We start from the raw sequence: 56,924 nt of genomic DNA, 5'->3' as shown, positions 1-56,924 counted from the left end.
CAGGCCTTGTAGACGGACTCCTTTGCGCTGAAGAGCAGCCGGTCCCAGTGCACGTCCGACGGGGCCGAGGGCAGTCGCCTGAGCGCATCCTGCTCGCCTGGGGATGACACCAGATCGGTCACGTCCTCCGGAAGCGGCGCGTCCGGCTCGGCATCGATGCCCAGAGTGAGGACGTCCGTCATCCTGGCAACAGTGGCCGCGCGATACCCCTCGCAGTGCGTGATACTGCCGACGAATCCCTCCGGCCACACGGGTCGTCGCCCCACGCGGCCGATCGGCGCATCCGGCACTCCGAACTCCCCCAGCGCGCGGCGTGCGCACTCGCGCCCGGAGAAGAACTCCGACCGACGGCTCGGCACGGCATCCGCGACGAGCATCTCCTCCTCCGCGAATCGCGCGAGGACCGTCTCATCCCCGCTCTCCGCGCAGACCACCCCATCGGGGAGGATCGCGGCCATCGCCGGGGTCATCGGAGCCTCACGACCGAGCGGGTCCGATTCGTCGTGCGGCATAGCTCCCTTGATAGCAGATGCCCTGCCCGGCCCCCGACGCGCCCGGGCTACAACGCGAAGAGCCCCGATCGTTTTCGATCGAGGCTCTTCATCTCGCGTGCGCGAGGGGGGACTTGAACCCCCACGTCCATACGGACACTGGCACCTGAAGCCAGCGCGTCTACCATTCCGCCACTCGCGCGAGTCGTCTCATTCCGAAGAATTCAACTCCGCAAGGCTATCACGGCATCCACCCCGCGAAGAAACCGGCCCGACCGAGCCCGTCCGCACCATCCGACCGAGCCCGTCCGCACCATCCGACCGAGCCCGTCCGCACCATCCGACCGAGCCCGTCCGCACCATCCGTCCCGGTCCGTTCTGTCGGCGCAGATCACGGATGCCTGCGGAAACAAGCCGGTGCGCGCCGACATCCGTGCATCGGCGCCGACGAAGCGAGCCTGGCTCCGCAGCACACCGCCGCACCACACCGCCGCACCACCCGCGCACCGCACACCACACCGCGGCCACACCCGCGCACCGTACACCGCCGCCGCACCCGCAAACCCCCGCAACATCCCTGCGAATCCGCCATACAACGGCGTTCACTCAGCACACCTGGCTACGATGTCCCTACCGGTCGGCATGCCAGAGGAGCCCAGTGGGACTACTTGACAGCTTTGAGAAGGGTCTCGAGCGCGCTGTGAACAGCGCCTTCGCGAAGACCTTCCGCAGCGGCATCCAGCCCGTGGAGATCGCCTCCGCCCTGCGGCGCGAGGCCGACACCAACGCGGCTGTGGTGAGCCGCGACCGCATCATCGCGCCCAACAGCTATGTGGCACGGCTCAGCCCCGACGATGCGGAGCGGATGCTCGGTCTCGGCGGCGCCCTGACCGATGAACTGCACGCACTGCTCACGGCGCACGCGAAGTCACAGGGCTACAGCTTCGCCGGCCCGCTCGCGATCACGCTGGAGGCCGACGAGAAGGTCGCGACCGGCACGGTCCGCGTCGATTCGGGCACGGTCGAGGGCCGCGTCAGCTGGCAGGCCGTCGTCGACGTCGACGGGCGCCGCCACTCGATCACCCGCGCGCGCACCGTGATCGGACGCGGATCGGATGCCGACATCACGATCGCCGACGCCGGATCCAGCCGCAAGCACGTGGAGATCCTCTGGGACGGCGAGCGCGCCATGATGCGCGACCTCGGCTCGACCAACGGCACGAAGGTCAACGGCACGAAGGTCCGCGAGGCCGCGCTCCCGACCGACACGACGATCACGATCGGCCGCACCGACCTCGTCTTCCGCATCATCCCCGTCGCCGCCCCGTCCCGCCCCGCGCGGCCGCGCGACGACGACGCCACCCGCGCGTTCGGGGCACTCGGATGAGCGCCCGCATCCCGGCGGGAGGGACGATCTGATGGCAGAGCTCCCTCTCCTCCTCCTGCGCCTGGGGTTCCTCCTCCTCCTGTGGTTCTTCGTGTTCGCCGTGGTCTACTCGCTGCGTGCCGATCTCTTCGGCGTGAAGGTGCGCAAGCTCCCCGCCGAGCAGGCCGCAGCCGCGGCATCCGCTGCTCCGGCGCCCGCACCCGCGGCGAAGCCGGCATCCGCGAAGCCCTCGACCGGCCCCGCGACGATCGCCACGGCCAAGCGCCTCGTGATCACTTCGGGTCCCAAGACCGGGCTCGAGCTCCCGCTGAACGGCGAGAGCCTGTCGATCGGCCGCTCCAGCGAGTCGTCTCTCGTGATCCGCGACGACTACACGTCGAGCCATCACGCCCGCCTCCTGCTGCGCGGAGACAACTGGGCGATCCAGGACCTCGACTCCACCAACGGCACCTTCGTCGGCGGCACACGCGTGACCGGCTCCTCGGTGCCGCTGTCGCTCGGCACCCCCGTCAAGGTGGGCGCCACGACCTTCGAGCTGCGGGCCTGACGCGCGTATGGTCTTCGAGGGCTCGAGCGCCGCGATCTCCCACACCGGGAAGGTCCGCTCCAACAACCAGGACTCCGGATACTCCGGAGCCAACCTGTTCGTCGTCGCCGACGGCATGGGCGGACACGCAGGCGGCGACGTCGCCTCCAGCATCGCGATCCAGCGCATGGAGCCCCTCGACCAGGCGTACGCCTCGACCGACGACGCGCAGGCGTCGCTGCAGGCCGCGGCCACGACGGCCGCCGGCGACCTGATCCGCGCCGCGAAGGACCGCCCTGAGCTCGCCGGACTCGGCACCACGCTCAGCGCGATCATCATGGTCGACGACTACGCCGTCATCGGCCACATCGGCGACTCGCGCATCTATCTCTTCCGCGACGACGCGCTGACGCAGATCACGGCCGACCACACCTTCGTGCAGCGGCTCGTCGACTCGGGCCGCATCACGCCGGAAGAGGCCCGCTACCACCCGCGGCGCTCGGTGCTCATGCGCGTGCTCAGCGACATGGACGCCGACCCCGAGCTCGACATGTTCGTCATGCACACCCTGCCGGGCGACCGCTGGCTGCTGTGCTCCGACGGGCTCTCCGGCGTCGTCGACGAGACCCACATCCTCAAGGCGATGCGCCTCGGCATGGCTCCGGGCCGCACGGCCGACAGCCTCCTCAAGCAGGCGCTCGACGGCGGCGCCCCCGACAACGTCACGATGGTGCTCGTCGACGTGGGCGGACAGCACGCGATCTCGTCTGGCACGCCGACCATCGTCGGATCGGCCTCCAATCCGTCGAACATCGCGATCCCGGCCGCCCGTTCCGCGCTCAGCAACTGGCTGCACCCGGTGCGCCAGGCGGCGAACGAGCCGAGCCACTTCGAACCGGCCCCCGAGTACCTCGAGGAGCTGATCCAGGAAGACCGTCGGCGCGCACGTCGCCGCCGGTTCGGCTGGATCGCCGGGATGCTGCTGGTGCTCGTCATGCTGGGCATCGCCGCTTTCGCCGCCTACAGCTGGACCCAGACGCGCTACTTCATCGGCGCCGACGAGGACAGCGTCGTGATCTTCCAGGGCGTGCAGCAGAACATCGGGCCGATCACGCTGTCGACGCCGGTGCGCGACACCGACATCCTGCTCGCCGACCTGCCCGAGTACCAGCGCGCATCGGTGGAGCGCACGATCAACGCCCGTTCCCTGTCGGATGCCGACGCCATCGTCGCGCGCCTCCAGGCGGGAGCCGACGCGAACGCGATCCAGCAGACGCCCCTGCCCACTCCGATGCCCACTCCGACGGAGGGCGCAGGATGAGCGTCGACGTCGCCGCTGACACCAGCGTCATCAAGGCGCTGCGCGGGATCCGGATGCCGCAGACGCAGCGCAACCGGGAGTTCTGGCTGCTGCTGTTCGCCATCGTCATCAGCGGCGCGTCGCTGACCCTCGTGCAGCTCGGCGCCCTCGGCACGGTCGACCCGATGATCCTCGCGATCGGCGGCGGGCTCGCCGTGCTCGCGTTCGCCCTGCACTTCGTGCTGCGCGCCGTGGCCCGCGACGCCGATCCGTTCGTGCTCCCGATCGCCACGCTGCTGACCGGACTCGGCATCGCGATGATCTACCGGATCGACATCGCCAAGGCCTACACGGGCTGGGGCGCGTTCTCCACGAAGCAGCTCGCGTGGGCGGCGATCTCCCTCGCGGGGGCGATCGCCACCGTCATCCTGCTCCGCAATTACCGCGTGCTCTTCCGGTACACGTACATCTTCGGCCTGACCGGCATCGTGCTGCTGCTGCTGCCGTTCGTCCCCGGCCTGCGCATCCCCGACGCGAACGCGGCGGTGTGGGTGTCGCTGGGCGGCAACTTCGCCTTCCAGCCGGGAGAGCTCGCCAAGATCTGCCTCGCGATCTTCTTCGCCGGCTACCTCGTGCGCACGCGGGAGAGCCTGACCTCGGTCGGCACGCGCGTCCTCGGCATCACCTGGCCCCGCATGCGCGAACTCGGACCGGTGCTCGTGGTGTGGGTGATCTCGCTCGGCATCATCGTGTTCCAGCGCGACCTCGGCACCGGAACCCTCATCTTCGGCATGTTCGTCGCGATGCTCTACGTCGCCACAGGGAAGACCAGCTGGGTGCTGATCGGCCTCGGCCTGGTGCTCGCTGGAGCCGTCGTCGCCACCCAGGTGCTCAGCTACGTGCACGGCCGGTTCATCAACTGGCTGTTCCTGTTCGATCCGAGCCAGGTGAACCCCGAGAAGGAGGGGTACCAGCCGATGCAGGGGCTGTTCGGCCTCGCCCACGGCGGACTCATCGGCACCGGCTGGGGTCAGGGCCGCCCCGAGGTGACCCCGCTCGCGCACAGCGACTACATCATCACCAGCCTCGGCGAGGAGATCGGCCTGATCGGGCTGTTCGCGATCCTCTGCCTCTACATGGTGTTCGTGAGCCGCGGCATCCGCATCGGCCTCGCCGGTCAGGACGACTTCGGCAAGCTGCTCGCCACCGGGCTGTCGTTCACGATCGCGCTGCAGGTGTTCATCATGGTCGGCGGCGTGACCCGCGTCATCCCGCTCACCGGACTCACCACCCCGTTCCTCGCCGCCGGCGGCTCCTCGCTGGTCGCGAACTGGCTGATCGTCGCGCTGCTGCTGCGGATCTCGGATGCCGTGCGCTCCCAGCCGAGGACGGTGATCGGATGACCAAGGAACTCCGCCGCCTCAGCATCGTCATGCTGTTCATGTTCATCTCGCTGTTCGCCGCGACCAGCTGGATCCAGGTCATCGACGCCGACGCGCTCTCCCAGAACGGCAACAACAAGCGCACGCGTCTGGACAGCTACGAGATCCAGCGCGGTTCGATCATCGTCGACGGGGTCGCCATCGCGTCGTCCGTGCCGAGCGACGACATGTACCAGTTCCAGCGCGTGTACACGGATGCCGCCATGTGGGAGCCCGTGACCGGCTACTTCAGCGCACCGCTGGACTCCCGCACCGGCATCGAGAAGGCCCTCAACACCGACCTCTCCGGCACGGGCTCGAACGCGTTCTTCTCGGAGATCGAGCGGATCGTCAGCGGTCAGCCGCAGACCGGCTACAGCGTGGAGCTCTCGCTGAACACGGCAGCGCAGCGCGCCGCCTATGAGGGACTGCAGGGACTCAAGGGCGCCGTCGTCGCCATCGAGCCCAAGAGCGGACGCATCCTCGCGATGGTGTCGACGCCCGGCTTCGACACGAACCTCCTCGCCACGCACGACGCGGATGCCGCGAACGCCGCGTTCGCACAGCTCGAGCAGGACCCGTCGAAGCCCCTGTCGAACCGCGCGATCGCAGGAGACCTCAACCCTCCGGGGTCGACGTTCAAGATCGTCGTGGCCGCGGCGGCCTTCGCGAGCGGCGACTGGACGCCGGAATCGACGCTGCCGAACCCCGCGCGCTATCAGCTGCCCGGCTCCGACAACACGGTCTCGAACGCGTGGGGCGGCACGTGCGGCGGTGACGGCCCGACGGTGACGATCGCGGAGGCCGTGCGCCTCAGCTGCAACATCCCGATGGCGGAGCTCGCCGTCGCCCTCGGCGACGACAAGATCCGCGAGATGGCCGAGAAGTTCGGCTTCAACCAGAGCTTCGACACCCCGCTCACCTCCACCCCGTCCAGCTACCCCCGGGGGCTCAACGACCCGCAGACCGCGCTCAGCGGTTTCGGTCAGGGTCAGGTCACCGCCACGCCGTTGCAGATCGCCATGGTGGCGGCTGGGCTCGCGAACGACGGAGTGGTCATGAACCCCCACATGGTGGATGCCGTGATCGGAAACGACCTGTCGGTCATCCGGTCGTACGACGACAGCGAGTTCGGCAGAGCAGTCGACGCGAGCGTGGCCGATCAGGTCACCGCCGCCATGGTGGCGAGCGTCGCTACGGGAGCGGCGCAGGGTGCAAGAATAGACGGGATCGACGTGGCCGGTAAGACCGGTACCGCAGAGAACGGAAACAAGCCGCACACGTTGTGGTTCACCGGCTTCGCGCCGGCGGACGACCCCGCGGTGGCAGTTGCGGTCGTCGTCGAAGACGGCGGCGGAAAAGGTCAGTCCGGAAGCGGTGACACCATCGCCGCTCCGATTGCGAAGAAGGTCATAGAGGCGGTGCTGGGCAGATGAGACCGACGCAGGGTGTGTCGTTCGGTGGTCGCTACGAGCTGCAGTCGCGTATTGCGATCGGCGGCATGGGCGAGGTGTGGGAGGCGACGGATCACGTCATCGGACGCACCGTCGCGATCAAGATCCTCAAGGACGAGTACATGGGGGACCCCGGGTTCCTCGAGCGGTTCCGCGCGGAGGCGCGCCACGCTGCTCTCGTCAACCACGAGGGCATCGCGAGCGTCTTCGACTACGGCGAGGAGAACGGCAGCGCCTACCTCGTCATGGAGCTCGTGCCCGGCGAGGCTCTGTCGACCATCCTCGAACGCGACGGCGCGCTGAGCGCCGACAAGACGCTCGACATCGTCGCGCAGACGGCATCCGCTCTGCAGGCCGCGCACGCGGCCGGCCTCGTGCACCGCGACATCAAGCCGGGAAACCTGCTGATCACGCCAGACGGCCGTGTCAAGATCACCGACTTCGGCATCGCGCGCATCGCCGACCAGGTGCCGCTCACCGCCACGGGTCAGGTCATGGGCACCGTGCAGTACCTCTCTCCGGAGCAGGCCTCCGGTCACCCGGCGTCTCCGGCGACCGACACCTACTCGCTCGGCATCGTCGCGTACGAGTGCCTCGCGGGCAAGCGTCCGTTCACGGGTGAGTCGCAGGTCGCGATCGCGATGGCGCAGATCAACGAGCAGCCCCCGCCGCTGCCGCCGACCGTGCCGATCCCCGTGCAGAACCTCGTCATGGCGATGATCGCGAAGAAGCCGGCGGATCGCCCGTCGTCCTCCGCGACCGTCGCCCGCGCCGCACAGGCGCTGCGACGGGGCGACCTGAACTCGGCCGCCATCGCCGTTCCCGCCATCGCGAACGGCGGCATCGCCGACGACGCGACCCGGATGCTGACGGCATCCGGAGACGACGGCGCGACGCGCATCCTGCCCACCACGGCGACCCTGCCCACCGGCGACGACGTCGCCGAGGAGGAGGAGGGGAAGAAGAAGCGCAGCCCCTGGACCTGGCCGCTGATCGCGCTCATCGCGCTGCTCGTCATCGTCCTCGGCGGTGGACTCTGGGCGCTGTTCGGCCCGAAGGGCGGCGGAGACGCCGACCCGTCGAAGACGCCGTCCACCTCGGCGAGCCAGACGCCGAAGCCCACGAAGTCCGAGACGCCGGAGCCCACGAAGGCCCCGGTCGACGTCGCCTCTCTGGGTCTGGTCGGACTGAGCTGCGACGAAGCGATCCGGATCGCCACAGAGGCCGGGCTCGTCCCGTCGTGCGACGTGGGGACGACGCCCGCTCCGACCCCCGAACAGGTCGGCACTGTCGAGCGTGTCAGCCCGACAGGTCTGCTCGAGCCCGGATCCGCGATCAGCATGACCTCCTTCGCAGGCCAGACGCCGATCGGCCAGCCCAAGAACGCTCCGACGTTCTCGGCCGCGACGACGATCATCGAGGGCGGCACTGCCACGCTGAACTGGACGAACTTCACGTGCCCGTCCGGCACCCCGAACCTGTCGTCCTACGAGGTCACCCTCACGAACGGCACGTTCACGGGCGGCAAGACGACGAGCAGCTTCGACCAGAACACGCGCAGCACCACGTTCACGGTCGACACCGGCAAGGCCGGTCAGGTCGTGACCGCGACGTATCGCGCGTTCTGCGGAGACCGTCCCTCCGACGTCTCGCCGCAGGGCCAGTCCACCGTGATCCTGCCCGCGGCTGAGACCGGCGGCAGCGATTCAGCAGGTTGACGGCTAGCGCATCGTAGGCTGAGAGCAGTTTCATCAGGTCGTATCAGGGGGTCAGTACGTGTCCACAGAGCCACGTGTTCTCGCGGGTCGGTACCGCGTCGACGAGCTCATCGGGCACGGCGGCATGGCCAAGGTGTACCGCGGCTATGACCTGACGCTCGGTCGCGACGTCGCGATCAAGATCCTCGACCCCGAGCTGGCACGCGACACGGCGTTCCGCACGCGGTTCCGGCTCGAAGCCCAGGCCGCATCGCGCATGTCGCACCCGTCGATCGTGCGCGTGTACGACGCCGGAGACGAGACCGAGGGCGACGGCTCGCTCGTCGTGCCGTACATCGTCATGGAGCTCATCAGCGGCACGCTGCTGAAGGACATCATCTCTGCGGGCCCCGTACCCGTGGACGACGCGGTGCGCTATGCCGACGGCATCCTCGAGGCCCTGGACTACTCGCACCGTGCCGGTGTCGTGCACCGCGACATCAAGCCGGGCAACGTCATGGTCACCGACAAGGGCCAGGTCAAGGTCATGGACTTCGGCATCGCGAGAGCCGTGTCCGACTCCTCGTCGACCGTCGCCGAGACCACGCAGATCATCGGCACCGCCGCCTACTTCTCGCCGGAGCAGGCCAAGGGCGAGCCCGTCGACGCCCGTGCCGACCTGTACTCGACCGGCGTCGTGCTCTACGAGCTGCTCACCGGACGTCAGCCGTTCCGCGGTGAGTCCCCCGTGGCCGTCGCCTATCAGCACGTCAGCGAGACCCCCGTGCCGCCGACCGAGGTGAACGAGGACTCCCCCGGCGCCCTCGACCCGATCGTGCTCCGCGCCCTCGCGAAGGACCCGTATCAGCGCTACCCGGATGCCGCGCACTTCCGTGCCGCGCTCGACGCCGCCGTCGCGGGCCGTGCCCCGAGCCGCAAGGAGCTCGGCGCGCTCACCAGCGAGCTGTACGGACCGAGTCCGAAGCAGGCGCAGGAGACCGCGCGGTCGCTCCGCCAGCTCAGCACCGACACCACGATGGCCCGTACGCAGTCCGGGCCGCCGGTCGCGTGGATCTGGGCAGGGGTCGCGCTGCTCGCCGTGCTCCTGGCATCCATCCTGTTCTGGGTGATCACGATCAGCCGTACCGACGACGCACCTGTGACGGCGCGCACCGTGCCGAACCTCATCGATGTGGCCTCGGAGCGCGCTCAGGATGCGCTGAGCGATCTCGATCTGACAGCCAAGGTCGTGCTCGAATCGAGTTCCGAGATCGCCGAGGGCAACGTCATCCGCACCGATCCCAAGGCGGGGGTGGCCGTCGCCGAGGGCGACGAGATCACGCTCTACGTCTCGTCCGGCAAGGAGACGGTCGTCGTGCCGACCCTGAAGGGCCTGTCGCTCGCGGCCGCGAAAGACGCCCTGTCCGCCGCCGGCCTGCAACTCGGCACGGTGATCCAGCGCAACGACAAGAGCCTCGCCGCTGACACGGTTATGGAGGCCAGCGAGAAGGCCGAGTCGGAGGTGGCCCCCAAGACCGTCGTGAACCTCGTGGTCGCGAGCGGTCGGGTCACGCTCACCGATGTCACCGGCTGGACCCTGGATGCCGCGAAGACGCAGCTCGAGCAGATCGGACTGACCCCGACGGGCGTCGAGCTCTCCGACTGCCCCGCGACGGATCCGCCGACGGTCGTCTCGATGTCCTCCGCGCCCGGTGATGTGGCCGTCGGCTCGCCGATCGAACTGCGCTACTGCACGGGCTCCGCGGGCTGATCGCGCTGCGGTGACCGGTCGCTGAACGAGCACACCTGCAGACGCAGCGCCTCAGCGCGAGGACTGCGGATGCAGCAGTTCGGCTTTGGCGACGGCATCCGCGTCGCCGATCGAGGAGAGCCAGTTCGCGAGCAGCCGGTAGCCGCCCTCGGTGAGCACGCTCTCGGGGTGGAACTGCACGCCGACGATCGGCAGCCCGACGTGGGCGATCGCCATGACCGTCCCCGAATCGGCGTGCGCCGTCGCGCGCAGTTCATGGGGCAGTGCAGACTCCGCCACGGCGAGCGAGTGATAGCGCCCGACGTCGAACGGAGAGCGGATGCCGTCGAACAGCGCCGAGCCGTCGTGCACGACCGGCGACACCATGCCGTGCATGAGCTCCGGGGCCTCCGTGACCGGTGCGCCGAAGGCCTCGGCGATGCACTGGTGCCCGAGGCAGACGCCGAGCAGCGGCATCCCCGTCTTCGCGGCGATGCGCACGGCGTCGATCGAGGCGCCGGCGTCGGCGGGCGCGCCGGGCCCGGGGGAGAGCATCACCCCGTCGAACGCGGGCATGAGCGACTCGAGCCCTGCCGCGTCGACCGCGTCGGCCTCGATCATCTCGACGTCGGCGCCGAGCTCTCGCAGGTAGCCGACGAGGGTGTGCACGAAGCTGTCGTGGTTGTCCACGACGAGCACGCGCGTCATTCGACGTCGACCTCGCCCGGGGTGATGAAGGGGCTGACCCACGGGAACACGAACCAGAACAGCGCGTACAGGACGGCCGCGACGAGCACGAGCAGGATGAAGAGCCTCAGCCACCACGGACCGGGCAGCAGGCGCCAGAGTGCGGCGTACATGATTCCTCTCGTTCCCTACACCGACGGCGCGGCCGGGGGCGGCGGCGGATCGGTCAGAGCCTTGGGCGGACCCTCGGCGCGCGGCTGGAAGCTCTCGAAGACACCGTAGGCGACGATGCGCTCGGCGAGCGAGTACAGGGGGGAGCAGGCGGTCAGCGTGATGTACTGCTCTCCGGTCTCGACGCCGGGCACCTGCGGCACGTCGAGCAGCACGTCTGTCTGCGTCGGCTTGACGTATTCGAGCGTGCGGAAGCGGTAGGTGAACCAGCCGTCGGGCGTCTCGACGACGATCGCGTCGTTCAGCTGCAGCTTGTCGAGCTGGTTGAAGGGCTTGCCCCACGTGGTGCGGTGCGCGGCCATGGCGAAGTTGCCGATCTCACCCGGCATCTTCGAGTCGGTGTAGACGCCGATGCCGAGCTTGTCGAGGGTCCCCGCGCGGGTGGTGCCGCCGTAGATGCCCTTGTTGTAGTCGGCGCCGAAGCGCGGGATGTGCATCTGAGCGAGCCACTGCGTGTTCGCGGGCTTCGCGGGTACGACCGGCGCATAGACGGCGGTTCCGTCGTCGTTCTCCACCAGCGGAGGGAGTTCGGGTGCAGGGGACGCCGCCAGCTGTCGCGAGATCGCCGCGCCCTGATCGTTCTTCTCGGCGCTGATGATGATGTCGCCGATCCACATCTGCCAGGCGACGAAGAGCAGCACGAGGACGCCTGCGGTGAGCAGAAGCTCACCGAGCACGCTCGTGAATGTGGCGCGCGAGCGGGGACGGCGATGACGCCTGCGTCGCTCCCCCGAGACGACGGATGCACTCATGCCGCTGATACTATCCGTGATTCCTGTGCGGATGCCGCGCTCTCGACCCCCGGATTCTCGGCGCTGCGAGGAGTCGTGGGTAGAATGACGGCATGGCACGAGACCGCAAGACAGAAGAACCCGAAGTGACGCGCGCCGAAGGCGACGCTGCGCCCAACGCGGTGTGGTTCAAGCCCGTGATGATCGGCTTCATGCTGCTGGGTCTGGCCTGGATCCTCGTGTTCTACATCTCCGGCATGGCGTTCCCGATCCCCGGTCTCGGCAACTGGAACCTGGCCATCGGCCTCGGCATCGCGCTGATCGGCTTCCTCATGACCACGCGGTGGCGCTGACCGCATCCTCTTCCTGAGAAGAAGGCCCCCTCGATGACGAGGGGGCCTTCTTCGTTTCCGCCCGACCCAGCGAGCGCAGCGACGCCTTTTTCTCCTGCCCGAGCGAGCGCAGCGATGCGGCGTAAGGGCGCAGGGATGTTCCCGGAGCGAGCATCGGGAGGGGCCCGCGAAGCGGGAGGGAACCCGCTCTGCGAGCGAAGGGAACATCCCTGCGCCCGTCCCCCGTACCTGCGCCCGTCCCCCGCAGAACTCAGGAGTGAGAGTTATCCACAGATCTCTCCACAGCTGGGGAGAATTACACCGGTGTTATTCACAGGGGTTAACAACCCTGTTAACAACTCTCGATCAGGCCAAAAGCACGAGCGGCGGAACGACGAACACCACAACGATCAACAGAATGGTGATAACTGCGAGCAGAACGATCTGCCATACGCGCTGCTCGCGGCGGCGCGTGCGCGTGTACACGAACGCGACGAGAGCGCCCGTGATGATGCCGCCGAGATGCGCCTGCCACGAGATGCCGCCGGCGAAGAGTCCGAAGGCGAAGTTCACGCCGAGGATGATCAGGATGCCGGTGACGTTGCCGCCGAGGTGGCGCCCGATGATGAGCAGCGCGGCCATCAGACCGAAGATCGCGCCGGACGCCCCGACGAGCCCGTTGAGGGGAGCGAGGCACGCGGCGACCACCGAGCCGCCGAGACCGCTGATCAGATACAGGGCGAGGAAGCGGCTCCTACCCAGCATGGGCTCGACGATCTGCCCCAGCATCCACAGCGCGAGCATGTTCAGCGCGAGGTGGATGAAGCTGCCGTGCACGAACAGCGCAGTGAGCAGACGCCAGGGTTCGAAGGGGAAGACCGAGAGGTTCGGGTACAGATACACGGAACGGAAGTAGAGCAGGTCGGTGATCTGGTCGCCGAAACCGCCCGGGATGAGCTGCAGCAGCCCGATGAACGACGTGACCGCGAGGAGCGCGTAGGTCACGACCGGCCTGCCGCTGCGGGTGGCGGTCGCGATCGCGCCGCCTCCGCCCCAGCGCCGCGCGGCCTTCTTCTGCGCGGGGGTGCGGTTCTTACGATCTTCTTTCATGCACTCGGGGCAGATGACCCCGACCGCGGCCTGGGTCTGGCACTCGGGGCAGACCGTGCGCATGCACCGCTGGCAGAGCACGAAGCTCTGCCGATCCGGATGCCGATAGCAGTAGTTGTCGCGATTGCTCGTGAACTCGGAGCTCGTCATCCGGATCGGCTCGCTCGGCGTCAGGCCGCGACGATGTCGATCGACTGCAGCACGACCGGCTCGATCGGGCGGTCGCCCGCTGCGGTCGGCACGGCGGCGATCGCGTCGACGACGGCCTTGGAGGCGTCATCGGCGACCTCGCCGAAGATCGTGTGCTTGCCCTGCAGCCACGGCGTCGGGTCGGTGGTGATGAAGAACTGCGAGCCGTTGGTGCCCTCGACCTCGCCGGTGATGGCGTTGCGGCGCAGGCCGGCGTTGGCCATCGCGAGGATGTAGGGCTCGTTGAAGTTGAGCTCGCCGTTGATCTCGTCGTTGAAGTTGTAGCCGGGACCGCCGACGCCCTGACCGAGCGGGTCGCCGCCCTGGATCATGAAGTTCGGGATGATGCGGTGGAAGATGACGTCCTTGTAGAGGGGACCCTCGCCCGGCTTGCCGGTGGCGGGGTGCGTCCAGTCCTGGGTGCCGTCGGCGAGGCCGACGAAGTTCTTGACCGTCTTCGGAGCGTGGTCGCCGAAGAGGTTGATGACGATGTCACCGTGGTTGGTGTGGAGGGTTGCGACATGAGAAGCGTGAGCCATGCCCATATTCTCGCAGAGCTTCCGGTGAGTTTGCCCGGGTTTCATGCCGCTTCCAGCATGGCGTGGCAAGATGGTGAACCCGTACTCCAAACGACAGGAGAGCATCGTGAGCCTCAGCCGCAAGCGGAAGAAGGAACTGCGTCGTCTTCAGAACGACGCGAACCAGCTCTGGGAGAACCAGCAGGTGCTCGTCGGCCACGCCGCCGATGTCGCCCGTGAGGCCGGTCGTCAGCTCGGCAACTTCAATCGCGAGCAGGTGGTCCCCGTCGTTCAGGACACGTACAACCGTCGCGTCGCACCGGTCGTCGACCAGGGCGTGCGCTTCGGCAAGCACGTCGTCGACGACAAGGTCGTCCCGATCGTCGGCGGAGTCGTCGGCACCGCTCTGAGCGCCTGGGATGTCGCGAACGCGAAGCGTCACGGCCTGAGCGCCCCGCGCGGCCGCGCCGTCGTCGTCACCGAGAAGAAGGGCCCGGGTCTCGGCTCGGTCGTCGCCCTGATCCTCGGCGCCGCGGCAGCCGTCGGCGTGCTCTACGCCGCATGGCAGGCGCTGCGCGCAGACGACGAGCTGTGGGTCGCCGACGACCCGCTGTCCGCTCCCGACGCGTGACTCGGACAGGTCGTTGAGCGAGGACGCCGCAGGCGACCGAGACGAAACGCCCCATTCCCGGGTGCGGGATGCCGCGGCATCCCGCGGTCTCGACATCGAGATCCGTGAGCGCCCGCAGGCGAAGAGCCTGTTCGAGGCTGCCGAGCTGCTCGGACTCGACCCTTCGGGGATCGTGAAGACGCTGGTCGTGAAGCGGTCGGACGACACCTATCTCTTCGCCCTGGTGCCCGGCGGCCGATCGATCTCGTGGCCGAAGCTGCGCGCCGTCGTGGGCGTCAACAAGCTGCGCCTGCCGGAGCCCGAACTGGCTCTGGCCGCCACCGGATACGAGCGCGGCACCATCGTGCCCATCGGCAGCACCACGGACTGGCCGATCTACGCGGACGAGTCGATCGTCGGCCGACGCATCGCAATGGGTGCGGGCGCCCACGGCTACAGCCTGTTCGTCGAGGCCGATGACCTCATCTCCGCGTACGGCGCGACGGTCGCCGACATCACCGTGCCGGAGGAGCCGCGCGGCTGATCGGCGCGCGGAGTGCGTCTCGTCTCGCTGCGCTCGCTCAACGACGGGGGAAGGCACCACTGGTCGTTGAGCGAGGGAGCGCCAGCGACCGAGACGAAACGCCTCACCCGTCCGCGCGACCTCGGAAGGCGCTCAACGACGGGTCAGAGGATGCCGGCCATCCTCAGCGCGATGTCGACGAGCTTCACCCGCTGGAGCCCTGCGACGGCGTCACGGGGGAACCACTCCGCCATGTCGGTCGAGCCCTCGGTCTCGAAGCGCAGCTTGCCGCCGGTGACGCTCGCGCGGTACACGATGCGCAGGGTGTGCAGCGGCGAGTCCGACTTCTGCACACGCTGGGTGGCGGGGATCACGCGGGAGTGGATGCCGAGCAGCTCGCCGACCTTGACGGAGTACCCGGTCTCCTCGCGGAGCTCGCGGCGCACCGCCGCCTCGGGGTCCTCTCCGGCTTCGAGTCCGCCGCCGGGCATGGTCCACGCGACGCGGCGTCCGTCGATCCAGCGCGCCAGAAGGATCCGGTCATCGTCATCGGTGACGACCGCGTATGCCGCGACGCGCATGTCCATGGCTCACACGATATCGTCCTCGTCATCGACGACGACGCTCCCGTCGCGAAAGGTCCCGGAAAGACGGGATCTGAGCGGGACCTTTTGCGACGGGAGCCCCGGCCGGCGCGATCGATCAGGAATCGAGAAGCGGCGCGCTCGTCGGCGTACGTACGCTGAGGTCATCACCGATCGAGAGGACACTCCCATGGCCGACAACGAGAAGAACTTCACCGCCGAGGAGCGCGACGCCATGAAGGCGGCCGCCGCCGAGAAGAAGACCGCGCGCTCCCGTGCGAAGAAGACGCCGGAGGAGGCTCGGGCCGAAGGGGAGGCCGACCTGCAGGCGGCGATCGCGAAGCTCTCCGACGACGACCGGGTGATCGCAGAGGGCCTGCACGCCCTGGTGTTCGAAGCCGCTCCTCACCTCGTGCCGCGGACGTACTACGGCATGCCCGCGTGGGGCAAGGACGGCAAGGTGCTGTGCTTCTTCCAGCCCGCGAGCAAGTTCAAGACCCGCTACGGCACATTCGGCTTCGAGCAGCCCGCACAGCTCGACGACGGCACGATGTGGCCGGTGGCCTACGCCGTCCTCGAGCTCGACGAGGCCAACCGCTCGTTCCTCGCCGAACGGATCCGCCTCGCGGCCGGATGACCTCTCCGCATGGGGTAGGGTCTTCTCCATGACCAATTGGTATGCGTATTTCGAGTCGGCTCTGGAGGGGCCGTCGCGACACTGACGCGTACCGACACCTTCAGAGCCGACAGGGCAGAGCATCCGCTCTGCCCTTCGCCGTTTCGGCGGGCTCTGCATCGGGTCCGCCCTTAGTGGACAGGACCCACCCCGTGAACGACACCGCCACCGTCGACGCCACCGCCGACCTGCACGTCGCGAGCTTCACCACCATCCCCGCGCCCGGCGAGATCGCCGCGGAGCTGCCGGTGGGCGACGAGCGCTCCGCCCTCGTCTCGCGCACTCGCGACGAGACTCGCCGCATCATGACGGGGGAGGACGACCGTCTGCTCGTCGTCGTCGGCCCGTGCTCGATCCACGACCCCGACGCGGGGCTGGAGTACGCCGGACGTCTGGTGCGCGAGGCCGAGAAGCACAGCGGGGAGCTGCTCGTCGTGATGCGCACGTACTTCGAGAAGCCGCGCACCACGGTCGGATGGAAGGGCCTGATCAACGACCCGCACCTCGACGGCAGCCACGACATCGAGGCCGGGCTGCGGATGGCACGGGCGTTCCTGCGCGATGTGACGGCGCTGGGGATGCCGTGCGCCACCGAGTTCCTGGAGCCGATCAGCCCGCAGTACACCGCGGACCTGGTGACCTGGGGCGCGATCGGTGCGCGGACCACCGAGAGCCAGATCCACCGCCAGCTGGCATCCGGGCTGTCGATGCCGATCGGGTTCAAGAACGGCACGGACGGCGGGCTGCAGGTCGCCCTGGATGCTGCGGCCGCGGCATCCGCTCCGCAGGCCTTCCTCGGGATCGGCGCCGACGGACGCGCGAGCCTCGTCACCACGACGGGCAACCCCGACACGTCGGTGATCCTCCGCGGCGGGGCGGACGGACCGAACTACGGGGTGGAGCACGTGCGGCGCGCGTCGGAGCGGCTGGCGGCATCCGGACTCACCGACAGGCTCGTGATCGACGCCAGCCACGGCAACAGCGGCAAGGACCACCTGCGCCAGGCCGAGGTCGTGACCGAGCTCGCCGCGCAGATCGCCGCCGACGGGCGGGCGATCGCCGGAGTCATGCTGGAGAGCAACCTCGTCGCGGGCGCCCAGAAGCTCGACGTCGCCGCCGGTCCTGCCACGCTGGTGCGCGGTCAGAGCGTGACGGATGCGTGCATGGGCTGGGACGCCACCGTCACGGCCCTCGCCGAGCTGGCCGCCGGGGTGCGAGCGCGCTGATCGGGTGCTCCCGCCGGCCTGTTCCGGTCGCAGGCCCGGTCGCGAACTGCGCAGATTCGGGACCCGGTTTGCGACCGGAGCAGCCCGCGAGTCGAAGGAGAGGCGTCAGGCGACGCGGACGTTCAGGAGCTGCCAGCCCTCTGGCACCTTCGCGTGCAGGGCGTCGAGGTCGTCGGCCTGCACTTCGGTGACCTGGTCGCGGCGAGCGAACGTCCCGACGGACTTGAGCACCGCCGCCCCCTTGATCATCTCGACAGGCGAGGAGATCAGATCGAAGCCGGCGGGCCGGTGCGCCTCGAGCAGAGTCTGGATCTCGGCGAGGTCGGCGCCCTCCACCCGGACGGAGGTGGTTTCGACGGGACGCATCAGACCGATCAGCACCCTCTGATCCTACGTCGCGAGAACCACGGGGCCGCACCCGCCGCGCACCGTGAGGAGTGCGCGGCCCGGGTACGGCCCCGAGCCTCCCGCTATGCGCGCCTGCGTCGGACGACGATGAGCGCTCCCGCGGCCATCAGCGCCAGAGCGGCACCGGCGACACCGGTCCAGAGACCGGCATCCGTCCCGGTAGCGGCGAGGCCGCCTGAGGTCCCGCCCGCCTGACCCGGCGTCCCGGGGTTCGACGTGCCAGGGCCTGGGGTGCCCGGCTGCGAGGCGGCGGTGACCGTCAGGACGGCCTCGGATCGGAGATCGCCCTGGGTGAGCGCGATCGGATGGTCGCCGGGCGCGACGCCCGCGCGGCGGAGGGTGAACGAGACGGAGCCGCTGGCATCCGCGAGCGCGGCGCCGACCTCCTGACCGTCGAAGAGGACCGCGACCGCCTGACCGGGGGTGAACCCGGTGCCCGCGAGCTGAACGCCCGTGGCGGCCAGCGAGTCGGTCGCGATCCGCGAGACGCTCAGCACGAGTCCGGGGGATGCCGGATCAGCGGTGACCTGCAGTTCGGCCTCGCCGAGGACGTCTCCCGGCGCGAAGGCGGCGAGCGCCTCGCCCCGCGGTGCGAAGCCCGGCCCCTGCACGAGCTGCACGGTGTGCCTGCCCGGTGCGACATCGGGCACCGTGAACGACGCCGAACCCGTGCCCGTGGCGGATGCGGTGAACGTCGCAACCTGGGTGCCGTCGAACAGGACGCGGACCGGGACCTCAGCCGGCAGGCCCTCGGCCGTGAGCGCGATCCCGTCGGCCTCCAGCGCACCGGTCGCGATCTCCGACGGAGTGAGGGTGACGTCGGCCGGATCGATCGGGTCGGCCGTGACGACGACCGTGTCGGATGCCTGCCACTGACCGCTGCGCACGAGCACCGTCGATGTGCCGGCCGCGACGCCAGAGCGGAGGACGGACGTCGCGACCGCTCCGGTGTCGCTGGTGATCGCGGTCGTGACCACGGCGCCGTCGAAGAGAACCTCGACCGGCGTGTTCTCGGGGAAGCCGCTGCCCTGCACCTGGATGCCCGCCGACGCGAGCTCCGACTGCGAGATCGTGTCGGGGGTGACGAGCACCGTCGGGTGGTAGACGACCGGGTCGGCCTCGACGGTCAGCGCGGCGGATGCCGACCACTGCCCGCTGGTCAGTGTGATCGTGTGCGCCCCCGGTGCGACGGCTGCGCGGGAGAGCGTGTAACCGACAGAGCCGTCTGCGCCGCTGTCGACGGTCGTGACGGTGGTGCCGTCGAACGCGATGGTGACCGCCGCGGACGGCGGGAACCCCGCGCCCGTGACGGAGACGCCGGCGCCGGCGAGCGCGGAGACCGTCGTGGTCGACGGGCTCACCGCCGCCGTCGGCGTATAGGTCGGGTCTGCCACGACGGTGAACGTCGTCTGGGCCGTACGCGCTCCGCTCGTGAATTTCACGACGTGGTCGCCGACCGTGGCGTTCGGCCAGTGCAGGATGACCTCGACGGACCCGTCGGCACCCGCCGTGCGCGTCGCCGCCTGCTGGCCGTCCACGAGGAGAGCGACCGAGCTGTCCGGTGCGAAGCCGGTGCCCGTGAAGCGCACGACACCGGCCGGATCGGTGATCTGCGACAGCGTCGCGGGGTTCGGATTCACCGTGATCTGCGGCGCAGGGGTGCCGTCGACGGCCGCGTCGTAGGTGAACTGCGTGCCCGTGCACTGCAGCCCCGCGCCGACCATGTCGGCGGCGTTCGATCCGGAGCTCGTGACCGTGCCGTCGTCGTGGAAGGTCCCGCCCAGCCAGTACTCGGCGTGATAGTCGGCATCGATCTGATAAGTCCAGTTGGCCTGGAAGGTCCCGTCCGCGCCGATGGCCGTGTCGGGGATGTCGTTGAACGTGAGCGGAGAGGGGATCGGCGGGTTGAGCCCGCAGAAGATCGTGGAGGTGGTGGCGACGTCCGTCACCTTGCCGTCCGACACCGTGATCGTGATGTCGTACCCGTGGCTGTTCTCCCCGACGTAGACGCCGTCCTGTGTGGCGGCCTGGGCTGGCGCCGCGATCACGACGGCGCTGAGGCCGACGGCGAGGGCGATGCCGGTGCCCGCGCCGAGGAGGCGCCTGAGGCGTGTGCGTAGCTGCGATGTCATCGAGTGGTTCCTGTACTGGGGTCGGCGGACACAATCATGCACAGGCTATGAATCGGGCTGAAGAGCGCGCATCCGTAGAAACACGGCAATTGATCGAATGGTTCGAGAAAAGCCCCGTGGGAAGCGATATCCCACTATTCTCATTCTGTGCGCGGAGGGGAGAGCACATGTTCATCGGACGTCGAGACGAGCTCGATCGCCTGATCACGCACGCCGAGACGTCCGCCGACGCTCCCCACCGGATCATCCTCATCGAGGGACCGATCGGGATCGGCAAGACCGCTCTCGTCGGAGAGTTCCTGCGTTCGGGGCCTCCTCAGCGCACGCTCTTCGCCCGCCCTGATGAGATCGCGACGAACATCCCCCTCGGCGGCATCCGAGCGATCGTCGAGGATCTCCTGCATGCCGACCTCGCCCTGCTTCTCGCCCAGCGAGCACCGCGTGCCCTGCAGCGCGATGTCCGCGACGCGCTGTCGAGCTCACCGACCGTGCTGGTGATCGACGACGCCCACTGGCTGGACGACCCTGCCGCGGAGCTGATCGAAGGGCTGCTGGCCGACCCCACCACGACGGGTCTCGTCCTGGTGCTGTGCTTCCGAACCGGCACCGTACCGGACACGCTGCTGCACGCGGTCGCACGCGGAGGCGCCCAGGTGCACCGCATCGGCCTCGCACCGCTCGCCGACGACGAGGCCGCTGACCTCCTCCGCCAGCACGGCGCCGATGACGATGCCCTCGTGGAGCTCGCCGGCGGGAACCCGCTGTTCCTCCGCCTGCTCGCGGATGCCGCGCGGGATGCACCCGCCCGGACCGACGCGCGCGAACCGCTCGAGATCGGCGACGCTCTCCGCGGGGAGTTCAGCACACTCGACGCGCCTGCGCTGGCGCTGCTGCATGCCCTTTCGCTCACCCCGGCGGTCGCCCCCGCCGCGCTCGCACGACTCGTCCGGATGGATGGCACCTTCTCCGACGGCTCCCCGACCGATGACGCCCTCGCCGACGCGGCCGACCGCCTGGCCCGCCGCGGCCTCATCGACGCGGACGAGCTGAGGATCGTCCATCCGTTCATCCGTGCGGCCGCCTATCGCCACATGCGGGCCGGTGCTCGGCGGCGAGCGCACCGCCTCGCCGCCGAGAGCGCGTCGGACCTGCTGGAACGCGCCTCCCATCTGCAGCAGCTCGGCTCGCATCTGACCGAGGACGAGATCCAGACGATCGTGGATGCCGCGGCGATCGTGACCTCGACGTCTCCGCGCAGCAGCATCGCGATGCTCATGCGAACGACGAGGATCCCTCATCGCGCTCGGGACCTGGGGCTGGCGCGTGCGCTCCTGCTCGACGGACGGCCCGTCGAGGCCGAGCGGGTGCTGCGCGAGGCGCATGTCTCCGAGCAGCCGACGGGGGAGGCACTCTCCCTTCTGATGCAGTCGCTGCGCATCCAGGGCCGACCCGACGAGGCGTTCGAACTCGCGCGGGACATCGGAGCGGCGACCCTCGCTCCCGAGGTGATCGTCGAGCTGGCGACCCTGGCCGTCATGCACGACGGCGACTACGAGATCGATGCCAGGGCCTGGCTCAGAGAAGACGACGAGCGGCCGGGGCACGCCACCGCCCTCGCCGGGCTGCGCGCGCTGTCGCACCTCAGGGTGGGGGATCTCGATCGCGGTCGGGAGGCCTACCGCATCGCCAAGGACGGCTTCGAGACGCTCACCGCGTCGGAGCTGCTGCCCGTTCTCGACGTCGTCACGGCGATGGGGTGGTGCGCGCACTTCCTGGCAGACTTCGACGACGGCGCCCGCCTCGTGGAGCGCGGCATCCGCCTCGCCGAGTCGCACGGGCGCTTTCACGTGCTGCCTCACCTCTATCTGATCCTCGCCTTCCTCTGCATCCCCCTGGATCGGTGCGCCGAGGCTGAAGAGCTCAGCGAACTGGCGATAGCGGCGTCGGAGAAGTACAACTGGCCGGACGCCGTTCCGCTGGCGCTCACCGCGTCGCTGGTCGCCGCACCCGGTCGGGTGAGCGCGGAGGAGTTCGCGACCCGCCACCGGAGACTCGTGGAGGCGGGGCTGCCGCAGATCCTGTGGTGGCGTCGTGTCGTGCGCCTGTTCATCTGCCGCGGTTCGATCGTGCTCGGCCAGCCCGCCGATCTCGAGGCTCTGGAGATCGATCGCCACGACATCTTCGCCTCGCAGAAGCACATCGGTCTCGGTGAGCTCGCCGTCGCGCGGGGCGATCTCGACGAGGCGCTCGCTCACGCCGAGGCGGCCATCGAGTGGGGGAGACGCGCGGACCACCCGTCCCAGATCGGGCACGGAACGATGTTCCGCGCCCAGCTGCGCGTGCGTCAGGGCAGGATGGCGGATGCTCTCGCCGACGCCCGCGAGGCCGCGGACCTGTTCGATCGAGCGGGCGCCGTGCTGTATCGGCGCTTCGCGGAAGCGGCGATCGCCCGGTTCGGCGCTCCCACGGCCGAGGAGGATGTTCCGCTCGACGCGCTCACTCCGCGGGAGCAGGACGTCGCGGAGCTCGTGGCCGACGGACACACGAACCGCATGATCGCCGAACGGCTGCATCTGAGCCCTCGCACCGTGGAGAGTCACGTCGCACGCATCCTGCAGAAGACGGGTCTGCGCTCGCGCGCGGGCATCGCGCGCCATCTCGACGGCACGCAGCCTTCCGTTCCGCCGGGCCGACCTGCGCAGTAGCGTTGACGTCGTGAGCACAACGCCGTTCCCCGCTTCCGTGTACGCCGATCGACTCGACCGGGCTGCGGCCCTCGCTGCGGATGCAGGGATCGACGGCATCGTCGTGGGTCCAGGTCCCGACCTGCAGTATCTGGTGGGGGTGGAGGGCGACACGATCGAGCGCCTCACCGCCCTGGTGGTGCGTCCCGGCGCCGCCGCGACCATCGTCGTGCCGCGCATGGAGCTCGCGAAGGTCCGCAGCACCGCGGTCGGCGAGCTGGGGCTGGCCGTCGCCGACTGGGTCGACGGCGAGAACCCCTACGACCTCGTGGCCTCTGCCCTGGGCGCGGTGTCGCGGGTGGGGGTGTCGGATGCGCTGCCCGCACTGCACGTGATCCCGCTGGCCGAGCGCCTGGGTGTGCGGCTCGAACTCGCCACCCCCGTGCTGCGCGAGAGCCGGATGATCAAGGATGCCGCCGAGATCGTGGAGCTGCGACGTGCCGGCGCGGCGATCGACGCGGTGCATCGGCGGGTGCCGGAGTGGCTGCGCGCAGGTCGCACGGAGCGGGAGGTCGCCGCGGACATCGCGGAGGCGATCATCGCCGAGGGGCACCGCACCGTGGAGTTCGTGATCGTCGGCTCAGGGCCGAACGGGGCGGATCCGCACCATGAGGTGTCCGACCGCGTGATCGAGGACGGCGATGTCGTCGTGGTCGACATCGGCGGCGCCGTGCCCAGCGGCTACAACTCCGACAGCACCCGCACCTACGTCGTCGGACGTCCCTCGTCTCCCGACGCGGCCGAGCGGATCGCCGTGCTCGTGCGCGCCCAGCAGGCCGCCGTCGACGCGGTGCGACCGGGAGCGACGGCCCAGCAGGTGGATGCCGCCGCGCGCGATGTGCTGACGGATGCCGGCTTCGGCGAGGCCTTCCTGCACCGCACCGGACACGGCATCGGCGTCTCGGTGCACGAGGAGCCGTACATCGCGCCCGGCAACGACCTGGTCCTGCGCGAGGGGATGGCCTTCAGCATCGAGCCGGGCATCTACTTCGCCGGGTCCTGGGGCGCGCGCATCGAGGACATCGTCATCGTGACCGCCGACGGCGGCGAGCGCCTCAACCTCGCGCCGCACGACCTGCGCTCGGTCGGCGACTGACGCCGGGCGGATCGTCCCTGCGGAGCCGATCGAGCTCGCCGGGTACGCGGATCAAGGCCTGTCAGACCCCCATGCGGTCGAGAGCCGCTTCGAGCCGCGCGACCGCGCCGTCGACGTCGGTGAGCTTGTCGAGGCCGAAGAGTCCGACCCGGAAGGTCGAGAAGGCATCAGGCTCGCCGCAGTGCAGGGGCACCCCGGCGGCGATCTGCACGCCCTCCGCGCGGAAGCGCGCACCGCTGCGGAGCCCCGGATCATCGGTGTGCACGACGACCACGCTCGGTGCGGCCACCCCCTCCGCAGCCACCGACGGCAGACCCCGTGCGGCGAGGAGCGCCCGCACTCTCGCTCCGAGCTCGACCTGCGCGTCCCGCAGGGCGGCGAAGCCGAGCCCGCGCGTCTCGATCATCTGCGCGAGGTTGTGGGCGATCGTGTCGGTCGGCATCGTCGCGTGATACCCCGCTGTTCCGTCGCGGTAGCCGTCGGAGATCGCGAGCCAGCGCCCGAGGTCCAGAGCGAAGCTCGTCGTGGCGCCGGCGACGACGGCATCCCGTCCTCGCTCTCCGAGCATGACGTAGCCGACGCCGGGGGATCCGCTCCAGCCCTTCTGCGGGGCGCTGATCAGCACGTCGACGTCGAGCGCCGTCATGTCGACCCACATGGCCCCAGAGGCGATGCAGTCCAGCACGAGCACTCCGCCGACCTCGTGCACGGCGTCGGCGAGGGCCCTGACGTACGAATCGGGCAGCATCATGCCCGCGGCCGTCTCGACGTGCGGGGCGAACACGACGTCCGGCCGGGACGACCGGATCGCGGCGACGACCTCGTCGATCGGCGCGGGGCTCCACTCCGCCTGCGCGTCGTCGCCGTCGGGGCGCGCCGTGCACACGACGACGGATGACGCGATGCCGCCGGTCTCGAGGATCTGCGACCACCGGTAGGAGAACAGCCCGTTGCGGACGATGAGCGCGCGGCGCCCCGTCGCGAGCTGCCGCGCCACCGACTCCATCGCGTAGCTGCCGCCGCCGTTGACCACGACCGCGTCCTCCGCGCCGTACGCCTCGCGCAGGATCTCGAGGGTCTGCTGCATGACCGCGACGAAGCGGGCGGACATGTGGTTCAGCGACCGATCGGTGAAGACCACCGAGTACTCCAGCAGTCCGTCCGGATCGATGTCGTCGTGAGGAAGGCTCATGGGTTCAGTGTGTCAGGTGGGCTGCGCGGAGGGGAGGGGAGAGCGGATGCCGCGGCATCCGCTCTCCCCTCTGTCACGTCCGACGTTGTTGCTATCGTGGCGGCGTGCGATGGCTTGTGAGCGAGACGGGTGGTTCACGCGGTGAGCCATCCTCTCCGGGGATACCCCGGGGCACGCAGGCCGATCTGGAACGAACGCCGCAGGCGCCTCCCTGCGCTTCGCGCAGTACAGCGCCCGCACTGATGGACGAGTCGCGCGCAGGCCATCGCACCCTCTTCGCCGTCCGACGAGCCGATGGACGGACGGTCTCCACACGATGACGGAGGCGCTGACGCCCGCGACGCGTGTGCTCGCCCGGACGCCCCGCGCGGGGGCCTCCGCGATCGCCACGGCGTTGGCTGACGCCTTCCTCGCTGCGGACGCGTGGACGGCTCCGCACCTCGTCGACGCAGGATCCTTCGTCCTCGGCGCGCGCAGGCGCTGGCTCCCGCGTGTGGTCGACGACGTCATGGTCGACTTCGTCAGAGCGCCCGTCGATTCCCCCCGGTTGCTGATCGCGGTGATCCGCGATTCGCCGGCGTTCCGCGCAGCGATCGAGAAGGCCGACGCCGCCAGGACTCCGATCCGCATCCACCACCACGTCGTGGCGACGACGCGCTCGCGGGAGCCCGCAGCGGGGCTCCCGCGCATCGACGACATCGCCGCCCTCGCGGTGCTGCTCGAACTGACCGATGGGCAGCTCGCGTGGTTCGCCGACACGAAGCGGTGGAACCGTCGAGCGCGCCCCGGTCCGCTCCACCACTACCGCTACGAATGGCGATCGCGACCGGGGCGCGTCCCGAGACTGCTGGAGGTCCCGGAGGAACGGCTGCGCCGGGTCCAGCGACGTCTGCTGGAACGCGTGCTCGGCCTCATCCCCGCGAACGATGCGGCCCACGGCTTCATGCCAGGACGGAGTGCCGTCACGGGCGCCGCTCGGCACGTGGGTGCGGGCATCGTCGTCTCGGTCGACCTCACGACGTTCTTCGCCCGCGTGTCGGCGGGGCGCGTCTACGGCACGCTCCGCCAGTCCGGGTACTCGGAGTCCGTCGCTCACACGATCGCGGGGGTGTGCACGAGCGCCGTGCCTCCTCGCGTGCTCGCCGCGATGCCTCCCGGCGGGACACCGGAGGAGCGATTCGCTCTTCGCCGGGCTCTGGCCGCGAACCATCTCCCTCAGGGAGCCCCGTCGTCTCCGATGATCGCGAACCTCGCCGTGCGCCGGCTCGACTCGCGTCTGACCGGCTGGGCCGCCGCCGTCGACGCCGCCTACACGCGCTACGCCGATGACCTCACGTTCAGCGGCGGACCCTCGCTCGCCGCGCGACCGGACGCCTTCATCCGTGGAGTGCGGCGGATCGTCGAGGACGAGGGGCATTCCCTCAACGAACGGAAGACCAGGATCAGGCGACAGGCCACGAGGCAGGCGGTCACCGGGATCATCGTGAACGAGCGCCTCAACCTGGTGCGGGGCGACTACGACCGGTTGAAGGCCATCATCCACAACTGCATCCTGCACGGACCGTCGTCGCAGAATCGTGCCGGGGTCGCGGACTTCCGGGCCCACCTGCGGGGGCGCATCTCCTGGGTCGAGTCCCTGAATGCTCAGCGAGGGGCGAGGCTCAGGGCGGAGTTCGCGCGCATCGTCTGGGCCTGACGCGCTTCTCCGGCATTCAGTCCGCGGAGGGAGAGCGGATGCTGCGGCATCCGCGGCTCACAGCACGACCGCCCTCCCCGGGGTCCGGGGAGGGCGGTCGTGGGGATCCTGCGGGGGTCAGGACTCCCTGCGGCGGCGGGTCACGAGGACTCCACCGGCCGCGAGCAGCACCAGCAGCGCCACGATCAGCACGATCGGCACCGCTCCGCCCGTTCCGGCGAGACCACCGCCGACGACAGCCGCGGCCGTCACCTGCAGCGCGGCCTGGGCGGTGAGGCCCGTGTCGGCGCCGGTGGCGACCACGGTGTGCGCGCCGACCGGGGCGTTCGCGGGCACGGCCACCTGGATGCGGAAGGAACCCGCACCGTCGGCGACCACGTCCGCGAGGTGGATCGGGTCGGAGTGCAGCACGATCGAGACCTTCTCGCCCGCGCCGAAGCCGCGGCCGATGAGCTCGAACGAGCCGCCCTGGACGACGCTCTTCACGCCGACCACGATCTCCGCGTCGAGCACCGGGGTGCTGCGCACGTCGAGCGTGAGCGGGGCGGACGTCGAGCCGAGGTAGGCCTTCGGATCCGACGGCACGAAGCGCGCGACGTAGGTGTGCGCACCCGAGGTCTCGATGCGGATGTCGGCCGTCGCCGTTCCCGCCGAGACTCCGGCGGATCCGACCACGACGTCGCCCTCGAGGAACTCGACCTGACCCGCCGCGCCTGCCGGCTTCAGCGTGGCGGTGAGTGCGACGGACTCGCCGGCGACCGGGTCGGTCGCCGTGGTCGAGAGCGCGACGGTCGTCGCCTTGGCACCGGTCGATCCGGTGACGACGAGCACCGTGGCCCGCGCCTCGACGTTCGAGACGCTGCCGAGGGCGATCACGGGGTGAGCGCCGTCCACGGCATCCGCGGGGACCGTGACGTCGGCCGACACCGTGCCGTCATCGAGGGCCTTCACGACCACCGGCTCCTCGTCGTCGATGCGGATCGAGACGCTCTCACCCGGCGCGAAGCCCGTGCCGGTCACGTGCACCGTGTCACCCGGCTCCACCTCGGCGCCGTCCACGGTGATCACGGGCTCGTACTCCGGTTCCGGCTCGGCGACCACGATCTGCAGCTGCGCGTCGGCCGACTTCACGCCGTCGTCCGCCGTGACCGTGACCGTGTAGGTGCCGGCCGCGGCGTAGGTGTGCGTGCCGGTGACGGCGCCCGAGGCCACGTCGACCGTGGACACGGGAGACCCGTCGCCCCAGTTGACCACCGCGGTCGTCTCGCCGGAGCCGCCCGAGATTGTAGCCAGCGCGGCCTCGAACTCCTCGCCGGCGATCTGATCGGCCACGGTCGATGCGGTCACCGCCAGCGGAGCGGCGGCGGCACGGTCGCCGTCGGAGGCGATGGCGAACACGTGCACGCGTCCGTCGCGGAGCGTACCTGCCTCCCTCGGCATCGTGAGCGACTCCACGACCTTCGGCTTCCCGTCGGCGTCGAGGTCGATCGTGATCGGCGCGGTCGCGTAGATCGCGGTGTTCTTCACACTGGACTCCGCGCCGGTACCCGACAGGCGTCCCTCGGAGACCGCGATCACCGAGTTGCCGAACGCCGGGCTGCCGGATGCTCCCACCCAGTCGCCGAACGAGATCTGCACGCGCTGCTCGGTGCCGTCGGTGAAGTGCAGCACCGCCTCAGGCTGACGCGCCTTCTCCGTCGCCGTGCCGACGAAGGCGAGCTGCGTCGCGCCGGTGCCGAGGTCGAGGCGGATCGTCTGACCCTCTCCGGTGATGTTGTCCGGGGCGCCGGGGGCGACAGCGGGCAGATCGTAGGTGAGGGAGGAGCCGGGGAGCGTCAGGGTCTGACCCTGCACGAACCCGTCGGCGGCGAGCTTGTCGCGGTAGTACCCGTAGCCCTGGTCGTCGCAGTTCGCGGCGGTCAGGTTGAGGTCGCCGATGCACACGCCGTTGAAGCTGCCGACGAGCGTCTCGTCGCGGTAGACCGTGACGGTCGCCGCACCGGATGCCGTGGCGCCCGTCGAGTCGCGCACCACGATCGTCGCCGTGTACGTGCCCGGAGCGTCGAAGGTGTGCGGAGCGCTCACCTTCCAGCCGCCGAGATCGTCGCGGGTGAGCTTCACGCTCGGCACCGGGGTGCCGTCGCCGTAGTCCACCGTGACCGTGTAGCCGGCGGCATCCGTCTCCTCGCCGATGATGGTCCCGAGGCGGCCGGTGAACGACGTTCCCGCGGCGACCCGCTGCGGGACGGCCGGGGTGATCGACAGTCCGTCGGCCCCTGCGGCCTTCGCGAACAGCTCGACCTCGGACAGCGACAGGGCATCGCCCGCACCCGTGAGGCTCAGCCTGATGCTCGTGTAGCCGCCCTCGCCGTTCGCCGTGAACGGCCGGGTCTGGGTGTCCCACGCGAACGTCTCCCCCGTGCGTGAATCGAGCTCGGTCCAGTTCACGCCGTCGGTGGAGCCCGAGAGGGTCCAGCTCGACGGGGCGCTGCCCTTCGCGGCATCCGTCAGCGTGTACTGCCCGATCGAGACCGGACCGGACTGCGACGTCCACACCAGCTCGGCGGTCGTGCCCGCGAACGTCGTCTTCGAGTTCATGTTGTCATCGACGAGCGCGCCGACCGGGGTGCCGTCGGCGGCCGTGAGGATGCCGCGTCCGGGCTTGGTCGCATCGACCAGGCTCGTCGGCACCGCGAGCGGCTCCGTGAGGTCCTTCGCACCCCAGGCCGAGGGCTGCGCGCTCATCGTGAAGTCGAGCGTGCCGCCCGCACGGACGAGGTCGCCGTCGAACGTGGTGTCGGAGACGGCCGTGCCGTTGATGCTGACGCCGGCGACGTAGTCCTTGCCGCTGGACGCGCCTGGGGCGTTGATGACCAGGTCGGTGTCGCCGATCGAGAGCGTCGCGCTGTCGAACAGGGGCGTGCCGACCGTGTAGTTCCCCGATCCGACCTCCATCGGGTAGAACCCGAGGGCCGAGAACACGTACCAGGCCGAGAACTCGCCGTTGTCCTCGTCGCCGGGGTAGCCCTGGCCGATGTCGGAGCCCACGAAGAGGCGGTCCTGGATGTCGCGGATCAGCTTCTGCGCACCGGACGGGTCGCCGGCCTCGGCGAGCACGTAGGGGATGTGGTGGGAGATCTGGTTCGACATGCCCAGCATCCCGAGGCGCACGTCGCGCGCCTCCCGAGCCTCGTGGATGCCGGAGTAGTCGGCCTTCTCACGGGTCGTGAGGAACTGGTGCAGGTTGTCGAGGAGCCCCTGCCTGCCGCCGTAGAGCGCGGCGAGTCCGTCGACGTCGTGGGGAGCGTGGTACCCGAAAGTCCAGGCGCTCGCCTCGGTGAAGGCGCCGCCCCACGCCTTCTTGTCGAAGTCCGCGCCGGACGTCCAGGAGCCGTCGGCGTTGCGCGAGGTGAACGTGCCCGCCTCGGGGTTGAACATCTCGACGTAGTGCTCGGCGCGGGCCTCGAAGTAGGTGGCCTCGTCCTTCAGCCGCTCGATGCGATCGGCCGGGGTCTTCGGGTCCTCGGACAGGGCCTTCGCCATCTCCGCGATGCCGAAGTCGTTGATGAAGCCCTCCAGGCCCCACGATGCGCTCTCATGCGTCGTCGCCTCGGTGTATCCGAGGAAGATCGACTGCGCGATGCCCTTGCGGCCGACGTCGTTCGAGGGCGGCAGCACGGTCGCGTTCTTGACCGCCGCGTCATAGGCCTCGAGGGCCGTGTCGGTGTCGAGGGATCCGGCGAGGTACGCCTCGGCGAACGCCACATCGGAGCTCGTGCCGGTCATCAGGTCGGCGTAGCCCGGCGACGACCACCGCGCCACCCAGCCGCCGTCGCGGTACTGCTGCACGAACCCGTCGACGAGGTCCTCGGTGACGTCGGGGTACAGCAGCGAGTACAGCGGCCAGGCCGTGCGATAGGTGTCCCAGAAGCCGTTGTTGACGTAGATCTTTCCGTCGACGATCTTGGCGTTGGTCTGGGTGTCGGTCGCGGATCCCGTCGTCGGGGAGACGGGGCTCGCGTACTTGTAGACCGGATCGGCCGCGCTTCCCGTGTTCTCGAACTGCGAGTTCGGGTACAGGTTCAGGCGGTACAGGCTCGAGTAGAGGTTGACCAGCTGCGCGTCGGTCGCGCCCTTGACGTCGTGCACGACGCCGAGGCGGTCGTTCCACGCGGCTTCGACGGCGGCATGGGCCTTGTCGAAGGAGACGCCGGAGAGCTCGAAGTCGAAGTTCTTGCGCGCCTGATCCTGCGAGATGAACGAGGTCGACAGCCGCAGCTCGACGGTGCGGTCACCTGAGGTGTCGAACGCCGCATAGCGTGCGGTGCCGTTGCGGTCGCCCTTGGTGGTGGCGCCGGATGCCGTGGGCTGGCGGTCGAACGTGCCGTACACGAACATCCGCGTGCGCCCCGGCCAGCCGGAGCCGCCGTCGACCCAACCGGTCACGGTGTCGCCGGTGACCGAGAGCTTGGAGGAGTTCACGAGCTGGTCGATGACGACCGAGCTCGCGTCGCCCGTGAACTCGAAGCGGTAGATGGCGCCGTGGTCGGTGGCGGTGACATCGGTCTGGATGCCGTTGTCGAAGCCGACGCTGTAGATGTCGGGACGGGCGATCTCGTTGTCGTGGCTGAACGTGAGCTTGCGGTCGTTCAGCGAGGACGTGGGGTTGCCGTTCGCGGCGGGCATCACGGCGAGCGAGTTGCGGTCGCCCATCCAGATGCTCGGCTCGTGCGAGATGCCGATGCCGTTGAGGGTCGGCTGGTTCTGCGCGTTATTGGCGCGCTGGTACTGGTACAGCGTGCCCGCGTTGTCGGCGTTGGTCATCGGGGTGATGAAGTTGAAGCCGTTCGGCCAGGCCACCGCCGGGAAGTTGTTGCCGCGGGAGAAGCCGCCGGTCGAGTTCGTGCCGCGACGGGTGTCGACGAACGACACGAGGCCGTCGGAGATGTCGCGCGGCGCGACCTCGGCGATGGAGATGTCATCGAGCCAGCCCGTGAAGGCCGTGCCCGCCGTGGGCACCTCGACGGCGTGCACGTCGGAGCCGGGGTGGTCGTAGGTGAAGAGGACGTCGTCGACCGTGCGGCCGGCGAACTGGCCGAGATCGACGGTCACCCTGTTCCACTGGTTCGGCCACAGGCTGTTCGACTGCCCCTTGGCCTTCGCGTTCGCCGCGTAGCCGTAGGAGTCGACGGCGCCGCTGGTGGAGAGGGTCGTGCCGTCGGTGAACCGCAGGTCGACCGCGACGAAGGTGGCCGCGTACGTCTGCTCGCCGTCGAGCACCGGGAAGACGGCGTACGAGAGGGCGGTGTCGTCGGCGACCGCGATGTCGACGTCGCTGTACAGGGTCGAGGTCGAGGAGGCGGGGCCCGCAGCGAGGGTGCGGCCCGTGTACTGCAGGGCCTTCACGCCGGTGAAGCCGACGCCGGTCTTGGCGGTGTCGGAGCTGGCGGGACCGGACCCGGTCGCGAGGAAGAGGTCGCTGGGCGGGGGCGTCGCGCCGTCGACGGCGATGGGCTCCCAGCCGGCGAGCTGCAGGATGTTCTTGCTGGGGTCGCGCACGGCCTGCACGTCGAGACGGTAGTAGGTGTACGCCGGGCTCGGCGTCGCGAGAGTGAAGCTGCGGGTCTCGCCGCGACCGGTGAAGAGCTCGCCGCTGCGCTGGTCGACCGTGTCCCAGTCGGTGCCGTTGTTGGAGCCCTGCACCCGGAAGTCCTTGGGGTCGCGCTCCTGGGCGTCGCCGCCGGAGGTGAGCGTGTAGCGCACCATCGGCTGCGGGGTGCTCAGCTGGTACTGCACCCACCCGGTGTTCTGGAACGCCAGCCACTTCGTTCCCGCGTTGCCGTCGGCGACGTTGGCGGCACCCTCGTTGGGGGTGTTCTGAGCGGATGCCGTGACCGCCGACACCTGGCCGAGCACGCTGCCGGGGGTGAAGCGGTCGCCGGTGACGTTGACGGCGGCGCCCGTGCCGGTGAGCACGGGCGCGGCATCCGTCGTCTCGAACGACGAACGGAACGTCGTGCCGCCGGCGGCGATCGCCTGCATCGGGGTCAGCATGGCGAGGGTCACGGCGAGGGCGACGCCTCCCGCCGCCCAGGCGCGACGGCCGGGTCGTGCGTTCCTCGGGGATGGAACGGTCATGGTTGCTCCTTGAACTCCACTGCGATGTGTCGTCTGCGGCCGACGGGTGTGCTGCCGCGGCGCTGTCCACTTCATGACAGCGCTGTCATATGATGAGGACGCTACCACAGCGACGGTGGAGCGCGGAAGACATGATCGACGCATCCGCCGCGATAATGGGGATGCCCGCCGACGACCACAGGGGAGACGATGACGAGATCGGATGCAGAGCAGCCGGCGCGTCCGACGCTCGCCCAGGTCGCCGAGCGCGCGGGGGTGAGTCTGAAGACGGCATCCCGCGCCCTGGGCGGCGAATCGTATGTGAGCGAGAAGACGCTCGCCGTGGTGCTCGACGCGGCGAGGGAGCTCGACTATCAGCGCAACTCCGCCGCCAGCCTCCTGGCCTCCGGGCGACTCGCCGACTCGATCGGACTGATCACCGGCGACTTCACCAACCCGTTCTACTCCGCCCTCGCGCAGGGCATCGAAGACGAGATCCGCCCGCGGGGGATGCACCTCTCGGTGACCAACTCCCGCGAATCGGCCGAGCAGGAGCGACGGGTCGCGCACGACCTCGCCGACCGGCAGACGAAGGCCGTGATCACCGTCTCGGCGATGCCCGACCACCGCGACTACGCATCACTGCAGGCCCGCGGCATCCCCGTCGTGTTCGTCGACCGGCCGGCCGAGCAGGTCGAGGCCGACTCGGTCGTGTTCGACAACCGCGAGGGCGGACGGCTCGCCGCACGGCACCTCATCGACGCCGGGCATCGGCGCATCGCGTTCATCGGCGACTACGCGTGGCTCCCCACCTACCGGCAGCGCATGGCGGGCATGGGCGACGTGCTCGACCCCGCGGGCTCCGACTGGCGCGAGCTGCTGCGCGCCGACGCGCACGACGTGGGCTCGTCACGCGCCTGCGTGCGGGAGCTGCTCGCCCTCGCGCATCCGCCGACCGCGATCGTCGCCGGGAACAACCGGATCCTGCTCGGCGCCATGGAGGAGCTCGCGGGGATGCCTGCATCCGCTCGCCCCGCCGTACTGGGCTTCGACGACCCCGAGTGGGCGCAGGTGCTCGGCATCACCGTCGTGACCGGAGACGTCGAGGCGCTCGGGCGTCAGGCCGCACGCCTCGCGGTCGCCCGACTCAGCGACCGCTCGCGCCCCTTCGAGAACGTCGTGCTCCCGATGCGGCTGATCTCCCGCGGCTGAGTCCGCCCGGCCCGGCGTAGGTCGCACCGCCTCGGTGAGGGGTCACGAAACGTCGAGTCCGAGGGCTCAGACCCGACGTCATGTGACCCCTCAGCGCCGAGCGGCGCGCGGGTGACGCCGGATCAGGCGAGGGATGCCGCGCTGCGGAGCTCCTGCTCGCGCATCGCGCGCTCGACAGCCTCCACATCGCGCACCGCGCCGCGGTCGGCCGAGGTCGCCATCGCCGCGTACGCCCGCAGCGCGAGTGACACGGGGCGCTGGCGATCGACCGGGCGGTAGCCGCCGGCATCCAGCAGCCGCTCGCGGCGACGCTCGAGCTCGGACTCGTCGACGCGCAGGCTCATCGACCGGGAGGGGATGTCGATGTCGATGATGTCGCCGTCCTCGACCAGGGCGATGACGCCGCCCGCGGCCGCCTCGGGGGAGACGTGGCCGATCGAGAGTCCCGACGTGCCGCCGGAGAAGCGGCCGTCGGTGATCAGCGCGCAGACCTTGCCGAGCCCGCGGCCCTTGAGGAAGGACGTCGGGTGCAGCATCTCCTGCATGCCGGGTCCGCCCTTGGGCCCCTCGTAGCGGATCACGACGACATCGCCCGGCTGCACCTTCTTGCCGAGGATCTTCGCGACCGCTTCCTCCTGCGACTCGCACACCACCGCGGGCCCGGAGAACACGAGGATCGACGGGTCCACGCCCGCCGTCTTCACCACGGCGCCGTCCACGGCGATGTTGCCGCGGAGCACCGCGAGGCCGCCGTCGACCGAGTAGGCGTGGTCGATGTCGCGGATGCAGCCGTTCTCGGCATCCTCGTCGAGAGTCGCCCAGCGCTCGGACTGCGAGAACGCACTCGACGACCGCACGCCGCCCGGGGCCGCGAGCCACAGCTCCTTGGCGGTCTCGGTGGCCTTGCCGCCGCGGATGTCCCAGTCGTCGAGCCAGTCGGCGAAGGAGGCGGAGTGGATCGTGCTGACGTTCTCGTCGAGAAGTCCGCCGCGGCGCAGCTCGCCGAGCACCGCCGGGATGCCGCCGGCCCGGTGCACGTCCTCCATGTAGTACATGCGGCCGTAGGCGGGGTTCGGGGCGATCTTCGCGAGGCAGGGCACGCGGCGCGACACGGCGTCGATCTCGTCGAGGCCGAAGTCGATGCCGGCCTCGTGCGCCGCGGCGAGCAGGTGCAGGATCGTGTTGGTCGATCCGCCCATCGCGATGTCGAGGGCCATCGCGTTCTCGAAGGCGGCGAAGCTCGCGACCTCGCGCGGCAGCACCGAGCGGTCGTCCTCGTCGTAGAAGCGGTGCGTGATCTGCACGGCGACCTCGCCGGCCTTCTCGTACAGCGCGCGGCGGGCGGTGTGCGTCGCGAGCACCGAGCCGTTGCCCGGCAGGGCGAGCCCGAGCGCCTCGACGAGGCAGTTCATCGAGTTCGCGGTGAACATACCGGAGCACGAGCCGCACGTGGGGCAGGCGTTCTCCTCGATGCGCTGGATGTCGGCGTCCGACACCGTGTCGTTCGCCGCCTCGGAAATCGCGTCGACGAGGTCGAGCGTGCGGACGCTGCCGTCGACGAGGGTCGCCCGGCCGGACTCCATCGGTCCGCCGGAGACGAAGACCGTGGGGATGTTCAGGCGCAGGGCGGCCATGAGCATGCCGGGAGTGATCTTGTCGCAGTTCGAGATGCAGACCAGGGCGTCGGCCTGGTGGGCGTTGACCATGTACTCGACCGAGTCGGCGATCAGGTCGCGCGAGGGGAGGGAGTACAGCATGCCTCCGTGGCCCATCGCGATGCCGTCGTCGACCGCGATCGTGTTGAACTCGCGCGGGATGCCGCCGGCCGCGGAGATCGCGTCGCTGACGATGCGCCCGACGGGCTGCAGGTGCGTGTGACCGGGGACGAACTCGGTGAAGCTGTTCGCGACGGCGATCATCGGCTTGCCGAAGTCGGCGGCGTTGACGCCGGCGGCGCGGAAGAGCGCGCGGGCGCCGGCGGCGTTGCGTCCGTGCGTGACGGTGCGGGAGCGAAGAGGGGTGGGCATTCTTCCACCCTGACGTCTTCCCGATGTCGTCGGAAGACGGCGCTGATACTAGTAGTGAGAGCACTAGGTTTGATCCATGACCACCGACGACCAGCAGCGCAGCGAGCTCGGCGCCTTCCTGCGCGCCCGACGGTCGCTGCTCGACCGGGCGGCGTTCGGTCTGCCCCCCGCGGGCCGCGGCCGCACGGTCGGCCTGCGGCGCGAGGAGATCTCCTTCCTCTCCGGCGTGAGCGTGACCTGGTACACCTGGCTCGAACAGGGCAGGGACATCAACCCGTCGAGGCAGGTACTGGATGCCGTCGCCACCGCGCTGCACCTCACCGTCGCGGAGCACGACTACATGCTGACGCTCGCGGGATTCGCCCCCAGTCGTCCGGGCTCGAGCGTCGCCGTCGAGACGGCTCCCGCTCACGTGCAGCGATTCCTCGACGCCCTCGATGAGCACCCCGCCTACGCGCTCGCCCCGGACTGGGGCATCGCCGGATGGAACAGCGCCTACGAGCGGCTGTACCCCAACGTCGCCACGACGCCCCCCGAGCAGCGCAACCTGCTGTGGCTCATCTTCACCGACCCCGCGGTGCGGTCGCTCCTCGACGACTGGGACGACACGAGCCGCCGGTTCCTCGCCGAGTTCCGAGCCGAGGCCGGACCGAGGCTCGGCGACCCGCGCTACCGCGACGTCATCGGCCGGCTGATGGACGCGAGCCCCGAGTTCCGCGAACGCTGGGAGAGCCACGGGGTCGGCGGCTTCGAGTCGCGCGAGCGGGTGTTCCTGCATCCGACCCTCGGCCGCCTCGTGTTCGAGCACCACCAGCTGCGTCCGTCTGACCTGACCGACGTGCAGCTCGTCGTGTACGTCGCCGATGCGGAGACGCGGGGGAGGTTCGCGGGGCGGGATTGATCCGGCCCTCGCAGCAGACTCCCGAAGAGGGCAGCATGACGTCATGGGTGTGAATCTCCGGGTCGGATTCCGGAGCCGCCCTGCGGCCGCGACGACCGCAGGGCGGAGCCTGCCGTTCAGTCGGCGTTCTTGCGCTGCCAGACTCCGAACCGGTTGCCCGCCGGATCGGAGAGGTGCGCGAAGATGATCGCTCCGTTGTCCACCGGGGGCAGCACGATCTGAGCCCCGTTCGCGGTCGCCGCGGCGACGCTCGTCTCGACGTCGGCCACCTCGACGTAGAACACGGCCCACGTTCCGGATCCGATCCCGCTGGTGTCCCACAGGCCACCGGCGTTCCCGTTCACCATGGCGTATCCGGCGGGTCCGGCCGGTCCGAACTCCCAGCCGAAGACCTGTCCGTAGAAGGCCCTCGCCGCCTCGGGGTCCGGCGTGCCGACCTCGAAGTAGTTCACGGTGTTCATGCTCGACTCGCTCATCTGCGATCGTCCTTCCGATCCGCGGCATCGCCCGCTGCGATGCTCTCGGATCGAGTCTGAGATCTACCACTGTGCGAGGGTCAAGCCACGAGAGGCTGACCGCTCTGACGGGTCAGCCGATGGGGACGTTGACCTCGGTCACCCACTTGTCGGGGTCTGACTCGCGACCCGGCCCGACGACGTAGACGTTGAAGAGAGGACCGACCTGCGTGCGACCCTGCGTCGCGATCCACGCGCCGATCGATTCGGTCGCCCGATGGATGCCGTCGAACCCGCCGTGGTGGGTCGTCCACGCCACCCTCTGTGGGGGAAGGTCGACCACCTCGAATCCGCCCTGCGGTGTGAAGGAGCCGCGATAGTCGCGCCAGATCGCCATCTCCACATCCTCGTCGCGATACTCCTCGTCGAAGTAGGTCGCACCGACCAGGTCACCGAACCCGGAGGGGTCGACGCCGGCCGCAGAAGCCATCAGAGTCCGCAGATCCGCCCACAGCTCGCCCTCGGCCGGATAGCAGGCGACAGTGCGCCGCAACCGCAGTACGCGCGCGGACGGGAACATCCGCTCGCTCACCACCGATCCGGTCGATCCGAGGTCTGCGGCCAGGGTCAGCGCGAGGTCTCTCTGCGCCGCGAGCTGACGAGCCGCCTCCTCGAGACCGGCGATATGCACGTCGAGCCGATCCCGGAGCACCGCGGGAGACTCCTCGTACAGGGGCAGCAGCTCCATGATCAGCGCGATGCCGCACCCCGCATCGCGCAACGAACGGATGCGCCCCGCGATCCGCAGCTGTTCGACGGTGTAGCGCCGGTATCCGGTGAACGGATCGACCACGGCCGGGATCAGCACGCCCCGATCGTCGTAGTGCCGCAGCATCCTCACGCTCAGACCGGCGTAGCGGGAGAAGGCACCGATGTTCAGCAGCGGGGCCGAGCCGTCGTGCTCCGGCAGCCGCACCCGATGCCGTGCCGCGTCGGCGTCTTCGTACCCGGTCATGGCTTCATGATGCCAGTCGTGGGGATGACGGGGCACCGCACGTCCGGGAGGAGAACGCACTCTCGGACGGAGAAATGACGCACGAACCTCAGCCCGAGCGTGAGATCTCCTCCCGACAGGAGGAGAAGGTGCTCTGTGTGGAGGGGCCTAGGAGACTCCGTGTGTGTGTGGAGCCTAGGAGACTCCGTGTGCGGGGAGCCTAGGAGACTCCGCCCTTCCGCTTCGCTCCAGGGCTCCCCGAATCACTCAACCCGATAGATGCGAGAAGGCCCCCGGGCTGCGCTCGGGGGCCTTCTCGCATCTGTGGAGCCTAGGAGATTCGAACTCCTGACATCCTGCTTGCAAAGCAGGCGCTCTACCAACTGAGCTAAGGCCCCTCATGGGGATTTCTTGAGTTAAGGGTGGGGCTACCAGGACTTGAACCTGGGACCTCTTCATTATCAGTGAAGCGCTCTAACCGCCTGAGCTATAGCCCCGTCAACCTCCAAGACTTTACCGGAAGATCCGACAAAATCCGAATCGAGGCAGGTGTACGGCGGATGCCGGGCGTTTCGGCCCGGCATCCGCCTCTCGATCATCTGCCCGGACGCAGCGTGACCGTGCCAGCGGCGAGGGTCACATCGATCGAGTTCCGTGAGCTCGAGGAGTGGTCGAGCCTGTTGTCGAGCGTTCCCGCGCTCACGTTCTGGGTGATGTTGTACTCGCCGGCGGGGACGCTCAGGTCGAGACCGCCCGCGCTCACGTCGATCGAGGTCTCGCTCGGCGCTGCACCGGTGAGCTCGACCGTGAGGTCGCCGGCCGATACGGCGAAGTCGGCTTCGCGCACGCCGTCGAGGAGGATGTCGGCGCTGCCGGCGCTCACGTCGGCGTCGAGAGACGACGCCGACCCGGAGATGGTCAGGTCGCCCGCCGACAGCTCGGTGTCGAGCTCCCCGAAGCGCCCCGTTACGTCGAGGCTGCCCGCGCTCAGAGTGAAGGACGCGTCGAGCCCCTGCAGCTCGGACGGAAGGGTCAGCACGACCGAACGGTCGTCGTCGAACCAGCCGCCGAACCACCAGCCGAACACCGTCTCCGGTCCGCGGACGAGCAGCTCGTCCTCGTCGCGCTGCAGCGTCCAGGGGCCGCCGCGGCCGCCGGTCACGGCGAGCTGCGCCTGGTCGACGTCGCCGAACTCGACACGCACATCGCTCGCGCTCGCGTTGAGGTCGAGTTCCGAGACGCCCGTGACGTCGAGCTCCAGCACGGTGTCGCTGCGAGACAGATCTCCGGATGCGGCGACCGCTGCCGTCGCTCCGGTTCCGACCAGCGCGAGCCCGCCGATCACGGCGAGCGTGACGGTGATCCAGCTCGTCCCGCCCGGTCGCGGAGCCGCAGCCTGAGGCTGGGCCGGAGCCGGTACCTGAGCCGGCGAAGACGCGGGAGGGGGAGTGAGGGGGTTCTGTTCGGTGCTCATCGTGCGGCTCCTGTCTGGCCTGCGGGCGGCGTCGGGCCGCCGGTGTTCTCGATGTGGGCGAGGGCAGCGAGCACACGGCGGTTGCCCGACTCGTCCGGCTCGAAGCCCAGTTTCTGGAAGATGGAGGTGATGTGCTTCTCGACGCTCGCCTCAGAGAGGAAGAGCAGCGCGGCGATCGCCTGGTTCGACTTTCCCTCCGCGATCAGCGCCAACACGGTGCGCTCGCGCTCGGTGAGCCGCAGCATCCGGTCGTCCTTGTTGCGTCTCGTGAGCAGCTGCGCGACGACCTCGGGGTCGAGCACGGTCGCACCCTCGGAGATGCGGGTGACCGACTCCAGGAACTCCGACACGTCAGCGACCCTGTCCTTCAGCAGATAGCCCAGGGGGCCGCCCTGTGCGGCGATGAGGTCGGATGCGTAGCGCTCCTCGACGTACTGCGACAGCACGAGCAGAGGCAGCGCGGGATCGGTGGCCCGCAGCGCGAGCGCGGCGCGGATCCCCTCGTCGGTGAACGTCGGCGGGAGGCGCACATCGAGGATGCACAGCTCGGGCGCAGCATCCGCCAGCGCCTCGGCGAGGCCATCGGTGTCGGGGAGAGCGGCGACCACCTGGTGGCCGGCGTCCTCGAGCAGTCGCACGAGTCCTTCGCGCAGCAGGACGGAGTCCTCGCAGATCAGGATGCGCATGGCACGTTCACCTCCAGGCTGGTGGGTCCGCCCGCAGGGCTGTCGAGGCGGAACGTGCCGCCGGCGGCGAGGATGCGGTTGGCGATGCCGTCGAGTCCACCGCCGGGCTGCACCTGCGCGCCGCCCATGCCGTTGTCTTCGACGCGAGCCCACAGTGTGCCTCCCTCGCGAAGCCGCACGGTCACCCGCGCCTCGCTCGCACGGGAGTGCTTGGCGGCATTGGTCAGTGACTCGGCGATCGCGAAGTACACGGCGGCCTCGGCCTCGCGGCTGCAGCGTCCGTCCATGCGGACGTCGAGACTCACGGGGATGTGGGAGCGGCTCGCGAGGGCCGACAGTGCAGCGTCCAGTCCGCGGTCGTCGAGGACCGAGGCGTGGATGCCGCGGGCCAGCTGCCGCAGCTCGGTGATCGCCGCCTTCGTCGAGGTGTGCGCCTCGGCGATGAGGTCCTTCGCGGCTGCCGGGTCGTCGTCGATCTTCTGATGCGCGAGTCCCAGCGTCATGCCGACGGAGACGAGCCGCGGCTGGACGCCGTCGTGCAGGTCGCGCTCGATGCGGGTGCGCTCGAGGTCGGCCGCCCGCACGGCGCCCTCGCGCTGCGCGGTCGTGGTGCGCACGCGCTCGGTGAGCTCGGCCTCGCGGCTCTGCGCCACGATCGCGAGCGACAGCGTGCGGTGCAGCAGGGCGAGACCGACGATGCCGGCGGCGCTCAGCACGACGCCGAGCGCACCGATCACCGGGGCCCATGCCGCATCCACGAGGGAGCCGAACGGGCCGTCCACCTCTCCGTCGCCCGCGAGCGGTGCGAAGGAGATGATGCCCGACCAGACGAGGGTCCAGAACAGACGCAGCACGATCACACCGGCGATGCACGCGAGCGCGAAGTTCGCGAGAGCCCTCCACATCCGGCCGTCGATGACCTGACGCCCGAGGGAGCGGGCCCATCCGCTGAAGCCGGGGCGGTCGCTGGTGCGGCGACGCAGCGGCGCCACCGGCACGCGGTACAGCGAACCGACTCGCGCCACCTCGAACCAGCCGAGGCCGAAGAGCGCGTAGACGAGGCCGATCAGCAGGAAGATGCCGATGCCGAAGGCGAAGAGGAGCCCGAGTCCGGCGCCGAACAGGCCGGTCAGCATTCCGAAGATGCCTGCGCCCAGAACGCCGAGCGCGGCGAGATGGAGGATCGTCAGGAGGATCCGCAGCGGCGGTCTCGCCGTGCCCTCCTGCAGTGGGGTCGCAGTCTGTGTGGTCATAGTCCCAAGGTACGGTGACGCCGCGACCCGCGACACGGAGGCACCCGGACTCTCGACTTCGGGTTTTCCCTACCCTGCGCCGTCGACCTGTACACCGGGTCTCTGGTTCACTGGCCTCATGACCACTCATGAAGGCGAAGCGCACGGTGCAGGACTCGGCCAGCGGCTGAACTGGCTGCGAGCGGGGGTGCTCGGCGCGAACGACGGCATCGTCTCGGTCGCGTCGCTCGTGGTCGGCGTCGCCGGCGCCACGACCGACAACGCGGCACTGCTCACGGCGGGGATCGCGGGGCTCGTCGGCGGCGCCATCTCCATGGCGCTCGGAGAGTACGTGTCGGTCAGCAGCCAGCGCGACAGTGAGCGCGCGCTCATCGCGAAGGAGAAGGAGGAGCTGCGCACCCTCCCCGAGCAGGAGCTCGCGGAGCTCACCTCGCTCTATCGGGAACGGGGTCTCAGCGAGGAGACGGCTCGCAAGGTCGCCGAGGAGCTGACCGCCCACGACGCGCTCTCGGCGCACCTCGAGGTCGAACTCGGCATCGACCAGGACGATCTGGTCAACCCCTGGCACGCCGCCATGTCCTCCGCCATCGCCTTCACGCTCGGAGCCCTGCTGCCGCTGCTCGCGATCCTGCTGCCGCCGCCGGCGTGGCGAGTGCCCGTCACCTTCGTCGCCGTGCTCGTCGCCCTGGCCGTCACGGGTGCGGTGAGCGCGAGGATCGGCGGGTCGAAACCGGTGCGCGCCTCGGTGCGTCTCGTGATCGGCGGCGCGCTCGCTCTCGCCGTGACCTGGCTGATCGGCACCCTGCTCGGCACCACGGGCGTCGCCTGAGAACGACGAAGGGCGGATGCCGCAGCATCCGCCCTTCGTTCTCTGTGAAGATCAGTTCGACATGAAGCCGACGAGCAGTCCGCCCGTGACCTTGACCGCCAGGTTGTAGATGCCGGCGACGACGGCGCCGAGCACAGTCACGACGATCAGATTGAGGATCGACACGACCGCGGCGAAGGCCATGACCTGCGGGAGGCCGGCGACCTCCGACAGACGGACGCTGTTGTCGGTGAAGCTGGAGACGAAGCCGTCGACCTGAGCGAGGACGTTGGTGGCCTGCAGCACCATGTAGATCAGGAAGAACGACACCATGGTGACGATCGCGAGCGCGACGGCCGCCAGGAAGGAGAGCTTCACGGCCGACCAGAAGTCGATGTAGACCAGGCGCAGGCGGACCTGCTTGCCGCTGGTCTTGCGCGTGGACTTCTTCGCCAGCTTGTCGGCTACTGTGCTCATGCGTTTTCCTCAGGGGTGTCTGTCGTCTCGGGAGCCGCGGGGTCGGCATCCGTCTCGGCCTCGTCCTCGCCGAGTCCTCGTTCGCCGTTGCGGGCGATCGCGAGGATGCGGTCTGCGTCCGTGGTCCGTGCGAACACCACTCCCATGGTGTCGCGGCCCTTTGCGGGGACCTCGGCCACGGCAGAGCGTACCACCTTGCCGCTGGACAGAACCACCAAGACCTCGTCGTCCTCCGCGACCATCAGACCACCCGCGAGAGTGCCCCGATCGTCGTTCAGCTTGGCGACCTTGATGCCGAATCCGCCACGTCCCTGGACCCGGTACTCGTCGATCGCGGTGCGCTTCGCGTAGCCGCCGTCGGTGACCACGAACACGTACTGGCCGGGGGCGGCGACGGATGCCGAGAGCAGGCTGTCGCCGCCGCGGAACTTCATTCCCTTGACGCCGGCGGTCGCTCGGCCCATCGGACGGAGCGCCTCATCGGTCGCGCTGAAGCGGACCGACATGCCCTTGCGACTGATCAGCAGGATGTCGTCCTCGGCGTTCACCATGAGCGCCGAGACCAGCTCGTCGTCATCGTTCAGACGGATCGCGATGACCCCGCCCTGACGGTTGGTGTCGTAGCTCGACAGGCTCGTCTTCTTGACCAGGCCGTTGCGCGTCGCGAGCACCAGGTACTCGGCGACCTCGTAGTCGCGGATGTCGAGGATCTGCGCGATCTTCTCGCCCGGCTGCAGCGCGAGCAGGTTCGCGACGTGCGTGCCCTTCGCGTCGCGCCCCGACTCCGGCACCTCGTAGGTCTTGGAGCGGTAGACGCGACCCTTGTCGGTGAAGAACAGCAGCCAGTGGTGCGTCGTCGTCACGAAGAAGTGCTCGACGATGTCATCCGCCCGCAGCTGGGCGCCCTTGATGCCCTTGCCGCCGCGGTGCTGCGAACGGTAGTTGTCGCTGCGCGTGCGCTTGATGTAGCCGTCACGGGTGACGGTGACGACCATCTCCTCCTCGGCGATGAGGTCTTCCATCGAGACGTCGCCGTCGAAGCCGTGCAGGATGTGCGTCCGGCGGTCATCGCCGAAGCGGTCGACGATGCCGGTGAGCTCCTCGCGGATGATGTCGCGCTGCAGCGCCTCGTCGGCGAGGATCGCGTTGTACTCGGCGATCTGCACCTCGAGCTCGGCGGCCTCGTCGAGGATCTTCTGACGTTCGAGGGCCGCGAGGCGGCGGAGCTGCATCGACAGGATGGCGTCGGCCTGGTCGTCATCGATGTCGAGCAGCGCCTTCAGTCCGCTGCGCGCCTCGTCGACCGTGGGCGAGCGGCGGATGAGCGCGATGACCTCGTCGAGCGCGTCGAGCGCCTTCAGGTACGCACGCAGGATGTGCATGCGCGCCTCGGCCTTGGCCAGGCGGAAGCGGGTGCGACGGACGATGACCTCGAGCTGGTGGGTGATCCAGTTCGTCACGAACCCGTCGATCGCGAGGGTGCGCGGCACCCCGTCGACGATCGCGAGCATGTTCGCGCCGAAGTTCTCCTGCAGCTGCGTGTGCTTGTAGAGGTTGTTCAGCACGACCTTGGCGACGGCATCCCGCTTGAGGACGACGACGAGACGCTGACCCGTGCGGTCGGAGGACTCGTCGCGGATGTCGGCGATGCCGGTGATCTTGCCGTCACGGGCGAGATCGCCGATCTTCACCGCGACGTTGTCAGGGTTGACCTGGTACGGGAGCTCGGTGATGACGAGGCAGGTACGACCCTGGATCTCCTCGACGTTGACGACGGCGCGCATCGTGATCGAGCCGCGGCCGGTGCGGTACGCCTCGTGGACGCCCTTGGTGCCGAGGATCTGCGCGCCGGTCGGGAAGTCAGGACCGGGGATGCGCTGGATCAGTCCCTCGAGGAGCTCCTCACGGGAGATGCCGGGGTTGTCCAGCGCCCAGAGAGCGGCGGCCGAGACCTCGCGGAGGTTGTGCGGCGGGATGTTGGTCGCCATGCCGACCGCGATGCCGACCGAACCGTTGACGAGCAGGTTCGGGAAGCGGGCGGGGAGGACCGTCGGCTCCTGGGTCTGACCGTCGTAGTTGTCGGTGAAGTCGACCGTGTCCTCTTCGATGTCGCGCACCATCTCGAGCGCGAGCGGGGCCATCTTGGTCTCGGTGTACCGAGGGGCTGCGGCGCCCATGTTGCCGGGGGAGCCGAAGTTGCCCTGGCCGAGGGCCAGCGGATACCGCAGCGACCACGGCTGCACCAGACGGACGAGGGCGTCGTAGATCGCCGAGTCGCCGTGCGGGTGGTACTGACCCATGACCTCGCCGACGACGCGCGCGCACTTCGAGAACGACTTGTCGGGGCGGAATCCGCCGTCGTACATGCCGTAGATCACGCGGCGGTGCACGGGCTTGAGGCCGTCGCGCACGTCGGGGAGCGCGCGGCCGACGATCACGGCCATCGCGTAGTCGAGGTAGCTGCGCTGCATCTCCGACTGCAGGTCGACCTGGTCGATCTTGCCGTGTTCGTGTTCCGGCTCGGGGCGGATGTCGTCAGTCATGGTTCTCGTTCGATTCTTTTGTGGCTACCGGACTCCGGGATGCCGCTTCGCTCGCAGAGCGGGGACCCTCCCGCTTCGCGGGCCCCTCCCGATGCTCGCTCCGCGGCATCCCTGCGTCCTCACGTCATGCGTGGCGGTAGCCTCCGATTCGCGTGTTTGTGTATGTAGGGATCAGATGTCGAGGAAGCGGACGTCCTTGGCGTTGCGCTGGATGAAGCTGCGTCGGGACTCGACGTCCTCACCCATCAGCACGCTGAAGATCTCGTCGGCCGCCGCGGCATCCTCGATGGTGATCTGCTGGAGCGTACGCGTGGAGTGATCCATCGTGGTCTCCCACAGCTCCTTCGGGTTCATCTCGCCGAGACCCTTGTAGCGCTGGATGCCGGCATCCTTCGGGATGCGCTTGCCGTTGTCGAGGCCGTGCTTGAGCAGGGCGTCGCGCTCGGCGTCGCTGAAGACGTACTCGTGAGCCGAGTTCGACCACTTCAGGCGGTACAGCGGCGGCATCGCGAGGTACACGAAGCCCGCCTCGATGAGTCCGCGCATGTAGCGGAACAGCAGCGTCAGCAGCAGCGTCGTGATGTGCTGGCCGTCGACGTCGGCATCCGCCATCAGCACGATCTTGTGATACCGCGCCTTCTCGATGTCGAACTCCTCGCCGATGCCCGTGCCGAAGGCCTGGATCATCGCCTGGACTTCCTTGTTGCCCAGGGCCTTGTCGAGACGCGCGCGCTCGACGTTGAGGATCTTGCCGCGCAGCGCCAGGATCGCCTGGGTGTGCGGGTCGCGACCCTGCACGGCAGAACCGCCTGCGGAGTCACCCTCGACGAGGAAGATCTCGCTGATCGACGGGTCCTTGCTCGTGCAGTCCTTGAGCTTGTCGGGCATCGCGGCCGACTCGAAGACGCTCTTGCGACGGGCCGTCTCACGCGCCTTGCGGGCGGCGAGACGAGCGGTCGCGGCGTCGATGGCCTTGCGGATGACGTTCTTCGCCTGGTTCGGGTTGCGTTCGAACCAGTCGCCGAGCTGGTCGCCCACGACCTTCTGCACGAAGGCCTTCGCCTCGGTGTTTCCGAGCTTGGTCTTGGTCTGTCCCTCGAACTGCGGTTCGCCGAGCTTGATCGAGATGACCGCGGTCAGCCCCTCGCGGACGTCATCTCCGGAGAGGTTGTCGTCCTTCTCCTTGATGATGTTGTTCGCCCTGGCGTACTTGTTCACGAGGGTGGTCAGCGCCGCACGGAAGCCCTCCTCGTGCGTGCCGCCCTCGTGGGTGTTGATCGTGTTCGCGTAGGTGAACACGTTCTCGGTGTACGAGGTGGTCCACTGCATCGCGACCTCGAGGGAGATCTTGCGCTCGGTGTCCTCCGACTCGAAGGCGATGATCTCGTCGTTGACGACCTCGGCGTGACGCACCCGGTTCAGGTACTCCACGTAGTCGACGAGTCCGCGCTCGTAGAAGAACACGTCGTTCGGCTGCTTCGTGACGGCCTGCCCGTCCTCCTCCGTCTCGTACGCGGAGTCGGGACGCTCATCGCTCAGCTCGATGCGGAGTCCCTTGTTCAGGAACGCCATCTGCTGGAAGCGGGTCCGGAGCGTGTCGTAGTCGAAGTCGACCGTCTCCTGGAAGATCTCGGCATCCGGCCAGAACGTGATGCTCGTTCCGGTCTCGTCTGTCGCCTCGCCCTTCTCGAGCTGCTGCTGCGGCACGCCGCCGTTCGCGAAGCTGTGGCGCCAGGCGAAGCCCTTCTGCTTGACCTCGACGTCGAAGCGCGTGGAGAGCGCGTTCACCACCGAGGAGCCGACGCCGTGCAGACCGCCGGAGACGGCATAGGCGCCGCCGCCGAACTTTCCGCCGGCGTGCAGGATCGTGAGGACGACCTCGACGGTCGACTTCGACGGGTCGGAGGAGTGCGGGTCGACGGGGATGCCGCGGCCGTTGTCGACGACGCGGACTCCGCCGTCGCCCAGCAGCGTCACGAAGATCGTGTCGGCGTACCCGGCCAGCGCCTCGTCGACGGAGTTGTCGACGATCTCGTACACCAGGTGATGCAGACCACGCGGACCCGTGGAGCCGATGTACATACCGGGGCGCTTGCGGACCGCCTCGAGACCCTCGAGGATCTGGATCGAGTCCGCGCCGTACTCACCGGGCTGCTGCGCCTTGGGTGCGGGTGCAGTGGTGCCCTCGTTCTCGGGGGTTCCCCCGTTGGTCGATTCCGTCTCGTCAGCAGGGGATTCAGGCGTCATCAGAGGGCATTCTCCACATCGATATTACGAACTCCCATTCTAAGGGGTTTTCGTCTCGATATGTGCGCTAGAACGCCGTGTGTGCCCTTCTGAGCGATTCGGACCCCATATCTGGTCCCCTACCCGTAGGTATCGCGAGGACCCCGCCCTGGAACGGCTCTGGGACCCCATTTCCAAGAGGGGACGTCCGGTCCGATGAAGCGGAGGTTCTGGACGCCGGCATCCGGGTACCTCCTGCCGATCTCGGTCAGGATGGTCGCCCGCATGTACTGGAGGTTCTTCGCCCACGCCGTCGAGTCGCACTTCACGGTGAGGAGCCCGCGCTCGAGAGACACCGGCTCGGAGTGCTTGGCCGTGTCGGAACCGGCGAGCTCGGCCCACTGCAGCACCAGGTCCTCACGGGCCAGGGTCGTCTGCCAGCCGGAGTCACGGGTGAGCTTGTCGAGCACCGCGCCGAGCGAACCGGGGTCGCGACCCGGCGTGAACGGCGCGTTCTCGTCGTCGTCCGCGATGCGCCGCTTGCGCTTCCAGTTCTTCGAGCTGGGCTTGAGGCCCCGCAGCCGCAGGTAGGTGGCGACGGTCTCCGGAGTGTCGGATGCCGCGGCGATGTCAGTCATGGCTCTCCTCCCGCTCGTCGCTGATGGTCCCTGCGGTGATGCGCACCACGTGCGCGTGCAGCACCTCGGGGATATCCTCCTCCACGGCCGCGGTGACCACCACCTGCTCGTAGCCGGACGTGAGGGAGGCCAGCCGCTGACGCCGATCGGCGTCGAGTTCGGCGAACACGTCGTCGAGGATCAGCACGGGGTCCCCGGCGGGCGATTCGTTGCGGAGCAGCTCGGCCGAGGCGAGACGCAGGGCGAGGGCGACCGACCAGGACTCTCCGTGCGAGGCGTAGCCCTTGACGGGAAGGTCGCGGACGCGGAGGACGAGGTCGTCGCGATGCGGTCCGGTCAGGGTGAGTCCGCGATCGAGCTCCTGCGTGCGCTTGGCCGCGAGTGACGCGCGGAACATCTCCGATATATCGCCAGTGGTCTCCGTGACGGCATCATCCTGCCCGTCTTCGGGGTCGCCTCCACGCACGGAGAGCGCCCATTCCAGCTGGGGACGGTGGTCGGCGCCGGCGATCGCCGCATACGCATCGGCCACGGGCTGCTGCAGATCGGTCGCGAGCCGCTGGCGCGCGACGATGATCTCCGAACCGAGGGAGACCAGCTTGTCGTCCCAGACGTCCAGGGTCGTGAGGGCCTCCCCGCGGATGCCACGGGCCCGCGCCGATTTCAGCAGTGCGGTGCGCTGCTTGAGCACGCGGTCGTAGTCGGCGAGCACTGCGGACATGCGGGGTGTGCGCTGGATGAGGAGCTGATCGGCGAATCGTCGACGCGACGAGGGGTCGCCGCGGACGATCTGCAGATCCTCCGGAGCGAACAGGACCACGTGGGCGTACCGCGGCAGCTCGCTGGTCTTCGAGGGCGACCCGTTGATGCGCGCCTTGTTGGATCCCTGCCTGTTCAGCTGGACCTCGGCGAGGACCTTGCGCTCTCCGTGGGAGAGCCGGGCGCGGATGATCGCGAACTCCTGGCCGTCGCGCACCATCGGCGCATCCGACGACACCCGATGCGAACCGAGCGTGGCCAGGAACACGACCGCTTCGGCCAGATTCGTCTTGCCCTGTCCGTTGCGGCCGACGAGCACGTTCGGTCCGCGGTGGAGGGTGAGTTCTGCGGTCGCGTAATTGCGGAAATCGACCAGACTCAGGTGCTCCACAATCACGGAGTCAGCCTACCTTTCGGGTCCGACAGTCGATCTCGGCCTGCTGTCCACCCGGTTGAGCCCCTGGACGGTTCCGCGGGGTGGCGGAGGATCCGTCTGAGAGGTGATCTTCGGCCTTCTCGGCCGGGCCCGCCACGCGGGGACCGGAAAACCGTCGTCAGGAACGATCCTGAGGACGCCTGATCCGAGCGTTCGGCGAGGCGTGATGCCGCTGCGGATCAGCGCAGGAGGAGGTTCGGCTGGAGCAGGTACTTGAACGAGTCGAGTCCGGCCTGGTCGACCGAGGTCTGGCTGGTGATGAGCACCGGGCTCAGCTTGTTCGCGTTGTCGCTGGACGTGAACGTGACCCGCACGAACTCGCTCTTCACCGCGCCGAGCGCCTCGATGAGGTACTGCGGGTTGAGCCCGAGGGTGACCTCGTCGCCACCGTGCAGGATCGCGTCGACCGACTCCGATGCCCTGGCGTGCTCGCTGCCGGACGCGTCCATCGTCACGCTCTCGCTCGAGAAGGTGAAGCGCAGCGGAGCGGCACGATCGAGCACGAGCGACACACGACGAACGGCCTCGATGAGGTCGGCGGTGTTGACGACGGCGTAGTGGTCGGTCTGCTCGGGGAAGAGGCGGCGGACCGGCGGGAAGTTGCCCTTGATCAGCAGCGACGTGACGGTCTTGTTGCCCGCGGTGAAGGCGATGATCTCGCGGTCGCCCGCTCCGGAGAACGCGACCTGGATCGTGCCGGCGTGACCGAAGGTCTTGCCGACCTCGACGAGCGTGCGAGCAGGGACGAGCGCAGTGCTCTCGACCTCGGCTCCGTCCCACGGGACGTCGCGGAGGGAGACGCGGTACCGGTCGGTGGCCACGAGGCTGAGGCTCTGGCCCGAGACCTCGAGCTGCACACCGGTGAGGACGGGGGTGACATCGTCGCGGGATGCCGCGAAGCCGACCTGCGAGATCGCGGTGCCGAAGTCGTCGGCCGGCACGACACCGGAGGAACCGGAGACTTCCGGGATCGACGGGTACTCCTCGACGGGCATGGCCGCGAGGGTGAATCGTGCGGAACCGCAGCTGACGGTGATCCCGCCGTCGTCCTCGACGGCGATCTCGATCGGCGCGTTCGGGAGACGGCTGGCGATGTCGGAGAGCAGTCGGCCGTGCACGAGGATCGTGCCAGGCGTGTCGACGGTGGCCTCGATCGTGGTGCGGGCGGATGCTTCGTAGTCGAACGCCGAGAGCGTGAGACCGGATCCGTCGGCTTCGATCAGCACACCGGCGAGGATCGGCTGAGGGTTGCGCTGCGGGAGCAGCTTGACCACGAAGGAGACAGCCTCGCTGAAGACATCGCGGTTGACCTGAAACCTCACGGGTGCTCCTCGTCGTTTCTTGATGACTCGGTCGTTCTTGACAGCCACATCGTCGTCGAATGACAAGACGTGATCGCTCCTGCCGGTGCAGGGCTTCCCATGCTAGCCCCACAGTCGAACACTTCCCTACGACTTGTGATTCGAAGGGCCGCCGCGGCTTCTCCGCACCGTCTGGTGATCGGATCGCGCTTAAGACGGGTTAACTCCTTAACGGTGTTAACAGCTGTGGATACTGTGGATAACTCGGTGGAAAGCAGTCGCGAGTAAGGAACTACACGCTTGTCACTTGTGGAATCCCTGAGGAATCCGCGGGTTCGCAGCATCCGTCGACCTGTGGACACTCCCGTAGTTATCCACAGGTTCTCCCGTTAACCCCACATCCGTCCCGACCGAAACACGATTCATCCACAAGTTATCCACATGTGTGAAAACGTGATATCCGATCGCTCAGAGGGCTGTCAAGTCGGCAAAAAGGGGGACACAGCGTCCGAACGGATGCCGTGTCCCCCTTTTCGTCGGAAGACGTGTGTCGAGGCCGTCAGCGGCGGCCGAGCTGCGTGGTGATCTCCGTCACCTGGTTGTAGATCGAGCGCCGCTCCTTCATGAGCTCGCTGATCTTCTTGTACGCGTACATGACGGTGGTGTGGTCGCGGTTGCCGAACAGCTGCCCGATCTTCGGGAGCGAGAGGCTCGTGCGCTCACGGCACAGATACATGGCGATCTGCCGTGCGGTCGCGATCTGCTGCGATCGACTCGACCCGTAGAGGTCATCGACGGTGAGCTTGAAGTACTGCGCGGTGGCCGTGATGATGTCGGTCGGCGAGATGACGTTGTCCTCCGCCGTGTCCACGATGTCGCGCAGCACGGTCTGGGCGAGGGAGATGTCGAGCGCCGAGCGGTTGAGGCTCGCGAACGCCGAGACGCGGATGAGTGCGCCCTCCAGCTCGCGGATGTTGGAGGAGACGACGGTCGCGATGTACTCGAGGACCTCGTCGGGGATGTGGAGGGACTCGCTCTGCGCCTTCTTGCGCAGGATCGCGATGCGCGTCTCCAGGTCGGGGGCCTGCACGTCGGTGATGAGACCCCACTCGAAGCGGCTCCGCATCCGGTCCTCGAAGCCCGTGAGGAGCTTGGGCGCCACATCGCTGGTGATCACGACCTGCTTGTTGTGGTCGTGCAGCGTGTTGAAGGTGTGGAAGAACGCCTCCTGGGTCTCGGCGCGACCCTGCAGGAACTGGATGTCGTCGATGAGGAGGATGTCGACCTCGCGGTAGCGCGCCTGGAACGCGGCTCCGCGGTTGTTCGCGATCGAGTTGATGAAGTCGTTCGTGAACTCCTCGCTGGAGACGTATCTCACCTTCACCCCGGCGTAGAGGGACTGCGCGTAGTCGCCGATCGCGTGGAGGAGGTGGGTCTTGCCGAGCCCGGAGTCCCCATAGATGAAGAGCGGGTTGTAGGCCTTGGCCGGAGCCTCCGCGACAGCGACCGCTGCGGCATGGGCGAAGCGGTTGGACTGGCCGATCACGAAGTTGTCGAAGGTGTACTTCGGGTTCAGGCGCGATTCGTGGCGGAGCGGGGTGGGCTGCTCCATCGGCGACTCAGGGCGCTGAGACTCCTGACGCCCGTAGTCGGGGACCGCGATGGGTGCCGTCGGCTGCTCGGCGAGCTCATGGTTCACCACGACGCGATACGAGGTGACGTCCTCGCCGACATGGGCGAGGGCTTCCATGATCGGCAGCCGCAGCCGCTTGTTGATCTGGGCGGCGGTGAGGTCGTTGGGCACCTCGAGATAGAGGGTCGCGGCCATGACGCCCGCCGGCACGGCGAGGCTGAGGAATCCCTGCAGCTGCGGCGTGACCCGGTCGTCCGCCTCCAGCAGATCCTGCACCGTGGTCCAGATCGGAACGTCGGGCTGGGCAGGTGAGGACATGACGCTCCGGGCAGGGGATCGAGGAGGGATGCTCGGAATCGCGTCCCCCCTGTGGATAACTTCGGATGCCACGGTAGTCACCTGGGCTGAGAACGGCAACCTGCCCTTGAAAATCCGCGGGCGTGTTGCGTCTCGCGAGGACGCACAGGTTGTGGATAATAGCTGTGCGGATCGTGGTCGCACCTTGGCCTCTGAGCGCGCAGATTTGCTCTGCGCGCCGTCAAGACGTACCCTTAGTCGGTTGACTTATGCCTGAACGGCAGTTCCCTATGTCTCCGGTCGAAATGGTTCCGGTGACAGCATTCCCGGAGTGATCCCATGAGCAAGCGCACCTTCCAGCCCAACAACCGCCGCCGCGCCAAGAAGCACGGTTTCCGTGCCCGCATGCGCACCCGTGCCGGCCGCGCGATCCTGTCGGCTCGCCGCGGGAAGGGCCGCGTCGAGCTCTCCGCGTAACCCGCTGTGCTCGCCCGCCCCTTTCGGTTGACCCGCGGGAGCGACTATCGACTGGTCGTTCGACGCGGATCCCGTTGTGGCGGGTCCCGCGTCGTGACGTCCATGTTGTCGACGGGCGAGAGCAGAGCCGCGAGGTTCGGATTCATCATCAGCAAGCAGGTGGGTGGCGCCGTGGTGCGCAACACCGTCCGGCGCAGACTCAAAGCAGTCTGCGCTGAGGCCCTGCCGCTGGTTCCAGAGGGCACGGATGTCGTCATCCGTGCCCTTCCTGCATCCGCGACGGCGAGCTACGCGGAGCTCAGCACCGAAGTGAACCGCTGTCTCGGACGCCTGAACCGGGTGACGGCATGAGCGCGCTTCCCGCCTCGTCGATCGGATCGGCGCACTTCGATGCGCATGACCTGATCCGCGGCATCCCGTTGATCCCTCGGAACCTCGTGCTCGGGTTCCTCACCGGATACCGCAGGGTGATCTCACCGATGTACGGCGACGTGTGCGCGTACTACCCCTCCTGTTCCGCCTACGCTGTAGGTGCGGTGCAACAGCACGGCGCCGCGCGGGGAACGCTGCTCTCGGCATGGCGCATCCTCCGCTGCAATCCCTGGACTCGCGGCGGCGTCGACGACGTTCGTCCGCATGAACACTTCCGCTACGACCTGACTTCACACGGTTTCGTCGTCCCTGCCCGAAAGGACTGAACAGTGGGTCTTGACCTCCTGCTCGCTGCGGCCACGCCGTCGCCGTCTCCGTCAGGAGCTGCGTCCGGCGGCTTCGACCTGCTCGGCACGATCCTCTGGCCGCTGAAGTGGCTCGTCGAGCTCGTGCTCGTCGCCTGGCACTGGCTCCTCACGACCGTCGGACTCCCCGCGGCATCCGGTCTGACCTGGGTGCTGTCGATCGTCGGACTCGTGATCGTCGTCCGCGCTGCTCTGATCCCGCTCTTCGTGAAGCAGATCAAGAGCCAGCGAAAGATGATGGAAATCGCTCCTGAACTGCGAAAAGTGCAGGAGAAGTATCGCGGCAAGAAGGACCAGCTCAGCCGCGAGGCGATGAGCCGCGAGACCATGGCCCTGTACAAGAAGCACGGCACGACGCCGATGTCGAGCTGTCTTCCGCTCCTCGTGCAGATGCCGGTGTTCTTCTCGCTGTACTCGGTGCTGAGCGACGTCAAGAAGCACGCCGAGGCCGGTCTGGGTGGTGTCGGTCTCCTCAGCCCGGAGCTGACGAAGGAGTTCTACGACGCCAAGCTCTTCGGCGTCGCGTCTCTGCACGAGACTCTCGGCAACGCGTGGGAGAAGCAGAACACCACGGCGATCATCATCCTGGTCACGCTCGTCGTGCTCATGATCGGCTCGCAGTTCTTCACTCAGCTGCAGATCATCTCGAAGAACCTGTCGCCCGAGGCCAAGACCGGCCAGGCGTACCAGATGCAGAAGATCATGCTCTACATCCTGCCGCTGGGCTTCATCTTCTCGGGTGTCTTCTTCCCGCTCGGCGTCGTCGTGTACTGGTTCATCTCGAACCTGTGGACGATGGGTCAGCAGTTCCTGGTCATCCGTGAGATGCCGACGCCCGGTTCTGAAGCGGCGAAGGCCCGCGAGGAGCGACTGGCCCGCAAGGGCAAGGCGATCGACTCCTCCGGCAAGGTCGTTCCCATGGCAGTGTTCGAGGCGGAGCAGCAGCGTCTCGTCGAAGAGGTCGAGAAGGCCAAGGCCGAGGCCCCGAAGAGGCAGCAGCCCGTGGGCAAGAAGCGTGCGAAGAAGAAGGGATCCGGCGCATGAGCGAGAACCTGACCGAGGCGGTCGAGCCGACCGTCGCTCAGCTGGAGAACGAGGGCGACGTCGCTGCCGACTACCTCGAGGAGCTGTTGGACATCGCCGACATCGACGGTGATCTGAACCTCGACGTTCGTCAGGGCCGCGCCTATGTGTCGGTCGAGGCGGAGGGCGATGGACTGTCGCTGCTCTCGGCACCCGACACCGTGCAGGCTCTACAGGAGCTGACTCGCCTGGCCGTGCAGAACAAGACCGGTGCATTCTCGCGCCTCATCCTCGACATCGGCGGTTCGCGCGACACGCGTCGTCGTCAGCTCGAGACGCTCGTGAATGCCGCCGCCGCCAAGCTGGACGATGGGGCATCACAGGCCTCCCTGCCGGCGATGTCCAGCTACGAGCGCAAGCTCGTCCACGATATTGCCGCTGATCAGGGCCTTGTCTCGGAGTCGTACGGTGAGGGCGCGGATCGCCACACCGTACTGCGTCGTCGCTGAGACCTCACGTGATTCTGCGAGTCCAGTCATGAGAGACGTCGAGGTCGAGCCCGCGATCGCGGCCGAGCTGTTCGGCGATCGCATCGATGTGGCCCGTTCCTTCACCGATGCCCTTGTGCGTGAGGGAGAGGAGCGGGGCCTGATCGGTCCACTCGAGCTCCCCCGCCTCTGGACCAGGCACATTCTCAACAGTGTGATCGCCGCTCCGTTGTTCCACGGTTCGGTTGCGGACATCGGATCCGGCGCCGGCCTGCCCGGTGTGGTTCTCGCGATCGCCCGTCCGGATGTGCAGTGGACGCTCATCGAGCCGATGGAGCGTCGCGTGACCTGGCTCAACGAGCAGGTGTCGTCATTGGGCCTCTCGAACGTGGAGGTGCTCCGCGCTCGCGCCGAGGACGTGCGCCGCCCAGAGGGTTTCGACGTCGTCACCGCCCGCGCGGTCAGCGCGTTGCGAACGTTGATCCCGCTGACTGCACCCCTGGTGCGTGACGGAGGAGAGCTCACTCTCCTCAAGGGGCTCAACGCCGCGAACGAGATCGACGCGGCGCAGAAGCAGATCAAGAAGTTCCGCCTCGCAGATGTACGCGTTGAGGTCCTCGGTGAGGGCGTTCTCACCGAGACCACCCGAGTCGTTCGAGCTCGCGTCCGCTGACCAGGGTTGGTGTTTCACGTGAAACATCGATGTGGATGAGAGCTGCGGTTCTTGTCGGTGGCGGAACCGCGGACTGCGCCTGCTCTTCACGTGCTTTGACTGCCTAGGTACTTGCGATGGATACCGGGACAGGGCGAGTCGGCATCGTCTTTCGAAGCTCGCGACGGTCACTTCGCGCTGCGTTCGAGTGCGATGGATGGCTGCGCGTCCCCGTTGCGCTGTGGGCCGCTGAGCTGGGGCAGCTCTTGCGTCGGTGTGAATCTTCCCAGGAATACGTCTTCCGGAACATTCTCGCTGCGGTTCGACGTGAGCTGCGCCCTGAGATGTTGACACCGGAGATCGCTGTCACTGGGACTCGCGCGCTCGGCGGATAGCGCCGGTCCTGACGCACGAGTCTTGGTTTCGGGTGATGCTCCCGGGACAGATTGCTCCGCGTTGCTCGAGGAAGTGGTCCCCGCGGTGCGGAAGAGGCCTCCGTGGTGTGGGGGGGATACCCCTAGATGTTTCACGTGAAACACTCCGAGCGCGACATATGTCCGTGAGCCACACCGCGCCGACTGGACGGAAGCCAGGCAGCG

At 68.6% G+C, this 56,924-nt stretch carries 48 protein-coding genes and 3 tRNA genes (1 of these 51 running past the window's edge); 24 read left to right on the top strand and 27 right to left on the bottom strand.

Going from position 1 to position 56,924, the window contains the following annotated elements; genetic code table 11:
- Positions 1 to 512 carry the 5' portion of a 4'-phosphopantetheinyl transferase gene (locus tag CQ047_RS06285; protein WP_219844594.1) on the bottom strand. Its footprint begins 190 nt before the window's first position, so the window shows 512 of its 702 coding nt (coding positions 1-512); it begins with the start codon at positions 510 to 512; the stop codon falls past the left edge of the window.
- A gap of 98 nt (positions 513 to 610) precedes the next feature.
- Positions 611 to 693, bottom strand: a tRNA-Leu gene (locus tag CQ047_RS06280).
- 195 nt (positions 694 to 888) lie between these two features.
- Here CQ047_RS06280 and CQ047_RS06275 point away from each other — a divergent pair.
- The 7 genes from CQ047_RS06275 to pknB are packed head-to-tail and all read left to right on the top strand — an operon-like array spanning position 889 to position 10,047.
- Positions 889 to 1,878, top strand: coding sequence for a DUF3662 and FHA domain-containing protein (locus CQ047_RS06275; protein WP_105673429.1), 990 nt, complete (start codon positions 889 to 891; stop codon positions 1,876 to 1,878).
- Between the two features lie 31 nt (positions 1,879 to 1,909).
- On the top strand, positions 1,910 to 2,425 hold the full coding sequence (locus CQ047_RS06270) for an FHA domain-containing protein (protein WP_105673428.1): 516 nt from the start codon (positions 1,910 to 1,912) through the stop codon (positions 2,423 to 2,425).
- 7 nt (positions 2,426 to 2,432) lie between these two features.
- Positions 2,433 to 3,725, top strand: a complete 1,293-nt coding sequence (locus CQ047_RS06265) for a PP2C family serine/threonine-protein phosphatase (protein ID WP_105673427.1) — start codon at positions 2,433 to 2,435, stop codon at positions 3,723 to 3,725.
- Positions 3,722 to 5,107, top strand: a complete 1,386-nt coding sequence (locus tag CQ047_RS06260; RefSeq protein WP_105673426.1) for an FtsW/RodA/SpoVE family cell cycle protein — start codon at positions 3,722 to 3,724, stop codon at positions 5,105 to 5,107. Before CQ047_RS06265 ends, CQ047_RS06260 begins: the two co-directional genes overlap by 4 nt.
- Entirely contained in the window at positions 5,104 to 6,561 is a 1,458-nt protein-coding gene (locus CQ047_RS06255) for a penicillin-binding protein 2 (RefSeq protein ID WP_105673425.1), read from the top strand. Before CQ047_RS06260 ends, CQ047_RS06255 begins: the two co-directional genes overlap by 4 nt.
- The gene (locus CQ047_RS06250; RefSeq protein WP_105673424.1) at positions 6,558 to 8,297 is read left to right on the top strand and encodes a protein kinase; all 1,740 of its coding nucleotides are present in this window, start codon (positions 6,558 to 6,560) and stop codon (positions 8,295 to 8,297) included. Before CQ047_RS06255 ends, CQ047_RS06250 begins: the two co-directional genes overlap by 4 nt.
- A gap of 58 nt (positions 8,298 to 8,355) precedes the next feature.
- Entirely contained in the window at positions 8,356 to 10,047 is a 1,692-nt protein-coding gene (gene pknB, locus CQ047_RS06245; RefSeq protein WP_105673423.1) for a Stk1 family PASTA domain-containing Ser/Thr kinase, read from the top strand.
- A gap of 51 nt (positions 10,048 to 10,098) precedes the next feature.
- Here pknB and CQ047_RS06240 read toward each other — a convergent pair whose 3' ends face one another.
- The 3 genes from CQ047_RS06240 to CQ047_RS06235 are packed head-to-tail and all read right to left on the bottom strand — an operon-like array spanning position 10,099 to position 11,696.
- Positions 10,099 to 10,734: an aminodeoxychorismate/anthranilate synthase component II gene (locus CQ047_RS06240; protein ID WP_105673422.1), complete on the bottom strand. Its 636-nt coding sequence runs from the start codon at positions 10,732 to 10,734 to the stop codon at positions 10,099 to 10,101.
- Complete coding sequence (locus tag CQ047_RS18655) at positions 10,731 to 10,886, bottom strand: DUF4175 domain-containing protein (RefSeq protein ID WP_146114275.1); 156 nt, start codon at positions 10,884 to 10,886, stop codon at positions 10,731 to 10,733. The genes CQ047_RS06240 and CQ047_RS18655 overlap by 4 nt, the downstream gene beginning before the upstream one ends.
- A 15-nt stretch (positions 10,887 to 10,901) precedes the next feature.
- Entirely contained in the window at positions 10,902 to 11,696 is a 795-nt protein-coding gene (locus CQ047_RS06235; RefSeq protein WP_105673421.1) for a class E sortase, read from the bottom strand.
- Positions 11,697 to 11,788: 92 nt separating this feature from the next.
- Between CQ047_RS06235 and CQ047_RS06230 the strand changes: the two genes are divergently transcribed.
- Positions 11,789 to 12,028 carry a cell division protein CrgA gene (locus tag CQ047_RS06230; RefSeq protein ID WP_105673420.1) on the top strand — a complete coding sequence of 80 codons (240 nt, stop codon included), beginning with the start codon at positions 11,789 to 11,791 and terminating at the stop codon, positions 12,026 to 12,028.
- 345 nt (positions 12,029 to 12,373) lie between these two features.
- On the opposite strand, the gene CQ047_RS06225 is transcribed toward CQ047_RS06230, so the two are convergent.
- Complete coding sequence (locus tag CQ047_RS06225) at positions 12,374 to 13,267, bottom strand: rhomboid family intramembrane serine protease (protein ID WP_105673419.1); 894 nt, start codon at positions 13,265 to 13,267, stop codon at positions 12,374 to 12,376.
- 20 nt (positions 13,268 to 13,287) lie between these two features.
- Positions 13,288 to 13,845: a peptidylprolyl isomerase gene (locus tag CQ047_RS06220; RefSeq protein ID WP_105673418.1), complete on the bottom strand. Its 558-nt coding sequence runs from the start codon at positions 13,843 to 13,845 to the stop codon at positions 13,288 to 13,290.
- 106 nt (positions 13,846 to 13,951) lie between these two features.
- Between CQ047_RS06220 and CQ047_RS06215 the strand changes: the two genes are divergently transcribed.
- A complete protein-coding gene (locus CQ047_RS06215) occupies positions 13,952 to 14,455 on the top strand; it encodes a DNA helicase (RefSeq protein ID WP_105673526.1) in 504 nt (167 codons plus the stop codon).
- Positions 14,456 to 14,516: 61 nt separating this feature from the next.
- Positions 14,517 to 14,978: an aminoacyl-tRNA deacylase gene (locus tag CQ047_RS06210; protein WP_181155854.1), complete on the top strand. Its 462-nt coding sequence runs from the start codon at positions 14,517 to 14,519 to the stop codon at positions 14,976 to 14,978.
- Positions 14,979 to 15,121: 143 nt separating this feature from the next.
- Here the strand turns inward: CQ047_RS06210 and CQ047_RS06205 are convergent, their stop codons facing one another.
- Complete coding sequence (locus CQ047_RS06205; RefSeq protein ID WP_105673417.1) at positions 15,122 to 15,544, bottom strand: NUDIX hydrolase; 423 nt, start codon at positions 15,542 to 15,544, stop codon at positions 15,122 to 15,124.
- A 187-nt stretch (positions 15,545 to 15,731) separates the two neighbouring features.
- Here CQ047_RS06205 and CQ047_RS06200 point away from each other — a divergent pair, with 187 nt between their 5' ends.
- Both CQ047_RS06200 and CQ047_RS06195 read left to right on the top strand, forming a co-directional pair.
- Positions 15,732 to 16,178: a DUF1801 domain-containing protein gene (locus CQ047_RS06200; protein ID WP_105673416.1), complete on the top strand. Its 447-nt coding sequence runs from the start codon at positions 15,732 to 15,734 to the stop codon at positions 16,176 to 16,178.
- A gap of 191 nt (positions 16,179 to 16,369) precedes the next feature.
- Positions 16,370 to 17,443, top strand: coding sequence for a 3-deoxy-7-phosphoheptulonate synthase (locus CQ047_RS06195; protein WP_258132505.1), 1,074 nt, complete (start codon positions 16,370 to 16,372; stop codon positions 17,441 to 17,443).
- A gap of 105 nt (positions 17,444 to 17,548) precedes the next feature.
- Here the strand turns inward: CQ047_RS06195 and CQ047_RS06190 are convergent, their stop codons facing one another.
- Both CQ047_RS06190 and CQ047_RS06185 read right to left on the bottom strand, forming a co-directional pair.
- Complete coding sequence (locus CQ047_RS06190) at positions 17,549 to 17,824, bottom strand: hypothetical protein (protein WP_105673414.1); 276 nt, start codon at positions 17,822 to 17,824, stop codon at positions 17,549 to 17,551.
- A gap of 89 nt (positions 17,825 to 17,913) precedes the next feature.
- A complete protein-coding gene (locus CQ047_RS06185) occupies positions 17,914 to 19,983 on the bottom strand; it encodes an LPXTG cell wall anchor domain-containing protein (protein WP_105673413.1) in 2,070 nt (689 codons plus the stop codon).
- Positions 19,984 to 20,150: 167 nt separating this feature from the next.
- On the opposite strand from CQ047_RS06185, the gene CQ047_RS06180 reads away from it, so the two are divergent.
- Both CQ047_RS06180 and CQ047_RS06175 read left to right on the top strand, forming a co-directional pair.
- A complete protein-coding gene (locus tag CQ047_RS06180; RefSeq protein ID WP_181155846.1) occupies positions 20,151 to 22,688 on the top strand; it encodes a LuxR family transcriptional regulator in 2,538 nt (845 codons plus the stop codon).
- 10 nt (positions 22,689 to 22,698) lie between these two features.
- Complete coding sequence (locus CQ047_RS06175; protein ID WP_105673411.1) at positions 22,699 to 23,823, top strand: Xaa-Pro peptidase family protein; 1,125 nt, start codon at positions 22,699 to 22,701, stop codon at positions 23,821 to 23,823.
- A gap of 61 nt (positions 23,824 to 23,884) precedes the next feature.
- Here the strand turns inward: CQ047_RS06175 and CQ047_RS06170 are convergent, their stop codons facing one another.
- Positions 23,885 to 25,015, bottom strand: coding sequence for an aminotransferase class V-fold PLP-dependent enzyme (locus tag CQ047_RS06170; RefSeq protein WP_105673410.1), 1,131 nt, complete (start codon positions 25,013 to 25,015; stop codon positions 23,885 to 23,887).
- Between the two features lie 316 nt (positions 25,016 to 25,331).
- Here CQ047_RS06170 and CQ047_RS06165 point away from each other — a divergent pair, with 316 nt between their 5' ends.
- On the top strand, positions 25,332 to 26,711 hold the full coding sequence (locus CQ047_RS06165; RefSeq protein ID WP_219844593.1) for a reverse transcriptase family protein: 1,380 nt from the start codon (positions 25,332 to 25,334) through the stop codon (positions 26,709 to 26,711).
- Positions 26,712 to 26,828: 117 nt separating this feature from the next.
- Here the strand turns inward: CQ047_RS06165 and CQ047_RS06160 are convergent, their stop codons facing one another.
- Positions 26,829 to 32,849 carry a GH92 family glycosyl hydrolase gene (locus CQ047_RS06160; RefSeq protein WP_181155845.1) on the bottom strand — a complete coding sequence of 2,007 codons (6,021 nt, stop codon included), beginning with the start codon at positions 32,847 to 32,849 and terminating at the stop codon, positions 26,829 to 26,831.
- A 189-nt stretch (positions 32,850 to 33,038) separates the two neighbouring features.
- Between CQ047_RS06160 and CQ047_RS06155 the strand changes: the two genes are divergently transcribed.
- Positions 33,039 to 34,040, top strand: coding sequence for a LacI family DNA-binding transcriptional regulator (locus CQ047_RS06155; RefSeq protein ID WP_105673408.1), 1,002 nt, complete (start codon positions 33,039 to 33,041; stop codon positions 34,038 to 34,040).
- 122 nt (positions 34,041 to 34,162) lie between these two features.
- On the opposite strand, the gene ilvD is transcribed toward CQ047_RS06155, so the two are convergent.
- On the bottom strand, positions 34,163 to 36,067 hold the full coding sequence (gene ilvD, locus CQ047_RS06150; protein ID WP_105673407.1) for a dihydroxy-acid dehydratase: 1,905 nt from the start codon (positions 36,065 to 36,067) through the stop codon (positions 34,163 to 34,165).
- Between the two features lie 76 nt (positions 36,068 to 36,143).
- Between ilvD and CQ047_RS06145 the strand changes: the two genes are divergently transcribed.
- Positions 36,144 to 36,968, top strand: a complete 825-nt coding sequence (locus CQ047_RS06145; RefSeq protein WP_105673406.1) for a helix-turn-helix transcriptional regulator — start codon at positions 36,144 to 36,146, stop codon at positions 36,966 to 36,968.
- A 116-nt stretch (positions 36,969 to 37,084) separates the two neighbouring features.
- Here CQ047_RS06145 and CQ047_RS06140 read toward each other — a convergent pair whose 3' ends face one another.
- The 7 genes from CQ047_RS06140 to CQ047_RS06110 all read right to left on the bottom strand — a co-directional run bounded on the left by CQ047_RS06140 (position 37,085) and on the right by CQ047_RS06110 (position 41,830).
- Complete coding sequence (locus CQ047_RS06140; protein ID WP_219844592.1) at positions 37,085 to 37,444, bottom strand: VOC family protein; 360 nt, start codon at positions 37,442 to 37,444, stop codon at positions 37,085 to 37,087.
- 112 nt (positions 37,445 to 37,556) lie between these two features.
- Positions 37,557 to 38,438 (bottom strand): MerR family DNA-binding transcriptional regulator, encoded by an 882-nt coding sequence (locus CQ047_RS06135; protein ID WP_105673405.1) that lies wholly within the window; start codon positions 38,436 to 38,438, stop codon positions 37,557 to 37,559.
- A 304-nt stretch (positions 38,439 to 38,742) separates the two neighbouring features.
- Positions 38,743 to 38,815 (bottom strand) — tRNA-Ala (locus CQ047_RS06130).
- Between the two features lie 25 nt (positions 38,816 to 38,840).
- Positions 38,841 to 38,914: transfer RNA gene (locus tag CQ047_RS06125), tRNA-Ile, on the bottom strand.
- 98 nt (positions 38,915 to 39,012) lie between these two features.
- Complete coding sequence (locus tag CQ047_RS06120; RefSeq protein ID WP_105673404.1) at positions 39,013 to 39,891, bottom strand: DUF4097 family beta strand repeat-containing protein; 879 nt, start codon at positions 39,889 to 39,891, stop codon at positions 39,013 to 39,015.
- Positions 39,888 to 40,577, bottom strand: a complete 690-nt coding sequence (locus CQ047_RS06115) for a response regulator transcription factor (protein ID WP_105673403.1) — start codon at positions 40,575 to 40,577, stop codon at positions 39,888 to 39,890. The genes CQ047_RS06120 and CQ047_RS06115 overlap by 4 nt, the downstream gene beginning before the upstream one ends.
- Entirely contained in the window at positions 40,565 to 41,830 is a 1,266-nt protein-coding gene (locus CQ047_RS06110; RefSeq protein WP_105673402.1) for a histidine kinase, read from the bottom strand. The genes CQ047_RS06115 and CQ047_RS06110 overlap by 13 nt, the downstream gene beginning before the upstream one ends.
- A gap of 118 nt (positions 41,831 to 41,948) precedes the next feature.
- Here CQ047_RS06110 and CQ047_RS06105 point away from each other — a divergent pair, with 118 nt between their 5' ends.
- Entirely contained in the window at positions 41,949 to 42,659 is a 711-nt protein-coding gene (locus CQ047_RS06105) for a VIT family protein (RefSeq protein WP_105673401.1), read from the top strand.
- A 51-nt stretch (positions 42,660 to 42,710) separates the two neighbouring features.
- Here the strand turns inward: CQ047_RS06105 and CQ047_RS06100 are convergent, their stop codons facing one another.
- The 7 genes from CQ047_RS06100 to dnaA all read right to left on the bottom strand — a co-directional run bounded on the left by CQ047_RS06100 (position 42,711) and on the right by dnaA (position 52,846).
- Positions 42,711 to 43,115, bottom strand: a complete 405-nt coding sequence (locus CQ047_RS06100) for a DUF3566 domain-containing protein (RefSeq protein WP_105673400.1) — start codon at positions 43,113 to 43,115, stop codon at positions 42,711 to 42,713.
- Positions 43,112 to 45,658, bottom strand: a complete 2,547-nt coding sequence (gene gyrA / locus CQ047_RS06095) for a DNA gyrase subunit A (RefSeq protein ID WP_105673399.1) — start codon at positions 45,656 to 45,658, stop codon at positions 43,112 to 43,114. Before gyrA ends, CQ047_RS06100 begins: the two co-directional genes overlap by 4 nt.
- A 171-nt stretch (positions 45,659 to 45,829) precedes the next feature.
- A complete protein-coding gene (gene gyrB, locus CQ047_RS06090; RefSeq protein WP_105673398.1) occupies positions 45,830 to 47,905 on the bottom strand; it encodes a DNA topoisomerase (ATP-hydrolyzing) subunit B in 2,076 nt (691 codons plus the stop codon).
- Between the two features lie 119 nt (positions 47,906 to 48,024).
- Positions 48,025 to 48,522 (bottom strand): DUF721 domain-containing protein, encoded by a 498-nt coding sequence (locus CQ047_RS06085; RefSeq protein WP_105673397.1) that lies wholly within the window; start codon positions 48,520 to 48,522, stop codon positions 48,025 to 48,027.
- Positions 48,515 to 49,678: a DNA replication/repair protein RecF gene (recF, locus tag CQ047_RS06080; RefSeq protein WP_105673396.1), complete on the bottom strand. Its 1,164-nt coding sequence runs from the start codon at positions 49,676 to 49,678 to the stop codon at positions 48,515 to 48,517. The genes CQ047_RS06085 and recF overlap by 8 nt, the downstream gene beginning before the upstream one ends.
- Positions 49,679 to 49,896: 218 nt before the next feature.
- The gene (dnaN, locus tag CQ047_RS06075; RefSeq protein WP_105673395.1) at positions 49,897 to 51,039 is read right to left on the bottom strand and encodes a DNA polymerase III subunit beta; all 1,143 of its coding nucleotides are present in this window, start codon (positions 51,037 to 51,039) and stop codon (positions 49,897 to 49,899) included.
- A 538-nt stretch (positions 51,040 to 51,577) separates the two neighbouring features.
- Entirely contained in the window at positions 51,578 to 52,846 is a 1,269-nt protein-coding gene (gene dnaA / locus CQ047_RS06070; protein ID WP_374954052.1) for a chromosomal replication initiator protein DnaA, read from the bottom strand.
- A gap of 441 nt (positions 52,847 to 53,287) precedes the next feature.
- Here dnaA and rpmH point away from each other — a divergent pair, with 441 nt between their 5' ends.
- From rpmH to rsmG, 6 genes are read left to right on the top strand one after another with little or no spacing between them, the layout of a single operon-like run.
- The gene (gene rpmH, locus CQ047_RS06065; RefSeq protein ID WP_045257399.1) at positions 53,288 to 53,425 is read left to right on the top strand and encodes a 50S ribosomal protein L34; all 138 of its coding nucleotides are present in this window, start codon (positions 53,288 to 53,290) and stop codon (positions 53,423 to 53,425) included.
- Positions 53,426 to 53,431: 6 nt separating this feature from the next.
- Positions 53,432 to 53,776, top strand: a complete 345-nt coding sequence (gene rnpA / locus CQ047_RS06060; RefSeq protein WP_105673393.1) for a ribonuclease P protein component — start codon at positions 53,432 to 53,434, stop codon at positions 53,774 to 53,776.
- A complete protein-coding gene (yidD, locus tag CQ047_RS06055) occupies positions 53,773 to 54,123 on the top strand; it encodes a membrane protein insertion efficiency factor YidD (RefSeq protein WP_105673392.1) in 351 nt (116 codons plus the stop codon). The genes rnpA and yidD overlap by 4 nt, the downstream gene beginning before the upstream one ends.
- A 3-nt stretch (positions 54,124 to 54,126) precedes the next feature.
- Positions 54,127 to 55,206, top strand: coding sequence for a membrane protein insertase YidC (gene yidC, locus CQ047_RS06050; protein ID WP_105673391.1), 1,080 nt, complete (start codon positions 54,127 to 54,129; stop codon positions 55,204 to 55,206).
- The gene (locus CQ047_RS06045) at positions 55,203 to 55,694 is read left to right on the top strand and encodes a R3H domain-containing nucleic acid-binding protein (protein WP_105673390.1); all 492 of its coding nucleotides are present in this window, start codon (positions 55,203 to 55,205) and stop codon (positions 55,692 to 55,694) included. Before yidC ends, CQ047_RS06045 begins: the two co-directional genes overlap by 4 nt.
- Positions 55,695 to 55,722: 28 nt before the next feature.
- Complete coding sequence (gene rsmG, locus CQ047_RS06040; protein ID WP_105673389.1) at positions 55,723 to 56,346, top strand: 16S rRNA (guanine(527)-N(7))-methyltransferase RsmG; 624 nt, start codon at positions 55,723 to 55,725, stop codon at positions 56,344 to 56,346.
- Positions 56,347 to 56,924: the final 578 nt, after the last annotated feature.

The sequence above is a fragment of the Microbacterium sp. MYb72 genome (assembly GCF_002979415.1).
In the GTDB taxonomy this organism is placed as follows: domain Bacteria; phylum Actinomycetota; class Actinomycetes; order Actinomycetales; family Microbacteriaceae; genus Microbacterium; species Microbacterium natoriense.
The sequence above is the reverse complement of the archived record's forward strand: the minus strand, read 5'-3'. Positions and strand labels throughout refer to the sequence as shown.

What these genes read in the sequence shown, in the direction of transcription:
- CQ047_RS06275 (WP_105673429.1), top strand. Translation starts at nt 889, where the DNA reads ATGCCTGCGGAAACAAGCCGGTGCGCGCCGACATCCGTGCATCGGCGC.
- CQ047_RS06270 (WP_105673428.1), top strand. Translation starts at nt 1,910, where the DNA reads ATGGCAGAGCTCCCTCTCCTCCTCCTGCGCCTGGGGTTCCTCCTCCTC.
- CQ047_RS06265 (WP_105673427.1), top strand. Translation starts at nt 2,433, where the DNA reads ATGGTCTTCGAGGGCTCGAGCGCCGCGATCTCCCACACCGGGAAGGTC.
- CQ047_RS06260 (WP_105673426.1), top strand. Translation starts at nt 3,722, where the DNA reads ATGAGCGTCGACGTCGCCGCTGACACCAGCGTCATCAAGGCGCTGCGC.
- CQ047_RS06255 (WP_105673425.1), top strand. Translation starts at nt 5,104, where the DNA reads ATGACCAAGGAACTCCGCCGCCTCAGCATCGTCATGCTGTTCATGTTC.
- CQ047_RS06250 (WP_105673424.1), top strand. Translation starts at nt 6,558, where the DNA reads ATGAGACCGACGCAGGGTGTGTCGTTCGGTGGTCGCTACGAGCTGCAG.
- CQ047_RS06240 (WP_105673422.1), bottom strand. Translation starts at nt 10,734, where the DNA reads ATGACGCGCGTGCTCGTCGTGGACAACCACGACAGCTTCGTGCACACC.
- CQ047_RS18655 (WP_146114275.1), bottom strand. Translation starts at nt 10,886, where the DNA reads ATGTACGCCGCACTCTGGCGCCTGCTGCCCGGTCCGTGGTGGCTGAGG.
- CQ047_RS06235 (WP_105673421.1), bottom strand. Translation starts at nt 11,696, where the DNA reads ATGAGTGCATCCGTCGTCTCGGGGGAGCGACGCAGGCGTCATCGCCGT.
- CQ047_RS06230 (WP_105673420.1), top strand. Translation starts at nt 11,789, where the DNA reads ATGGCACGAGACCGCAAGACAGAAGAACCCGAAGTGACGCGCGCCGAA.
- CQ047_RS06225 (WP_105673419.1), bottom strand. Translation starts at nt 13,267, where the DNA reads ATGACGAGCTCCGAGTTCACGAGCAATCGCGACAACTACTGCTATCGG.
- CQ047_RS06220 (WP_105673418.1), bottom strand. Translation starts at nt 13,845, where the DNA reads ATGGCTCACGCTTCTCATGTCGCAACCCTCCACACCAACCACGGTGAC.
- CQ047_RS06205 (WP_105673417.1), bottom strand. Translation starts at nt 15,544, where the DNA reads ATGGACATGCGCGTCGCGGCATACGCGGTCGTCACCGATGACGATGAC.
- CQ047_RS06200 (WP_105673416.1), top strand. Translation starts at nt 15,732, where the DNA reads ATGGCCGACAACGAGAAGAACTTCACCGCCGAGGAGCGCGACGCCATG.
- CQ047_RS06185 (WP_105673413.1), bottom strand. Translation starts at nt 19,983, where the DNA reads ATGACATCGCAGCTACGCACACGCCTCAGGCGCCTCCTCGGCGCGGGC.
- CQ047_RS06180 (WP_181155846.1), top strand. Translation starts at nt 20,151, where the DNA reads ATGTTCATCGGACGTCGAGACGAGCTCGATCGCCTGATCACGCACGCC.
- CQ047_RS06170 (WP_105673410.1), bottom strand. Translation starts at nt 25,015, where the DNA reads ATGAGCCTTCCTCACGACGACATCGATCCGGACGGACTGCTGGAGTAC.
- CQ047_RS06165 (WP_219844593.1), top strand. Translation starts at nt 25,332, where the DNA reads ATGACGGAGGCGCTGACGCCCGCGACGCGTGTGCTCGCCCGGACGCCC.
- CQ047_RS06160 (WP_181155845.1), bottom strand. Translation starts at nt 32,849, where the DNA reads ATGACCGTTCCATCCCCGAGGAACGCACGACCCGGCCGTCGCGCCTGG.
- CQ047_RS06155 (WP_105673408.1), top strand. Translation starts at nt 33,039, where the DNA reads ATGACGAGATCGGATGCAGAGCAGCCGGCGCGTCCGACGCTCGCCCAG.
- ilvD (WP_105673407.1), bottom strand. Translation starts at nt 36,067, where the DNA reads ATGCCCACCCCTCTTCGCTCCCGCACCGTCACGCACGGACGCAACGCC.
- CQ047_RS06145 (WP_105673406.1), top strand. Translation starts at nt 36,144, where the DNA reads ATGACCACCGACGACCAGCAGCGCAGCGAGCTCGGCGCCTTCCTGCGC.
- CQ047_RS06140 (WP_219844592.1), bottom strand. Translation starts at nt 37,444, where the DNA reads ATGAGCGAGTCGAGCATGAACACCGTGAACTACTTCGAGGTCGGCACG.
- CQ047_RS06135 (WP_105673405.1), bottom strand. Translation starts at nt 38,438, where the DNA reads ATGACCGGGTACGAAGACGCCGACGCGGCACGGCATCGGGTGCGGCTG.
- CQ047_RS06120 (WP_105673404.1), bottom strand. Translation starts at nt 39,891, where the DNA reads ATGAGCACCGAACAGAACCCCCTCACTCCCCCTCCCGCGTCTTCGCCG.
- CQ047_RS06115 (WP_105673403.1), bottom strand. Translation starts at nt 40,577, where the DNA reads ATGCGCATCCTGATCTGCGAGGACTCCGTCCTGCTGCGCGAAGGACTC.
- CQ047_RS06110 (WP_105673402.1), bottom strand. Translation starts at nt 41,830, where the DNA reads ATGACCACACAGACTGCGACCCCACTGCAGGAGGGCACGGCGAGACCG.
- CQ047_RS06105 (WP_105673401.1), top strand. Translation starts at nt 41,949, where the DNA reads ATGACCACTCATGAAGGCGAAGCGCACGGTGCAGGACTCGGCCAGCGG.
- CQ047_RS06100 (WP_105673400.1), bottom strand. Translation starts at nt 43,115, where the DNA reads ATGAGCACAGTAGCCGACAAGCTGGCGAAGAAGTCCACGCGCAAGACC.
- gyrA (WP_105673399.1), bottom strand. Translation starts at nt 45,658, where the DNA reads ATGACTGACGACATCCGCCCCGAGCCGGAACACGAACACGGCAAGATC.
- gyrB (WP_105673398.1), bottom strand. Translation starts at nt 47,905, where the DNA reads ATGACGCCTGAATCCCCTGCTGACGAGACGGAATCGACCAACGGGGGA.
- CQ047_RS06085 (WP_105673397.1), bottom strand. Translation starts at nt 48,522, where the DNA reads ATGACTGACATCGCCGCGGCATCCGACACTCCGGAGACCGTCGCCACC.
- dnaA (WP_374954052.1), bottom strand. Translation starts at nt 52,846, where the DNA reads ATGGCCGCGACCCTCTATCTCGAGGTGCCCAACGACCTCACCGCCGCC.
- rpmH (WP_045257399.1), top strand. Translation starts at nt 53,288, where the DNA reads ATGAGCAAGCGCACCTTCCAGCCCAACAACCGCCGCCGCGCCAAGAAG.
- yidD (WP_105673392.1), top strand. Translation starts at nt 53,773, where the DNA reads ATGAGCGCGCTTCCCGCCTCGTCGATCGGATCGGCGCACTTCGATGCG.
- CQ047_RS06045 (WP_105673390.1), top strand. Translation starts at nt 55,203, where the DNA reads ATGAGCGAGAACCTGACCGAGGCGGTCGAGCCGACCGTCGCTCAGCTG.
- rsmG (WP_105673389.1), top strand. Translation starts at nt 55,723, where the DNA reads ATGAGAGACGTCGAGGTCGAGCCCGCGATCGCGGCCGAGCTGTTCGGC.